At 72.0% G+C, this 56,855-nt stretch carries 53 protein-coding genes (2 of these 53 only partly in view); 32 read left to right on the top strand and 21 right to left on the bottom strand.

The window, feature by feature from the left end; genetic code table 11:
* Positions 1–401 carry the 5' end (the start) of a DUF3866 family protein gene (locus IL992_RS18880; protein ID WP_193204665.1) on the bottom strand. 667 nt of this gene lie to the left of the window's left edge, so 401 of the gene's 1,068 nt are visible here — the first part of the coding sequence; its start codon is at positions 399–401; its stop codon lies off the left edge, out of view.
* Positions 402–440: 39 nt separating this feature from the next.
* On the opposite strand from IL992_RS18880, the gene IL992_RS18875 reads away from it, so the two are divergent.
* The 7 genes from IL992_RS18875 (at position 441) to IL992_RS18845 (ending at position 7,582) form a co-directional block, all read left to right on the top strand.
* Complete coding sequence (locus IL992_RS18875) at positions 441–1,382, top strand: helix-turn-helix transcriptional regulator (RefSeq protein WP_079315236.1); 942 nt, start codon at positions 441–443, stop codon at positions 1,380–1,382.
* Positions 1,379–2,329, top strand: a complete 951-nt coding sequence (locus IL992_RS18870; RefSeq protein WP_239109250.1) for a helix-turn-helix transcriptional regulator — start codon at positions 1,379–1,381, stop codon at positions 2,327–2,329. Before IL992_RS18875 ends, IL992_RS18870 begins: the two co-directional genes overlap by 4 nt.
* A 27-nt stretch (positions 2,330–2,356) precedes the next feature.
* A complete protein-coding gene (locus IL992_RS18865) occupies positions 2,357–2,500 on the top strand; it encodes a hypothetical protein (RefSeq protein WP_193204664.1) in 144 nt (47 codons plus the stop codon).
* Positions 2,501–2,614: 114 nt separating this feature from the next.
* Positions 2,615–2,938 (top strand): Sec-independent protein translocase subunit TatA, encoded by a 324-nt coding sequence (gene tatA, locus IL992_RS18860; protein ID WP_193204663.1) that lies wholly within the window; start codon positions 2,615–2,617, stop codon positions 2,936–2,938.
* 36 nt (positions 2,939–2,974) lie between these two features.
* A complete protein-coding gene (gene tatC, locus IL992_RS18855) occupies positions 2,975–3,841 on the top strand; it encodes a twin-arginine translocase subunit TatC (RefSeq protein ID WP_193204662.1) in 867 nt (288 codons plus the stop codon).
* A gap of 48 nt (positions 3,842–3,889) precedes the next feature.
* Positions 3,890–4,774 carry a diacylglycerol/lipid kinase family protein gene (locus IL992_RS18850; RefSeq protein WP_193204661.1) on the top strand — a complete coding sequence of 295 codons (885 nt, stop codon included), beginning with the start codon at positions 3,890–3,892 and terminating at the stop codon, positions 4,772–4,774.
* A 90-nt stretch (positions 4,775–4,864) separates the two neighbouring features.
* A complete protein-coding gene (locus IL992_RS18845) occupies positions 4,865–7,582 on the top strand; it encodes a DEAD/DEAH box helicase (protein ID WP_193204660.1) in 2,718 nt (905 codons plus the stop codon).
* On the opposite strand, the gene IL992_RS18840 is transcribed toward IL992_RS18845, so the two are convergent.
* The 4 genes from IL992_RS18840 to IL992_RS46290 all read right to left on the bottom strand — a co-directional run bounded on the left by IL992_RS18840 (position 7,564) and on the right by IL992_RS46290 (position 11,437).
* Complete coding sequence (locus IL992_RS18840) at positions 7,564–8,067, bottom strand: hypothetical protein (RefSeq protein ID WP_193204659.1); 504 nt, start codon at positions 8,065–8,067, stop codon at positions 7,564–7,566. The two genes, IL992_RS18845 and IL992_RS18840, sit on opposite strands and share 19 nt — an antisense overlap.
* Positions 8,068–8,145: 78 nt before the next feature.
* Positions 8,146–9,588 (bottom strand): RNB domain-containing ribonuclease, encoded by a 1,443-nt coding sequence (locus IL992_RS18835; RefSeq protein ID WP_319018656.1) that lies wholly within the window; start codon positions 9,586–9,588, stop codon positions 8,146–8,148.
* A 48-nt stretch (positions 9,589–9,636) separates the two neighbouring features.
* Positions 9,637–10,527: a 5'-3' exonuclease gene (locus tag IL992_RS18830; RefSeq protein WP_193204752.1), complete on the bottom strand. Its 891-nt coding sequence runs from the start codon at positions 10,525–10,527 to the stop codon at positions 9,637–9,639.
* A 25-nt stretch (positions 10,528–10,552) separates the two neighbouring features.
* Positions 10,553–11,437: a PP2C family protein-serine/threonine phosphatase gene (locus tag IL992_RS46290; RefSeq protein ID WP_319018655.1), complete on the bottom strand. Its 885-nt coding sequence runs from the start codon at positions 11,435–11,437 to the stop codon at positions 10,553–10,555.
* 230 nt (positions 11,438–11,667) lie between these two features.
* On the opposite strand from IL992_RS46290, the gene IL992_RS18820 reads away from it, so the two are divergent.
* From IL992_RS18820 to IL992_RS18785, 8 genes are all read left to right on the top strand, one after another.
* On the top strand, positions 11,668–12,786 hold the full coding sequence (locus IL992_RS18820) for a M24 family metallopeptidase (protein ID WP_226873379.1): 1,119 nt from the start codon (positions 11,668–11,670) through the stop codon (positions 12,784–12,786).
* A gap of 67 nt (positions 12,787–12,853) precedes the next feature.
* Positions 12,854–14,641 carry a tetratricopeptide repeat protein gene (locus IL992_RS18815; protein ID WP_193204657.1) on the top strand — a complete coding sequence of 596 codons (1,788 nt, stop codon included), beginning with the start codon at positions 12,854–12,856 and terminating at the stop codon, positions 14,639–14,641.
* 67 nt (positions 14,642–14,708) lie between these two features.
* On the top strand, positions 14,709–15,653 hold the full coding sequence (locus tag IL992_RS18810) for an STM4015 family protein (protein WP_193204656.1): 945 nt from the start codon (positions 14,709–14,711) through the stop codon (positions 15,651–15,653).
* Positions 15,650–16,606 (top strand): STM4015 family protein, encoded by a 957-nt coding sequence (locus tag IL992_RS18805; RefSeq protein ID WP_319018654.1) that lies wholly within the window; start codon positions 15,650–15,652, stop codon positions 16,604–16,606. The genes IL992_RS18810 and IL992_RS18805 overlap by 4 nt, the downstream gene beginning before the upstream one ends.
* Entirely contained in the window at positions 16,603–17,652 is a 1,050-nt protein-coding gene (locus tag IL992_RS18800) for an STM4014 family protein (protein WP_193204655.1), read from the top strand. The genes IL992_RS18805 and IL992_RS18800 overlap by 4 nt, the downstream gene beginning before the upstream one ends.
* A complete protein-coding gene (locus IL992_RS18795) occupies positions 17,649–18,437 on the top strand; it encodes an STM4013/SEN3800 family hydrolase (RefSeq protein WP_193204749.1) in 789 nt (262 codons plus the stop codon). The genes IL992_RS18800 and IL992_RS18795 overlap by 4 nt, the downstream gene beginning before the upstream one ends.
* Positions 18,424–19,716 (top strand): STM4012 family radical SAM protein, encoded by a 1,293-nt coding sequence (locus IL992_RS18790; protein ID WP_193204654.1) that lies wholly within the window; start codon positions 18,424–18,426, stop codon positions 19,714–19,716. Before IL992_RS18795 ends, IL992_RS18790 begins: the two co-directional genes overlap by 14 nt.
* Entirely contained in the window at positions 19,710–20,564 is an 855-nt protein-coding gene (locus tag IL992_RS18785) for an STM4011 family radical SAM protein (RefSeq protein WP_193204653.1), read from the top strand. The genes IL992_RS18790 and IL992_RS18785 overlap by 7 nt, the downstream gene beginning before the upstream one ends.
* On the opposite strand, the gene IL992_RS18780 is transcribed toward IL992_RS18785, so the two are convergent.
* The gene (locus tag IL992_RS18780) at positions 20,540–21,604 is read right to left on the bottom strand and encodes a DUF6745 domain-containing protein (RefSeq protein WP_226873305.1); all 1,065 of its coding nucleotides are present in this window, start codon (positions 21,602–21,604) and stop codon (positions 20,540–20,542) included. The genes IL992_RS18785 and IL992_RS18780 overlap by 25 nt on opposite strands.
* Complete coding sequence (locus tag IL992_RS18775; RefSeq protein WP_193204652.1) at positions 21,604–21,900, bottom strand: hypothetical protein; 297 nt, start codon at positions 21,898–21,900, stop codon at positions 21,604–21,606. The genes IL992_RS18780 and IL992_RS18775 overlap by 1 nt, the downstream gene beginning before the upstream one ends.
* 120 nt (positions 21,901–22,020) lie before the next feature.
* Between IL992_RS18775 and IL992_RS18770 the strand changes: the two genes are divergently transcribed.
* Entirely contained in the window at positions 22,021–22,491 is a 471-nt protein-coding gene (locus IL992_RS18770) for an Lrp/AsnC family transcriptional regulator (protein ID WP_193204651.1), read from the top strand.
* Positions 22,492–22,550: 59 nt separating this feature from the next.
* Positions 22,551–23,126, top strand: a complete 576-nt coding sequence (locus IL992_RS18765) for a hypothetical protein (protein WP_193204650.1) — start codon at positions 22,551–22,553, stop codon at positions 23,124–23,126.
* Here IL992_RS18765 and IL992_RS18760 read toward each other — a convergent pair.
* Genes IL992_RS18760 through IL992_RS18735 form a run of 6 tightly spaced genes read right to left on the bottom strand, consistent with a single transcriptional unit; the run spans position 23,080 to position 29,707 of the window.
* Positions 23,080–24,111 (bottom strand): N-acetylglucosamine kinase, encoded by a 1,032-nt coding sequence (locus IL992_RS18760; RefSeq protein ID WP_193204649.1) that lies wholly within the window; start codon positions 24,109–24,111, stop codon positions 23,080–23,082. The two genes, IL992_RS18765 and IL992_RS18760, sit on opposite strands and share 47 nt — an antisense overlap.
* Complete coding sequence (locus IL992_RS18755) at positions 24,108–25,370, bottom strand: 6-phospho-beta-glucosidase (protein WP_193204648.1); 1,263 nt, start codon at positions 25,368–25,370, stop codon at positions 24,108–24,110. Before IL992_RS18755 ends, IL992_RS18760 begins: the two co-directional genes overlap by 4 nt.
* Positions 25,367–26,191 (bottom strand): carbohydrate ABC transporter permease, encoded by an 825-nt coding sequence (locus tag IL992_RS18750; protein WP_193204647.1) that lies wholly within the window; start codon positions 26,189–26,191, stop codon positions 25,367–25,369. The genes IL992_RS18755 and IL992_RS18750 overlap by 4 nt, the downstream gene beginning before the upstream one ends.
* Positions 26,188–27,126, bottom strand: a complete 939-nt coding sequence (locus IL992_RS18745) for a carbohydrate ABC transporter permease (protein WP_193204646.1) — start codon at positions 27,124–27,126, stop codon at positions 26,188–26,190. Before IL992_RS18745 ends, IL992_RS18750 begins: the two co-directional genes overlap by 4 nt.
* Positions 27,127–27,130: 4 nt before the next feature.
* Complete coding sequence (locus IL992_RS18740) at positions 27,131–28,465, bottom strand: ABC transporter substrate-binding protein (RefSeq protein ID WP_193204645.1); 1,335 nt, start codon at positions 28,463–28,465, stop codon at positions 27,131–27,133.
* A 21-nt stretch (positions 28,466–28,486) separates the two neighbouring features.
* Entirely contained in the window at positions 28,487–29,707 is a 1,221-nt protein-coding gene (locus IL992_RS18735; RefSeq protein WP_193204644.1) for an ROK family transcriptional regulator, read from the bottom strand.
* A 176-nt stretch (positions 29,708–29,883) separates the two neighbouring features.
* Between IL992_RS18735 and IL992_RS18730 the strand changes: the two genes are divergently transcribed.
* From IL992_RS18730 to IL992_RS18715, 4 genes are all read left to right on the top strand, one after another.
* Positions 29,884–32,136, top strand: a complete 2,253-nt coding sequence (locus IL992_RS18730; RefSeq protein ID WP_193204643.1) for a HelD family protein — start codon at positions 29,884–29,886, stop codon at positions 32,134–32,136.
* Between the two features lie 466 nt (positions 32,137–32,602).
* A complete protein-coding gene (gene lnt, locus IL992_RS18725; protein WP_319018651.1) occupies positions 32,603–34,159 on the top strand; it encodes an apolipoprotein N-acyltransferase in 1,557 nt (518 codons plus the stop codon).
* On the top strand, positions 34,159–34,902 hold the full coding sequence (locus tag IL992_RS18720) for a polyprenol monophosphomannose synthase (protein ID WP_193204642.1): 744 nt from the start codon (positions 34,159–34,161) through the stop codon (positions 34,900–34,902). The genes lnt and IL992_RS18720 overlap by 1 nt, the downstream gene beginning before the upstream one ends.
* Before the next feature lie 77 nt (positions 34,903–34,979).
* Positions 34,980–35,534, top strand: coding sequence for an FxsA family protein (locus IL992_RS18715; RefSeq protein WP_193204641.1), 555 nt, complete (start codon positions 34,980–34,982; stop codon positions 35,532–35,534).
* 126 nt (positions 35,535–35,660) lie between these two features.
* Here IL992_RS18715 and IL992_RS18710 read toward each other — a convergent pair whose 3' ends face one another.
* The gene (locus tag IL992_RS18710; RefSeq protein WP_193204640.1) at positions 35,661–36,455 is read right to left on the bottom strand and encodes a PRC-barrel domain-containing protein; all 795 of its coding nucleotides are present in this window, start codon (positions 36,453–36,455) and stop codon (positions 35,661–35,663) included.
* Positions 36,456–36,690: 235 nt separating this feature from the next.
* Positions 36,691–36,888: a hypothetical protein gene (locus IL992_RS18705; RefSeq protein WP_193204639.1), complete on the bottom strand. Its 198-nt coding sequence runs from the start codon at positions 36,886–36,888 to the stop codon at positions 36,691–36,693.
* Between the two features lie 151 nt (positions 36,889–37,039).
* Between IL992_RS18705 and IL992_RS18700 the strand changes: the two genes are divergently transcribed.
* A complete protein-coding gene (locus tag IL992_RS18700) occupies positions 37,040–39,202 on the top strand; it encodes an HNH endonuclease signature motif containing protein (protein ID WP_193204638.1) in 2,163 nt (720 codons plus the stop codon).
* 148 nt (positions 39,203–39,350) lie between these two features.
* Here the strand turns inward: IL992_RS18700 and IL992_RS18695 are convergent, their stop codons facing one another.
* Positions 39,351–40,052 (bottom strand): CBS domain-containing protein, encoded by a 702-nt coding sequence (locus tag IL992_RS18695; protein ID WP_193204637.1) that lies wholly within the window; start codon positions 40,050–40,052, stop codon positions 39,351–39,353.
* Positions 40,053–40,272: 220 nt separating this feature from the next.
* Between IL992_RS18695 and IL992_RS18690 the strand changes: the two genes are divergently transcribed.
* From IL992_RS18690 to IL992_RS18670, 5 genes are all read left to right on the top strand, one after another.
* Positions 40,273–40,932 (top strand): CBS domain-containing protein, encoded by a 660-nt coding sequence (locus IL992_RS18690; protein WP_193204636.1) that lies wholly within the window; start codon positions 40,273–40,275, stop codon positions 40,930–40,932.
* 24 nt (positions 40,933–40,956) lie between these two features.
* Positions 40,957–41,946, top strand: coding sequence for an Acg family FMN-binding oxidoreductase (locus IL992_RS18685; RefSeq protein WP_193204635.1), 990 nt, complete (start codon positions 40,957–40,959; stop codon positions 41,944–41,946).
* A 430-nt stretch (positions 41,947–42,376) separates the two neighbouring features.
* The gene (locus tag IL992_RS18680) at positions 42,377–45,229 is read left to right on the top strand and encodes a beta-L-arabinofuranosidase domain-containing protein (RefSeq protein WP_193204634.1); all 2,853 of its coding nucleotides are present in this window, start codon (positions 42,377–42,379) and stop codon (positions 45,227–45,229) included.
* 77 nt (positions 45,230–45,306) lie between these two features.
* Complete coding sequence (locus IL992_RS18675; RefSeq protein WP_193204633.1) at positions 45,307–45,918, top strand: Rv1733c family protein; 612 nt, start codon at positions 45,307–45,309, stop codon at positions 45,916–45,918.
* Between the two features lie 65 nt (positions 45,919–45,983).
* A complete protein-coding gene (locus IL992_RS18670) occupies positions 45,984–47,687 on the top strand; it encodes a sensor histidine kinase (RefSeq protein WP_193204632.1) in 1,704 nt (567 codons plus the stop codon).
* On the opposite strand, the gene IL992_RS18665 is transcribed toward IL992_RS18670, so the two are convergent.
* Positions 47,688–48,116, bottom strand: coding sequence for a hypothetical protein (locus IL992_RS18665; RefSeq protein WP_193204631.1), 429 nt, complete (start codon positions 48,114–48,116; stop codon positions 47,688–47,690).
* Between the two features lie 171 nt (positions 48,117–48,287).
* Positions 48,288–48,929: a response regulator transcription factor gene (locus IL992_RS18660; RefSeq protein WP_193204630.1), complete on the bottom strand. Its 642-nt coding sequence runs from the start codon at positions 48,927–48,929 to the stop codon at positions 48,288–48,290.
* A gap of 137 nt (positions 48,930–49,066) precedes the next feature.
* Between IL992_RS18660 and IL992_RS18655 the strand changes: the two genes are divergently transcribed.
* Together IL992_RS18655 and IL992_RS18650 are read left to right on the top strand one after the other, a co-directional pair.
* Complete coding sequence (locus IL992_RS18655; protein WP_226873371.1) at positions 49,067–49,966, top strand: universal stress protein; 900 nt, start codon at positions 49,067–49,069, stop codon at positions 49,964–49,966.
* A gap of 15 nt (positions 49,967–49,981) precedes the next feature.
* Complete coding sequence (locus IL992_RS18650) at positions 49,982–50,992, top strand: lactonase family protein (RefSeq protein WP_193204628.1); 1,011 nt, start codon at positions 49,982–49,984, stop codon at positions 50,990–50,992.
* Positions 50,993–50,996: 4 nt separating this feature from the next.
* Here the strand turns inward: IL992_RS18650 and IL992_RS18645 are convergent, their stop codons facing one another.
* Genes IL992_RS18645 through IL992_RS18635 form a run of 3 tightly spaced genes read right to left on the bottom strand, consistent with a single transcriptional unit; the run spans position 50,997 to position 53,707 of the window.
* Positions 50,997–51,827, bottom strand: a complete 831-nt coding sequence (locus IL992_RS18645) for an SAM-dependent methyltransferase (RefSeq protein WP_226873303.1) — start codon at positions 51,825–51,827, stop codon at positions 50,997–50,999.
* Positions 51,828–51,870: 43 nt separating this feature from the next.
* Positions 51,871–52,686: a DUF4253 domain-containing protein gene (locus IL992_RS18640; RefSeq protein ID WP_193204626.1), complete on the bottom strand. Its 816-nt coding sequence runs from the start codon at positions 52,684–52,686 to the stop codon at positions 51,871–51,873.
* Positions 52,687–52,735: 49 nt separating this feature from the next.
* On the bottom strand, positions 52,736–53,707 hold the full coding sequence (locus IL992_RS18635) for a helix-turn-helix transcriptional regulator (RefSeq protein ID WP_193204625.1): 972 nt from the start codon (positions 53,705–53,707) through the stop codon (positions 52,736–52,738).
* A gap of 120 nt (positions 53,708–53,827) precedes the next feature.
* Here IL992_RS18635 and IL992_RS18630 point away from each other — a divergent pair, with 120 nt between their 5' ends.
* The 3 genes in view from IL992_RS18630 to IL992_RS18620 are tightly spaced (at most 7 nt apart) and all read left to right on the top strand, a layout consistent with a single transcriptional unit that may run on beyond the window.
* Positions 53,828–55,423 carry a peptide ABC transporter substrate-binding protein gene (locus IL992_RS18630; RefSeq protein WP_193204624.1) on the top strand — a complete coding sequence of 532 codons (1,596 nt, stop codon included), beginning with the start codon at positions 53,828–53,830 and terminating at the stop codon, positions 55,421–55,423.
* 7 nt (positions 55,424–55,430) lie between these two features.
* Complete coding sequence (locus IL992_RS18625; RefSeq protein ID WP_193204623.1) at positions 55,431–56,360, top strand: ABC transporter permease; 930 nt, start codon at positions 55,431–55,433, stop codon at positions 56,358–56,360.
* Positions 56,347–56,855 carry the 5' portion of an ABC transporter permease gene (locus IL992_RS18620; protein WP_193204622.1) on the top strand. Its footprint extends 331 nt past the window's final position, so 509 of the gene's 840 nt are visible here — the first part of the coding sequence; it begins with the start codon at positions 56,347–56,349; the stop codon falls past the right edge of the window. Before IL992_RS18625 ends, IL992_RS18620 begins: the two co-directional genes overlap by 14 nt.

Here is a 56,855-nt window from a genome sequence, read left to right as displayed (position 1 = left end):
ATCGCGGGCAGGGCGGAGTGCAGGTCGGCGACCACCACGGGCATGCCGTCGACCGAGTCGGCCTCCCGCAGCGCCTCGTGGTGCGGGGACTCCTGCTCGTCCGCGCCGAGCACGGTGGCCTGCAACGGGGTGTAGCGTGCCTTCACCAGGTGACCGGGTCCGGAAGGATCTTGCGGTAAACGGTCCGGGACGGCCACCACCATGGCGTACCCTCCCGTACCGAGACCCATGGCGAGGGCGGTCGTGTTGAGCAACACGGTGTCGCCCACTTCAGGGCGTCCCACCAGCGGGGGATAGGCGAGCGCCCGGCACTCGCCCTCGGCGACGGCGACGTCGAGTTCCACCGCCCCCGGCCACTCGCGCCGGACCCGCACCACTTCGCCCTTGCGCCATCTGATCACGCCGAAAAGGGTAGCGTTCTCGATTGGAAGGGAGGCCCGATGTCGCGGCGGAAGACCGAGCGGCTGCTCAATCTGGTGATCTGCCTGCTCGCGACGCGGCGGCCGTTGAGCGCGGAGCAGATCCGGCAGGCCGTCCCCGGGTACGACCCGGACAACGACGAGGCCTTCCAGCGCATGTTCGAGCGCGACAAGAACGAGCTGCGCGAGATCGGCATCCCCATCGAGGTCCACAAGGACCCCTGGGAGGACGACCCCGGCTACCGGATCGTGCGTGAGGCGTACGAGCTGCCCGAGATCACCCTGGAGCCCGACGAGGCCGCCGTCATCGGCCTGGCCGCGCAGGTGTGGCAGCGGGCGAGCCTCGCCGAGGCGGCCAGCGGGGCGGTGCTGAAGCTGACCGCGGGCGGCGTGCACGCCGACCTCACGGAGAGCCCGCTGGAGCTGCGGGTGGACACCCGCGACCCCGCCTTCCCCGCGCTGTGGGAGGCCGTGCGGGACCGGCGCGCGGTCGCCTTCGACTACCGGTCGGCCGGCAGCGAGTCGGTGCTGCGGCGGACGGTCGAGCCGTGGGGGGTCGTCAGCAGGCGCGGCCGGTGGTACCTGGTCGGGCACGACCGCGACCGCGGGGCCGCCCGGGTCTTCCGGCTGAGCCGGATCACCGGGGCCGTGTCCACGCTCGGGCGGCCGGGGGCCTTCACCGTGCCGGAGGGGCTGGACCTGCGCGCCATGGTGGGCTACCAGGAGCTGCCGAACGAGCGGGTCGCCCTGGTGCGTGTGCGCAAGGGCACCTGCCTCGGTCTGCGGCACGCCGCCCAGGCCGTGCGTACCGGGCCGGGGGAGTGGGACGAGGCCGAGGTGACCTTCGCCGACGCGGAACGGCTGGCCGGTTGGCTGGCCAGCCTCGGCCAGGACGCCGTCGTGCTGGACCCGCCGGACGCGCGCGAGGCCGTGATCCGCCGTCTGAAGGGGGCGTTGCAGTGAGCTCGGACCGGCTGCCGCGGCTGCTGGCGCTCGTGCCGTATCTGATGTCGCATCCGGGCGCGCAGGTGCCCGAGGTGGCGCGACTGTTCGGCCTGTCGGAGAAGCAGCTCATCGACGACCTCCAGCTCGTCTGGATGTGCGGCCTGCCCGGGCACACGCCCGGCGACCTGATCGACGTCTCGTGGGACGGCGGCGAGATCCTCATCGACAACGCCGAGGCGATCGCCCGGCCGCTCAAGCTCGGCGTGGACGAGGCGAGCGCGCTGCTCGTCGCGCTGCGCATGCTCGACGAGCTGCCCGAGTTCCAGGGCCGCGACGTGCTCGGGCGGGTCATCGCCAAGCTGGAGCAGGCGGCGGGCGAGGGCGCGGCCACGGTGAGCAGCCAGGTCCAGGTGGAGATCGGCGCGGCCCCGGACGCCCACGCCGTCATCACCGACGCCGCCCGCAGGGGCCGCAGGCTGTCGCTGCGCTACTACGTGCCGGGACGCGACGAGATCACCCCCAGGGAGGTCGATCCGCTGCGGGTCGTGCTCGTGGACGGGCGGCACTACCTGGAGGGCTGGTGCTACCGCGCCGAGGCGATGCGCATGTTCCGCCTCGACCGGATCATCGAAGTCGAGGTCCTCGACGTGCCGGCCGATCCGCCGGCCGAGGCCGAGCCGATGGACGTCGCCAAGGGCGTGTTCCGGCCGTCGGACAGCGACGAGCTGGTGGAGCTGGAGCTGACCCCGGCGGGTCGCTGGGTGGCGGAGTACTACCCCTGCGAGGAGGTCGCCGAGCTCGGTGAGGGCCGTCTGCGCGTCTCCCTGCGGGCCCGCGACCAGTCCTGGCTGGTACGGCTCGCGCTCCGGCTGGGCGACAGCGGCCGGGTGCTGTCCCCGGCGTCTCTCGCCGAGCGGGTGACGGCCACCGCCAAGCAGGCGCTGGCCAACTACGAGACCGTCTGACCTGTCTCTGACCTGGGAAGGACCGGCATGACATGGATCTTCGCTCTGTCCGCGGTGGCCGTGGCCGGGCTCGCCGTCCTCGTGTGGCCGGCCGCCCGGGTGCTCGCCGCGGCGCGCGACCTGCATGCCGAGGTCAAGCGGGCCAAGGGACGGCTTGGAGTGCCCGAATAGGGGACTTTGCGCACGATTGATGTGATTTTGAAGCCCGAGGACAGGTGAACTTTGGCGTGCGGTGCGCGTACGATCGGGGGGTAGTACCCACGGCCCTCGCGGTAAGGACATGACATGCCCAACCTCGGACCCATGGAATGGATTCTGATCCTCCTGGTTCTGATCCTTCTTTTCGGCGCGAAGAAGCTCCCGGACACCGCGAAGGCCCTGGGGCAGTCGCTGCGCATGTTCAAGAAGGAAACCAGCAAGATGAGCGATGAGGACGAGGCGCGGCAGACGGTCAAGGCGCAGGCCGAGCCCGTCGCTCCGCCGGCGGCGCAGATCCCGCCGGCCACCCCGTCCGTCGAGGAGCGGCTGCGTGCGCTTGAGGAGGAGAACCGGAAGCTGCGTGAGAGCCAGCAGCCGGTGAGCTCGCAGAACGAGCAGCGCTCCAACTAGGTGCCGCAACCCCCCACTGATCTCAGGACGAGCTAGATGGCCTTGCTGAAACGGTCGACTCCCGCCACGTCGGGCGACGGGCGGATGACGCTCATGGAGCACATCCGCGAGCTGCGCAACCGGCTGATCAAGGCCATCCTGGCCGTGGTCGTCGGCACCGCGGTCGGGTTCATCTACTTCGAGCCCATCTGGAACTTCCTCAAGCAGCCGTACTGCCGGCTGCCGCAGGCCCACCAGCTGAACGGCGACAAGTGCACGCTGGTGGTGAACGGGGTCTTCGACTCGTTCTTCGTCAACCTCAAGGTCGCCGTGATCTTCGGCGTGGTGGTCTCGGCGGTGTTCTGGATCTACCAGATCTGGGCGTTCGTGACCCCGGGCCTGTACCAGAACGAGCGCCGCTACACCATGGCGTTCCTCGGGCTCTCCGTCCCGCTGTTCACCGCCGGCTCGGCCCTGGCCTACGTCACGATGGACAAGGGCCTGTCGCTGCTGCTCGGCTTCGCGCCCGAGGGCACGTTGACGCTGGTGAGCATCAACGAGTACCTCAGCTTCGCGCTCGCGATGCTGATCATCTTCGGCGTCTCCTTCCTGATGCCGTTGCTGCTGGTGTTCCTCAACGTCATCGGGGTGCTCCGGTTCAAGACGGTGTCCAAGCACACCCGCATGGTCGTGTTCCTGATGTTCGTCTTCGCGGCCGTCGCGACGCCGAGCCAGGACCCCGTCACCATGCTGGCGCTGGCACTGCCGATGGTCGCGCTGTTCTTCGTCGCGGAGGCGTTCATGTACTTCCACGACAAGAAGCGCGACGCCGCCGACGCGGCGCACGCACGGGCCATCGCGGAGGAGCTCGACGGGCCGTCCGCCGCCGAGGGCACGGCGGACTCGATCGACGTGAGGGACTGACAGAAGGTCCCTCTGGTGCCGCCCGGTGGGCGGCGGTAGGTTCCGCCTATGGCCGATGAGATCGCCGTCCTGGTGAACCCCGCCGCCCGCGGCGGCCGTACGCTGCGCCTGCTCGACCCGGTGCTGCGGCGGCTGCGTGCGGGCGGCCGCCCGGTCTCGGTGATCGTCGGGACCTCGGCGGCGGACGCCCTCTGCCGGGCCCGCGAGGCCGTCGCGGCCGGACCGGCCGCGCTCGTCGCCTTCGGCGGCGACGGCCTGGTCCACCTGGCCGTGCAGGCAGCGGCGGGGACGGCCGTGCCGCTCGGGATCGTGCCCGCCGGGACCGGCAACGACATCGCCGACGCCCTCGGCATCCCACGCAAGGATCCGCTCGCCGCCGCCGACATCGTGACCGCGGGCGGCTGCCGGGTGGTCGACGCCGCCAGGCTGGGCACGGGCGAGTGGTTCGCGGGAGTCCTCGCCTGCGGGTTCGACTCCCGCGTCAACGAGCGGGCCAACGCCATGACCAGGCCGCCCGGAATGGCGAAGTACCTGGTCGCGCTCGTGCGCGAGTTTCGGTCGTTCACGCCGATCCCGTTCCGGATCACCCTCGACGGGGAGGCGGTCGAGCGCGAGGCGATGCTGGTGGCGGTGGCCAACACCCGGTCGTACGGCGCCGGGATGCGGGTGTGCCCGGACGCCCGGCCCGACGACGGCCTGCTCGACGTGCTCGTGCTCGGGGCGGTGCCCAAGGGCGAGTTCCTGCGCACCTTCCCCCGCGTCTACCGGGGCAGCCACACCGGACACCCCGCGGTGACCCTGCGGCGGGCCCGGCGGGTGGAGATCGAGGCCCTGGACGGGGACGTCGTCGCGTACGCCGACGGCGAGCGGGCCGGCCCGGCCCCGCTGACCTGCGCCGTCGAGCCGGGAGCGCTGCGGGTCCTGGCCCCCTGATCGACGACCGATCTACGGCGTAAAGGCGCCCGCGTAAAAGGATCACCGATGACGGACGCCCGGAATCCCGTTATCGGTAGGGTTGACGGTATGAGTACGCCAGCGGAACGCTATGCCGCCTTCCGTGAGGGGCAGTCCGGCGCCGGACCCGCTCTCGCCTCGTTCCGCGAACTTTACGACTTCGAGCTCGACGAGTTCCAGATCGACGCCTGTCAGGCGCTGGAGGCCGGGGACGGCGTGCTGGTGGCCGCGCCGACCGGGTCGGGCAAGACGGTGGTGGGGGAGTTCGCCGTCCACCTGGCGCTGGAGCAGGGCCGCAAGTGCTTCTACACGACGCCGATCAAGGCGTTGTCCAACCAGAAGTACAACGACCTGGTCAGGCGGTACGGCGCGCGCAAGGTCGGCCTGCTGACCGGCGACAACAGCGTCAACGGCGAGGCCCCGATCGTGGTCATGACCACCGAGGTCCTGCGCAACATGCTGTACGCGGGCTCGAACACGCTGACCGGCCTCGGGTACGTGGTGATGGACGAGGTCCACTACCTGGCCGACCGGTTCCGCGGCGCGGTCTGGGAAGAGGTCATCATCCACCTGCCGGAGTCGGTGCGGGTGGTGGCCCTGTCGGCCACGGTCAGCAACGCCGAGGAGTTCGGGGAGTGGCTGGGCGAGGTGCGCGGCGACACCACGGTCATCGTGGACGAGCACCGGCCGGTCCCGCTGTGGCAGCACATGCTGGTCGGCAACAAGATGTTCGACCTGTTCGTGGACGAGGGCGACGGCACCCTGCGGGTCAACCCGTCCCTCATGCGGATCGCCCGCGACGAGATGCGGCTGGCCCAGGCCAGGGGAAGGCGGGGCTACTCGCGGCCGGGCCGGGGCACGACCCCGAGCCGGTCGGACGTGATCGAGAAGCTCGACGCCGAGGGCCTGCTGCCGGCGATCACCTTCATCTTCTCCAGGAACGGCTGCGACGCCGCCGTCATGCAGTGCCTCTACTCGGGGCTGCGCCTCACCACGGAGGCCGAGAGCCACGAGATCCGCCAGATCGTGGACGAGCGCACCGCGCACCTGCCCGACGAGGACCTCGCGGTGCTCGGCTACCTCGAATGGCGCGACTGCCTGGAGCGCGGTCTGGCCGCCCACCACGCCGGCATGCTCCCGGCGTTCAAGGAGGTCGTGGAGGAGCTGTTCACCAAGGGGCTGGTGAAGGCGGTCTTCGCGACCGAGACGCTGGCGCTCGGCATCAACATGCCGGCCAGGTCCGTGGTGATCGAGAAGCTCGACAAGTGGAACGGCGAGACCCACGCCGACCTGACCCCGGGCGAGTACACCCAGCTCACCGGGCGGGCCGGGCGGCGCGGCATCGACATCGAGGGCCACGCGGTGGTGGTCTGGCAGCCGGGCATGGATCCGCTCTCGGTCGCCGGCCTCGCCAGCACCCGCACCTATCCGCTGCGCTCCAGCTTCCAGCCGTCGTACAACATGGCGGTCAATCTCGTCGGGCAGGTCGGCCGGGAGCGGGCGCGGACCCTGCTTGAGGACTCCTTCGCCCAGTTCCAGGCCGACCGCGCCGTGGTCGGGCTGGCCCGCCAGCTCCGCAAGGCGGAGCAGGCCCTCGAGGGCTACGCCGAGGCGATGACCTGCCACCTCGGCGACTTCGAGGAGTACGCCGCGATGCGCAGGCGGCTGTCGGACCGCGAGGCCGAGCTGTCGCGCCAGCGGGGGGCGGCCCGCCGCGCCCAGGCCGTGCAGTCCCTGGAGGTGCTCAAGCCCGGCGACGTCATCCGGGTGCCGGGCGGGCGCCGCGCGGGCATCGCGGTCGTGCTCGACCCCGGCGTCAACGGCCGGGGACACGAGGGCCCCGCGCCGCTCGTGCTGACGATCGGCAAGCAGGTCAAGCGCCTGTCGGCGGCCGACTTCCCGGTGCCGGTCGAGCCGGTCGACAAGATCAGGATTCCGAAGGGCTTCAATCCGCGCTCGCCGAAGGAGCGGGCCAACCTCGTCTCGACCGTGCACGCGAAGCTGGGCGACCGCGACCTCGGCAAGCCGCCGCGGGCCCGCGACCACGCCGCGGAGGACGAGGAGGTCACGCGCCTGCGGCGGGAGCTGCGCCAGCACCCCTGCCACGGCTGCGACGAGCGTGAGGACCACGCCCGCTGGGCCGAGCGCTACCACAAGCTGCTCAAGGAGACCGAGGGGCTGCGCCGCCGGGTCGAGGGGCGCTCCCACGTCATCGCCAGGACCTTCGACCGGGTCTGCGGCGTGCTCGACCAGCTCGGCTACCTGGACGGCGAGACCGTCACGGAACAGGGCCGCAGGCTCGCCTCGCTCTACACCGAGCTCGACCTGCTCACGGCCGAGTGCCTGCGGGCCGGCGTGTGGAACCGCCTCGACCCCGCCGAGCTGGCCGCGTGCGTGTCGTCGCTGGTGTACGAGTCGCGGCAGGCCGACGACGTGCGCAGCCCCAAGATCCCGGCCGGGGCCACCCGCGAGGCGCTCGGGGAGATGGTGCGGCTGTGGGGCGAGCTGGAGGGCATCGAGGAGGACCACGGCCTGTCGTTCGTCCGCGAGCCCGACGTCGGCTTCGCCTGGGCGGCCTTCCGCTGGGCCAAGGGCCACAGCCTCGACGCCGTGCTCACCGACTGCGACCTCGCGGCGGGCGACTTCGTCCGCTGGGTCAAGCAGCTGCTCGACCTGCTCGGCCAGCTCAGGGACGCCGCGCCCAAGGGGAGCAAGGTCGCCGAGAACGCCGCCAAGGCCATCGACGCCATGCGCCGAGGGGTCGTCGCCTACTCGTCGGTGAACTGAGCCGTGCCACGCACGCACACGGAGTTCCGTAGCCAGGCGAACGCGACGTGGACGAGACCGGCGGCGCCCGGCAGCGCGGTGCCGAGCAGCAGGCCCGTCGCGACGTAGTAGGCGACGGCGTTCGACGGGATCACCAGTCCGCCCGCCAGCGTCAGCAGCGCGACGCCGAGCAGCGCGAGGCACATCGCGAGGTACTGCCGCAGCGGGCGGGTGGCGCGTAGCTCCTGGCAGATGAAGAGCACAGCCGGTGCGGTGCACATCCTGAGGCCCTCGGCCGCGTACCCGAGGGCGCGCAGCGGGTTGGCGGCGAAGAACCGGGCGACGGCGGGGATGCCCGCCGCCCACACGGCGTTCGGCGGGTCGCAGGTCTTCTTCAACCAGTTCGAGCCGCCCCACAGGACCGCGAGGCCGGCGATCATGAGGGCGTACTCGCCCCACGGGCGGGGGCCGCGGCCGGATTCCGGCGTGGAGTCGTCCGTCGTCATGTGGCCTCCGCCGTCGTGATCACCGCCAGAATAACGACGGTCATCACCGGAGAACAGTGGGGCGGCTCGGGCGGCCGCTCAGGCGGCGGAGAAGCGGACCTCGCGGGTGGCGGGGTCGGCGCGGGTGAGCCGTACGGGGATGCGCTCGCCGAGCGGCAGGCGGTCGCCGTCGCAGCGGGCGATGACGGCGGGTTCCGTGACCTGCACCTGCCCGCCCGGTTTCCCATCGGCGACGTCGATGACGACCGCCTCGAAGACCTCGCCGATCCTGGGCCGCAGCACGGCCGCCTCGACCAGGTCCACGCAGGCCCGTTCCACCGCACCGGCCCGCCTGCCGCCCATGGCCATCTGCTCCGGCAGGCCGGGCAGCGCCGCCGCGATCTCCTCGGGGACCGGGCGGCCCGCGGCGACGGCCAGGCAGACCTCGGTGCCGAACCGGTCGACCAGCCGCCGCAGCGGCGCGGTGACGTGCGCGTACGCCGCGCCCACGGCGGCGTGCAGCGCATGGGCGGGCACCGCGTGGTCGGCAGTGCCGTCGAACGCGACGTAGGCCGCGCCGCGCAGCAGCACCGTGGACTCGTGCAGGAAGGCGGCGTGGCCGGGGATCTTCGGGTCGAGCCCGTGCACGACTTCTGCGTACGACGTGCCGTCGGGCCAGGGCACGCCGAGCGCGGCGGCGACCCTGCGGACCTTGCCGACGTCCTCCGGGCCCGCCTGCGGGAGCACCCGCAGCACGCCGACGCCCGCGTCCAGCATCATCCGGGCCGCCGCCATGCCGGTGAGCAGCGAGATCTGGGCGTTCCACGCCTCGCAGGGGTGGTTCGTGCGGAACTCCACCTGGTAGCCGCCGTTCCCGTCGGGGACCACCTGCTGCTCGGGTGCCGGCAGCGACAGCCCGCCCCTGGCCCGCTCCCGTTCCAGCCGCAGCGGGCCCACCTCGGCGAGCAGCGCGATCGTCCCCTCCGCCCGGCCGGTGTCCACGGCGGCCTGGACCGTCTCGTAGTCGAGCCGTTCCCGGCTGCGCACCAGCGCGCGGCGCAGGTCCACCGCCTCGATCTCCCCGTCGGAGCCCAGGTCGAGCCGCCACAGGGCCGCGGGACGGGTCTGGCCGGGCAGCAGGCTGGCCGCGCCCTCCGACAGGACCGGCGGGTGCAGCGGCACGCGCCCGTCGGCCATGTAGACGGTCTCGGCGCGGACTCTCGCCTCGGCGTCGATCGCGCCGCCGGGCCGGACGAACGCCGCGACGTCGGCGATCGCGTACCACACGCGGTAGCCCGTCCCGCGCCGCTCGATGCACAGCGCCTGGTCGAGGTCCATCGAGCCGGGCGGGTCGATGGTCACCAGCGGCAGGCCGGTCCGGTCCTCGCGGGATGCGTCGACGGGCGTGGCGGCGGCCCGCTCGGCCTCCTCCCGCACGGGGGTGGGGAAACCGTCCGGCAGGTCGAAGTCGCTGCGGATGCGTGCGAATCCGTCGCGGAGGCCGTCCGCGGTGTCCCGGAGGCGGATCGTCGTGTACGGCACGCGATCAACCTACCCGAGTGTGGACATACCAGGCCGTAAACGGCCTCTCTAGGCCAATGTGGCGAGCAGGCGGTTGAGCGGGCTGTCCAGGCCGTACTTCTCCGACAGCGCGACGAGCCGCTCGGGGTCGCGCGGCGCGGCGGGCAGGGTGATGTCGACGTCAGGGACCGGAACGTCGTGGGCCACCCGGACCACGGCCGGGGCGACCTCCAGGTAGTCGCGGGCGGCGGCGAGCTTGGTCCGGGCGCCCGCGGGGAAGCCGTCGGCGCCGCCGTCGTCCAGCGCGGCGAGCAGCGCGGACAGCGACCCGAAGCGCGTGATGAGGGCCGCCGCCGTCTTCTCGCCGATGCCGGCGACGCCGGGCAGGCCGTCGCTCGGGTCGCCGCGCAGCGTCGCGAAGTCGGCGTACGCCCGGCCCGGGATGCCGTACTTCTCCCGGACGAACGCCTCATCGATGATCTGGAGGTTACGGATTCCCCTTACTGTGTAAAGGGCGCGGCAGGGCTTCGCGTCGTCGACGAGCTGGAACAGGTCGCGGTCGCCCGTGACGATGTCCACGGCCGTGGTCGCGGCGGTCGCGTAGGTGCCGATCACGTCGTCGGCCTCGTAGCCGGCGACGCCGACGCGGGCGATGCCGAGCGCGTCCAGGACCTCCTCGATGACCGGGACCTGCGGGGCCAGCGTGTCCGGCACCTCCTCCTCGTCGCCGCTCGCCACCCGGTGCGCCTTGTACGACGGGATCGCGGCCACCCGGAACGCCGGCCGCCAGTCGGCGTCCATGCAGGCCACGACCTGGGCGGGGGAGTGCTGCCGGACCAGGGTGGCGATCATGTCGAGGAGCCCGCGCACCGCGTTGACCGGCATGCCGTCCGGCGAGGTCACCGACTCCGGGACTCCGTAGAAGGCGCGGAAGTACAGCGACGGGGTGTCGAGAAGCATCAGCACCCTGCCATTGTCACGCCTGTCAGGGGTGCCGTGGACCCTCTCCGGTCACCGCCACGGCCAGCAGGCAGGTGTCGTCCTCGGGGTTGGGGCCGCCGATCGCCTCCAGCAGGCGGTCGAGACCCCCGTCGAGGTCCGCTCCGGCCGAGCCGAGGCCGGTCGCCACGGCCGCCTCCACGATGAGGGACACCCCCGCGCCGATGTCGCGCGAGCGGCGCTCGACCAGGCCGTCGGTGAACATCAGCAGCAGGTCGCCGGGCTCGAGGCGGACGTCGGCCACTCCGTACGGCAGGCTCGACGTCGCCCCGAGCACGACCCCCCGGGGCGCCCCGAGCTGGCGCGCGCCCCCGCGGCGCACCAGGATCGGGGCGGGGTGACCCGCCTGTGCCCACGTGAAAAGGCGGGTCGCCGGGTCGAAGTGGCCGCACACGGCGGTCGCGGTGGTGTCGTCCAACCGGGTGAGGACCAGGGTGTTGAGCCACGTCAGCAGCATCCCGGGGCAGGCGCCCGTCATGCTCAGGCCGAGCAGCGCGTGACGCAGCTGCGCCATCTCGGCGATCGCGGGCAGGCCGTGTCCCGACACGTCGCCCACCGCGAGGAACATGCGTCCGTCGGGCAGCGGCGCGGCGTCGTACCAGTCGCCGCCGAGGCTCGACGCCAGGCCCGCCGGGACGTACCGGACCGCGATCCGGGCGTAGGGCAGGTCGATCGACGCGCCTGGCTCGGGCAGGATCGCCTCCCGCAGCGCCAGGGTGACGCGGCGCTCCTCGGCGGCGCGTTCCCGGCGCTCCGCCCACCGCCGTCCGCCGATGTCCTGGACCATGAGGGTGCCGACGGGGGCGGCGCCGGGCGCGGTGTCCGGGTCGCGGTCGTCCGCGGGGGGAAGGGCGGGCCTCGTGCCGCCCACTACGCCGACCATTTGTCTCGCTCTCGATGCCGCTCTTGCACTGCCGTACGGACGTTCTGTGATCGCCCTGACGCGGAGCGTAGCAGTCCTGCATTCCGCAGGGGTTGGTTTTCTTCTATGGCGTGGAATAAGCCAGAGCCCCGCGAAGGTCCCCCGCGTGGCGCCTGTGGTATGCGCACCTGAGTGGGTCGCCGGGGCCGAAGCTCGTTAGATTAGGTCGCGTGACGACGATGTCCATGGAGCCCTCCGACCTGTATCCCACGACCCGTCCGGCCGCGGTGAGCGAGGCCGTCGACCGAGCCGGTCTCGACGCGCTGCTGCTGACGCCGGGCCCGGACCTGCGCTATGTGACCGGTTACGACGCCCTGCCGCTGGAACGGCTGACCTGCCTGGTCGTGCCGGCGTCAGGCGAGCCGTTCATGATGGTGCCCCGCCTGGAGTTGCCGGCCGCCGAGCACTCGCCCGCCTCCCGGCTCGGCGTCGAGTTCGTCGCGTGGGACGAGACCGACGATCCGTACGCCGAGGTGGCCCGCCGCCTGGGCCCGGTCGCCCGGGTCGGGCTCGCCGACCGCATGTGGGCGCTGCAGTCGCTGCGGTTCCGCGCGGCCATGCCCGGGGCCGAGCAGGTGCTGGCCGGGAGCGTCCTGCGTGAGCTGCGCATGCGCAAGTCGCCCGCGGAGAAGGCGGCGCTCGCGGAGGCGGGGGCGGCCATCGACGCCGTGCACAACCTGGTGCCCCAGTTGCTGAAGGCCGGTCGCACCGAGCGCGAGGTCGGCAAGGACATCGCGGAGGCGATCATCGACGCGGGGCACGCCCGGGTCGACTTCGTGATCGTGGGCTCGGGGCCGAACGGCGCCAGCCCGCACGCCGAACTGAGCGACCGCGTCATCCGGCCCGGCGAGCCCGTCGTCGTGGACATCGGCGGCGTCATGCCGAGCGGCTACTGCTCCGACTCCACGCGGACCTACTGCGTGGGCGAACCCCCGGCCGACTTCGCGGCGTACTACGAGGTGCTCAAGCGCGCCCAGGAGGCCGCCTGCGCCCACGTCAGGCCCGGCGTGAGCTGCGAGTCGGTGGACGCCGCCGCCCGCGAGGTGATCACGGAGGCGGGGTACGGCGAGTACTTCGTCCACCGCACCGGGCACGGCATCGGCCTGGAGACGCACGAGGAGCCGTACATCGTCGCGGGCAACACCGAGGAGATGCGGCCGGGGTTCGCCTTCTCCGTCGAGCCGGGCATCTACCTGCCCGGACGGCACGGCGCCCGGATCGAGGACATCGTCGTCTGCGGCGAGACCGCCGGAGAGCGGATGAACAACACGACCAGGGACCTGGTCGTGGTCGACTGATCCCCCGCGGCCGTGCTCTCCGCAGCTCTGGCACAGTGATGATCACGACGGCCGGATCGGAGGACGGATGACGCACGAGGGCATCGACGGGGGCTTCGGCGAGGGTATGGACGATCCCCGCGCCCAGGCCGAGGGTGAGGTCAGCATGGCGCGGCTGGCGCTGGAGGACGGGGAGACCGGGCACGCCGCCGCGCACGTCGCGGCGGCGCTGGCCCACGATCCCGCCCTGCCCGAGGCGCACGAGATGCTGGCGCGGCTGCTGGCCGGTCCGGGCGGCGGGCCGGACCTGTTTCCCGTGGACGAGCCGGTCTTCCTCGGCACGGCGCTGGCCCGCGCGCACGCGCTGGCCGCGCAGGGCGAGCACGTGCCCGCGCTGCGCCTGCTGATCTCGGTGCAGCGGCACGAGCCGGAGGGACGCTGGGCGCACGTGCCGTGGGTGCTCGACCCCGAGCTGCCCGGGCGGATCCCGCCCGGCGAACTGTGCTCGCTCGTCTCGCTGCTGGCCTCCGGGCTGCCCGGCACCGTGCCGGAGGACGGCCGCGAGGCGCTGCTGCCGTACGTCACGCTGGTGCGGGGCGCGCTGCGCGCCCACCCGGACGACGCGTCGCTGCTCTGGCTGGCCTCGCTGCTCCTGCGCCGGGTGGGCGAGGCCGAGGAGGCGGTGGAGCTGGCCGCCCGCTCCTACGCGCTCGCGCCGTCCTTCCAGGCCGCCCTCGCCGAGGGGTACGCGTGCCGCGACCTGCAGCGGTGGCCCGAGGCCGAGCGGGCGATGGTGCGGGCGCTGGAGCACGACCCCGCCAACCTCGCGTTGTACACCGACATCGGCGAGATGCTGCACAGCAGCGGTCGCCCGGAGGAGGGCCTGGAGTGGGTGGAGCGCGCGCTGCGGCGTGAGCCCCGGCACCCGAACGCCTATCCGACGGCCTGCGGGATGCGCTTCGAGCGGGACGGGGACGTCCGGCACCTGGTGGAGCTGGCCGACCACCTGCGCGACGACCCCGGCAACGAGCACGGGGACGCGGTCCTCGGCGAGCAGTGCGCGCTGCGTCTTTGGCTGGGACGCGTCCCGGGCCCGACGGAGTCGGTGATCGACGTGCTCTACCAGGTGGTGGAGCAGGAGGAGGTCCCGGCCGGCGGCGAGCTCACGGTCTCCGCCCCCGAGCCGCCCAGCGCGCTGCTCGCCTTCTCCCTGGTCGTGCCCGGCTTCGCGGTGACCGTCGCCGACGCGCCGGCACCCGACGCGCGGCTGACCGTGCCGGAGGTGTACGGCCACGGCCCGGTGCGGAGCGTGACCCGCCGGGTGTGGCGTTACGAGGGCATGACGGCCGTGCCCGCCGTGCCGCCGCCGTCCAGGGAGGCGCTGGAGGCCGTCGCCGCCGTCGCGGCGTTGCGCTGGCCGCACCTGCCGGCGGCCTACGACCACGCCGTACGCCTGTCGGGCCTGTCCCTCGATGACCTGCTCGGCGTGCTCGTCCGCCCGCCGCTGTCGCCGTACGGCGAGCCCGCGGCCGTGCCGCTGTGGATCAGGCAGGTCCAGGCGTGGGCCTGCCTCGGCATCGCCCATCACCGGGCCGGCCAGGCGTGGGCGGAGTCCGAGCGCAGGAGTGTGCTGACCGACCTGGCGTACGGGCCGGAGGACTGGGTGACCGAGGCGGCCCTGCTGGGAATGATCGCCACGGCCTGGATGGACCCGGACGCCCGCGAGGACGTGGCCGAACTGGTGGCCTGGCGCTATCTGGCCGCCGTGGAGGCGTCGAAGACGAGGCCCGTGACGATCCTCGGCTCGCTCGCCGCCCTCGTGCTCGCGACCCCCGGCATGCACCCCGACGTACGGGCGCTGGCCACGGAGGCGTGATCGCGGAATTGTCGCCGGGGTCTGGTAGGACGGACCCGCCAGATCCCCCCGACGAGGAAGTCCGCCCATGATCCCCTACGACCCCTACTTCGGCTACCAGCATCGCTACGAGGAGAGCTACGCCGGGCTGCCGGTGGTCGAGATCGCTCCGGAGGAGGAGGAGATTCCCGACCCGGCTTCGGTGGCGGTGCGGATCAGCTCGGGATGGGACGACTACGACATCGAGGAGGCGTTCGACGCGCTGCTGGCGCGTGTCGACACGACCAAGGTCCCGGCACTGGTGATCGGGGGCTGGGAGGACTGCTACGAGACCTCGTCGGAGCACCTCATCGGCCTGCTCGCGGACAACGCCGCCTGGTTTCCCGGGCTGCGCTCGCTCTTCCTCGGCGCGATCAGCAGCGACGAGGCGGAGATCTCCTGGATCCAGCAGTCGGACGTGACACCGCTGCTGGAGGCGTTCCCGCGGCTGGAGCGGCTGGAGGTACGCGGCGGCACGGGGCTGGGGCTCCGGCCCGTGACGCACGAGTCGCTGCGCATGCTGCGGTTCGAGACCGGCGGGCTGCCCGCGAAGGTCGTGCGGGCGGTCGGGGCCTGTGAGCTTCCCGCGCTGGAGCACCTGGAGATGTGGCTCGGGGTCGAGAACTACGGCGGGGACGCCACCGTCGCCGACTTGGCGCCGATCCTGTCCGGCGAGCGGCTGCCGGCGCTGCGCCACCTCGGGCTCCAGGACAGCGAGATCCAGGACGAGATCGTCACGGCCGTGGCCTCCGCGCCGGTCGTCGCCCGGCTGGAGTCCCTCGCCCTGTCGATGGGCACGCTGACCGACGCCGGGGCGGAGGCCCTGCTCGGGGGCCAGCCGCTGACCCATCTGCACACGCTCGACCTGCACCACCACTACCTCACCGACGCGATGGCCGCCCGGGTGGCCGAGGCGCTGCCCGGTGTCGAGGTCGACCTGTCCGGCAAGGAGGAGCCCGTACACGACTGGCGTTACGTGGCGGTGAGCGAGTGACGGCCGCTCCCGACCCCGGCGAGACCTTCGTCCACGAGGACCTCTATCTGTACGGCCTGGAGTGGGAGGAGCACGGGCAGTTCTTCGCCGGCAGGCCGGTGGCGGAGCCGGGAGAGACGGTCGCCGATCCCTCGGCGGTCGCGTGGGCTCTCACCAACGGCCTGTCCGGCCACGAGGGAGAGCCGGGACTCGAGCAGGACCTTCGGCGCCTGCTCGACTCGGTGGGCGGCGACGCGATCGAGTCGATCGTGCTGGCCGACTACGGGCGCGACGTGCCCGCGTTCCTGGCCGCCAACGCGGCGCGGCTGCCCCGTCTCCGGTCGGTCTTCCTGGGGTTCGTCAGCGCGGAGCTGATGGAGATCTCCTGGATCGAGCAGGGGGACATCACCCCGCTGCTCGAGGCGTTCCCTCACCTGGAGCGGCTGGACGTCCGCGGCTCGCAGGGGCTGACCCTGCGGCCCGTACGGCACGAGCGGCTGCGGGTGCTGCGCTTCGAGTGCGGCGGGCTGCCCGCCGAGGTGGTGCGGGCGGTCGGGGCCTGTGAGCTTCCCGCGCTGGAGCACCTGGAGATGTGGCTCGGGGTCGAGAACTACGGCGGGGACGCCACCGTCGCCGACCTGGCGCCGATCCTGTCCGGGGAGCGGTTGCCCGCGCTGCGGCGGCTCGGCCTGTGTGACAGCCCGGCGCAGGACGAGATCGCGGCGGCCGTCGCCGCCGCCCCCGTGGTGGCCCGGCTTGAGGAGCTCAGCCTGTCGATGGGCGAGCTCACCGACGCCGGTGCGGAGGCGCTGCTCGGCGGGCAGCCGTTGACCCACCTGCGCAGGCTCGACCTGCACCACCACTACCTCAGCGGGCCGATGTCGGCCAGGATCGCCGCGTCCCTGCCCGATGGGGACGTGGATCTGTCCGAGCGGCAGCCCGACTACGAGCGCTACGTGGCGGTGAGCGAGTGACGCCGCACCTGGCCGTGGTCGGGGTGCCGGGCGACCGTCGGGTGACGATGTTCCGCGACGCCCTCGTCGCCAGGGGGCTGCCCGAGCCGCGGGTGGTCGCCTGGCGTGACGTGCTGACCGGACGCGAGATCGGCCTGCCGCCGGGGACGCTCGTGCGGATCGACTCGCCGGGTGAGGACGCGGAGGCCGACGCGCTGCTGCGCGGACCGGGGGACCCCGCCCGGGTCGGCGGGGGCGTGGCCTGGTACGCCGCCTTCACGGCGGGGCTGCGGAGGATCGCCGCGATTCCCGGCGTCCGCCTGCTGGGAGACGTCGAGGAGATCGCGGTGATGTTCGACAAACGCCGCTGTCATGCCCGGCTTTCCGCGGCCGGGGTGCCGGTGCCGCCCGCCTTCGAGGCCGGCTCGTACGGCGAGCTGCGCGAGCGGATGGCCGAGCGGGGCTGGGCCCGCGTGTTCGTCAAGCCCGCGCACGGCTCGTCGGCCTCCGGGGTGGTCGCCTTCCAGGCCCACGCGGGCCGGGTCAAGGCGGTCACGTCGGCGGCGTGGATCGGCGGCACGCTGTGCAACTCGCTGCGGGTCCGCTCCTATGAGGACGAGGCCGACGTGAAGGCGCTGGTCGAGACGCTCGCCCCAGACGGGCTGCACGTGGAGCGGTGGTTCCCGAAGGCGTCGGCGGGCGGCAGGACGTTCGACCTGCGCGTCGTGACCGTGGCGGGGAACCCGACCCACGCGGTGATGCGCACGAGCAGGACGCCGATCACCAACCTGCACCTCGGCGGCCTGCGGGGCGACCTCGGCGTGGTCCGGGCGCGGCCCGGCCTGTGGGAACGGGTGCTCGACGTGGCCGCCCGGACCGCCGCGTGCTTCCCGGGAAGCCTGACCGCCGGGGTCGACCTCATGGTCGGGGCCGACCGGCGGTCGGTGGCCGTGGCGGAGGTCAACGCGTTCGGCGACCTCCTGCCCGGCCTGGGCGACCTGGCGGGCAACGGCAGGGACACCTACGCCGAGCAGGCCGAGGCGATCCTGGATCGGTCATGGACATGAACGAGATCGTGGGGACCCACGACATCCTCCTGGTCACGCTCGACACGCTCCGCTACGACGTCGCGGCCGAGCTGGCCGACGCCGGGCGGCTGCCCAACCTGCTGCCGGGCGGCCGGAGGTGGGAGCGGCGGCACAGCCCCGGCAGCTTCACCTACGCGGCGCACGCCGCGATCTTCGCGGGGTTCCTGCCCACGCCGGTCACGCCGGGGCCGCACCCCCGCCTGTTCGCCGCGACCTTCCCCGGCAGCGAGACGACCGGGACGGGCACCTGGGTGTTCGACGCGCCCGACCTGCCCGCCGGGCTCGCCCGCGCCGGCTACCACACGGTCTGCGTCGGCGGGGTCGGGTTCTTCAACAAGCTGACCCCGCTGGGCTCGGCCCTGCCCGGGCTGTTCGCGGAGAGCCACTGGGAGCCGGAGTTCGGGGTGACCAGCCCCCACTCGCTGGAACGGCAGATCGACCGCGCCGAGGAGGCGCTGACGCGGCGGGACCGGCCGGTCTTCCTGTTCGTCAACGTGTCGGCGCTGCACCAGCCCAACCACTTCTACCTGCCCGCCGCCGCCCGGGACGGCCGGGACACCCACGCCGCCGCGCTCGAATACGTCGACCGGCACATCGCCAGGCTGTACGCGCTGATGCGCCGGCCCTGCCTCGTCATCGTCTGCTCCGACCACGGGACGGCGTACGGCGAGGACGGGCACGTCGGGCACCGCGTCGGCCACGAGGTCGTCTGGACGGTGCCCTACGCCGAGTTCATCCTGGAGCACACCGATGACCCCCTATAAGGGACCTTATGAGGGTTACGTCTACGCCTACCCGCACAAGACCGCCTACCGGCCGCTCGATCCGCGCCCGGCCCTGGGCGAGGTCTGGGCGGGGGAACGGGCGGGCGCGCTGTACGTCCACATCCCGTTCTGCGAGATGCGGTGCGGGTTCTGCAACCTGTTCACCCGCACCGGCGCTCCTGAGGGCCTGACCGGGGCCTACCTGGACGCCCTGGAACGGCAGGCGCGAGCCGTACGGGCCGCCCTGGACGAGCCGCGCTTCACGACGGCGGCCTTCGGCGGCGGCACGCCCACCTACCTCGACGCCCGGGAGCTGACCCGCCTGTTCGACCTGACCGAGCAGGCGATGGGCGTCGACCTGCGGGAGATCCCGCTGTCGGTGGAGACCTCCCCGGCCACCGCCACGCCCGACCGGCTCGCCGTGCTGGCCGAGCGGGGCGCGAGCCGGATCTCGATCGGCGTGCAGAGCTTCGTCGACGCCGAGGCCCGCGCGGCCGTACGGCCGCAGAAGCGCGCGGAGGTGGACGCCGCGCTCGACGCGATCCGGGCGTCGGGCATCGCGGCCCTCAACATCGACCTGATCTACGGCATCGACGGGCAGTCGCCGGAGTCGTGGCGCTACTCGCTGGACACCGCGCTGACGTGGAAGCCGGAGGAGCTGTACCTCTACCCGCTGTACGTCCGGCCGCTCACGGGGCTGGGCAGGCAGTCGGGCGAGCAGGGCCGCGCGTGGGACGACCAGCGGATGGAGTTATACCGCCTGGGCCGCGACCAGCTGCTCGACGCGGGGTACGAACAGGTGTCCATGCGGATGTTCCGGCTGCCCGATACAACGGCGTCCACGGACTACTGCTGCCAGACCGACGGCATGGTCGGCCTCGGCTGCGGGGCCCGGTCGTACACGAGCACCCTGCACCACTCCTTCGAGTACGCGGTCGGGGCCCGGCACGTGCGGGCGATCATCGACGACTACGTGCGGCGCGACGACTTCGGCGTGGCCAACGTGGGGTTCGCCCTGGACGAGGAGGAGCGCAGGAGGCGGCACCTCATCCAGTCGCTACTGCGGACCGAGGGGCTGTCGCGGGACCTCTACCGGTCCAGGTTCGGCACCGACGTGCTCGACGACTTCCCCCTGCTGGGCCGCTTCCCGGGCTGGCTGACGGCGGACGCGTCCGCCGTGCGCCCGACCCCCGACGGGCTCGCCCACTCCGACGCCATCGGCCCCGCGCTGTTCTCACCGCGTGTGAGGGCGCTCATGGAGGGATACGCCGCGTGCTGACCATCCTCTACCGGGGGCCGCTGGCGAGCTGCGACTACGACTGCGGCTACTGCCCGTTCGCCAAGCGCAGGGACACCCCGGAACAACTGCGCGCCGACCGGGCCGCGCTGGAGCGGTTCACGGCGTGGGTGGCGGCCCAGGACGCCGAGATCTCGGTGCTGTTCACCCCGTGGGGCGAGGGGCTGGTGCGGTCCTGGTATCGCGAGGCGCTGGTGCGGCTGTCCTGGCTCGGCAACGTGCGCCGGGTGGCCATCCAGACGAACCTGAGCTGCCGCACCGGCTGGCTCGCCGACGCCTCGGACCGGGCGGCGCTATGGGTGACCTACCACCCCACCCAGGTGCCCTACGAGCGGTTCCTGCCCAAGGTCCGCTCCCTGCCCGTACGGCACAGCGTCGGCATCGTCGGCGACCCCGCGCATCTGGCGGACGCCCGCAGGCTCAGGGCGGACCTGCCGCCCGAGACCTACCTGTGGGTCAACGCGCAGGAGGGCCGGGTCTACACCGACGCCGAGGCCGCGGACTGGACGGCCGTCGACCCGCTGTTCGGCTACAGCAGGCACGCGCACCGCAGCCTGGGCCTGCCCTGCCGCACCGGGGACAGCGTGATCTCGGTGGACGGCGACGGGACGGTCAGGCGCTGCCACTTCGTGCCGGAGGTCCTGGGCAACCTCTACGACGGCTCCTACCGGCCCGCCCTGCGGCCCCGCGCCTGCCCGCTGCCCGTCTGCGACTGTCATATCGGCTATGTCCACCTGGAGCCCCTCGGCCTCTACGACGTCTTCGCGGGAGGCGTGCTGGAACGCGTCCCCGCCGCCTGGCCGCCTCAGGTCTCCCGCTCGGGGCGGTAGTCCTCCTCGCGTACGCCGAAGGTCCACGCCACCCCCTCGCGCGCCCTGGTCACCCACGGCGGGACCCGCAGGAAGTAGGTGCGCCGGGTGCCGTCCGGCTCGGGCGTCGAGTTGACCACCTCGACCATCACCACCGGTTCGTCGCCCGGCAGGTCGATCCGCCACAGGACGCCGGTCTCGTCGGAGTGCCGCGGCCGGGCGCCCGACTCGGCGAGGTAGCGGTCGAGGCCGAAGTGCTCCAGCATCACCCGGCGCAGCTCGGCGTTCTCCTCCGCGCGGATGCGCTCGGGGGTGAGCGCGGCCATGGTCGCGCCGAACCCCGCGGGGACGGGCATCCCGTGCCAGGCGTGCAGCGCGAAGCCGTCGGCGTACGACAGGGCCGGGCACTCCGCCGCGGAGCCAAGAGGAGAATGTAGCCGCCCCACGTCGTCCAGGTGCAGCTCAACCGGACGGTCGGTGACGATCGCGACCCGCTCGTACGGCCACCACCAGCCCGCATGCCGCGCGACCCGCTTGAGCCCATCCAGGCCCTCGAAGGCCGACAGCCAGGGCGCGTCGTGCTGGCCGAGCACCGCGTCGAGCGTCGCCTGGCGCAGCACGTCGCCGCCGAGGTCGCCGATGGCCCCGCGGATCTCGGTGACCAGCCGGTCGACGCGCGGCCACAGCCGGCCGCCCGTCTCCTCCCACAGCCGGGCCCAGCCGGCGGGCCCGGCCTCGGCGCTCGCCTCCGCCCTGGCGCTCTCCCAGGGCACGGTGCGGACCTCGTAGCGCACCGAGACGCCGGGGTCGATGCCGTCGAGGGCCCGCAGCCGCCCGAAACCGATCTCCTCCATCGCCGCCCGGACCTCGTCGGTGCCGAGCAGCCACACCGCCGCGATCGCCCCGGCGGCGGGGGAGGCCAGCCGTACGATCACCTCCGGCTCGGGCAGGCCCGCCTCGCGGTAGGCCAGCCGCACCCCCGCCGACGCCTCGCCGTGGTCTCCTTCACCCGTGGCGAAGGCCACCCGCTCCCAGGTCAGGGTCTCCATCAGCCGGCCCATCAGTCGGCCACCGTCCGGAACGAGCCGGGCACGTACTCCCGCTGGCGGATCACCCGGAACCACCCCTTCGGCAGCGAGATCGGATCGTGCTCCTCGTGGACGAGGCGTCCGCCGGTGGGCAGGTGCAGGAAACCGGGGTAGAGCGTTCCCGGGCCCGGGATCGCGTGGCAGTGCCCGGTCGCCTCGCCCTCCGCCAGCACCAGCCTCCCGCGCGGGTCGCGCGGCACCGGGCGCAGCCCGCGCGGCACCGACTCCTCCGCCACGGGCACGATCAGTACGTCTCCCTGTCGATACATCAGTCGACCTCCGGTCTCGGCGATGATCGGAAGGTAGCCGTGCCCACTGACATTCCTGGGAACGCGGCATTTCGGTGGCTTCGGGACGAGACAGTCTCGGGCGGCGCTACCGTTGCTGGGGTGGAGGAGATCGATCGCCGAATCGTCACCCTGCTGGCGACTGACGGCCGGATGAGCTTCACCGATCTGGCCAAGGAGACCGGGCTGTCGGTCTCCGCCGTGCACCAGCGGGTACGCAGGCTGGAAAAGCGTGGTGTCATCCGCGGATACGCCGCTCTCGTGGACTACGACGAGATCGGTCTTCCGATGACCGCCTTCGTCTCGATCAAGCCGATCGACCCCTCCGCGCCGGACGACGCGCCGGAACTGCTGAGCCATCTGACCGCCATCGAGGCGTGCCACAGCGTCGCGGGCGATGAAAGTTACATTCTCAAGGTCCGCGTCGCCTCCCCTCTGGCACTGGAGGAACTCCTCCAGCAGATCCGCGCCTCGGCCAACGTCAGCACGCGCACGACCGTCGTCCTCAGCACGCCGTACGACTACCGCTCCCCGGTGATCGAGAAGGAGCCGGAAGAGGACGCCGCGGGCTGAGCGCCCGGCGCCGCCGGGCCCTCGCGGGAATGTCGGTCGGCGCCGCTACAGTCCGGGCCATGACGACGCAGGACCCGTCGTACCGGCTGTTGCTCACGCCTGCGCGCGCGCCGATCCGCGAGCCCGTCACCAAGTTCGGCGGGCAGCCCGTATGGGTCACCGGACCGCAGTGGCCGCTGTCGCGGCGGGCCGAGGCGCCGATGGACTTCATCGGCCAGTTCCGGCTTCCCGGCGCCGGGACACGCATGGCGTATCTGTTCATGACAGCGCTGCAGGACGTGGACGGCACATGGGAGAGCGAGGGCGGGGAGAACGCCCTGATCGTCCAGCCGGGACGGATACCGCCGCACGTCACGACGGTCCCTCTCGCGGAGGGCCCGGCGCTGGGATCGGAGTTCGAAGTCGAGTTCGAGGTGACGAGCCCGGGCGAGCTCGACGACGCGCTGGACAGCCGGATCGGGGGCGAGCCGACGTGGCTGCAGGCCGAGTCTTACCCGCCCGGCGCCTGGGGCTTCCTGTTCCAGCTCGACTCGTGCGGCCCCCTGGAGGAGGTCAACGTCGGCGACGTCGGCGTCGGCTACGGCTTCCTCAGCCCCGACGAGCAGGAGGGGCGGTTCCTGTGGCAGTGCTGCTGAGGACGTGCGGCAGGAAGTGCGCACGCACCCGGGCGTACGCCTCGGGGGGCGCGCCGAGGCGGTCGAGGCCGAGCAGGGCGGCGCCCACGATCGGCGGCACGTCGGCCACGACGAGCCGGGCGAACGGCGCGCGTTCGGCGTAGTGCCGCTCGACCAGCGACGTCAGCAGGGGGTGCCGGGCGGTCAGCACGCCGCCGCCGAGCACGACCTCGCAAGGCGTGGCGAGCAGGCCGAGCCGCCGCATGGCGACCACGCCGAGCAGCGCGATCTCCTCGGCCTGCCGCTCCACCAGCGACCCGGCGATCGCATCGCCGTCCGCGGCGGCGGCCAGCAGGGGCGGCACGAGGGCGTGCAGCCGGTCGGCCGGCAGGTCGCCGAAGTGCAGCCCGACGACGGCCTCCTCGACCGTGGCGGTGCCGAAGCAGGCGCGCACGACGTCGGTCAGCACGGTCGCGGGGCCGCGGCCGTCCTCGGCGCGCACGGCGTGCCAGAATGCCTCCTCGCCCAGGTGGTGCCCGCCGCCCCAGTCGCCGCTGAGGCGGCCGAGCGCGGGGAAGCGGGCGACCTGCCCGGCGGGGGAGACGCCCACCGCGTTGATGCCGGCGCCGCAGACGACGGCCACGCCCCATCCCGCGCCCGACCCGGCCCGCAGCAGGGCGAAGGTGTCGTTGCCCACGTCGACCTCGGCGCCGTAGCCGCGGGCCAGCAGTTCGGCCCGTAGCCGCTCCTCCTCGACCGGCAGGTCCGCGCCCGCGACGTACGCCGCGACGTGGTCGGCGTACGGCGGTGAGGCGGCCTCGTCGGCGAGGGCACGCCGTACGGTCCGGCCGATCACCTCGACGGCGGCGGCGGCCCCGGCGCTCTGCGGCAGGAACGCGGGCCCGCGCGCGGTGGCGAGCACCGTGCCGTCCTCGCGGACGAGGGCGACGTCGGTCTTGCTGTTGCCGCCGTCCACCGCCAGGACCGTGCGGGAGGGGGTGGTCACCGGGCCACCGCCCACGGCAGGAACGCGCGGTTGGCCTCCACGAGGCGCGCGGCGAGGTCGTCGGCGAGGGAGGCCTGGCCGACCAGCGGATTGGCCAGCAGGGCGTCCCTGACGCGGTCCTCGCCGCCGTGCAGGGCCGCCTCCAGGGCGAGCGACTCGTACGCCGACACGTGGGCGACCAGGCCCCGGTAGAGCGGCTCCACGGGATCGACGGGCAGCGGGACGGCCCCGGCGGCCCCCACGGCGGCCGGAACCTCGATCACCGCGTCGTCGTCGAGGAACGGCAGCGTGCCGTTGTTGCGGGTGTTGACGACCTGCACGTCCCCGCGGTCGCCCATGAGCGAGGCGACCAGGGCGACGGCGGCCTCGGAGTAGAAGGCGCCGCCGCGCCTGTTCAGCAGGTCGGGCTTGGTGTCCACGGCCGGGTCGGCGTACATCTCCAGCAGCGCCGACTCCATCGCCGCCACCTCGGCGGCCCGCGACGGCGAGGTCCGCTGCTCGGCCACCACGCGGTCGTGCTCGTAGAAGTACCGCAGGTAGTACGACGGCACGGCGCGCAGACGGCGGACCAGGCCGACCGGCAGGCCGACGGCCTCGGCGATGCCCTCGCCGTGCTCGTCCAGCAGGCGGGGCAGCACGTCCACGCCGTCGAGCAGGACGGACCGCTCCCAGGTGAGGTGGTTGAGCCCGACGTGGCCGAGCGCGATCCGCTCGGGGGCCACGCCGAGGAGGGCGGCGAAGCGGCGCTGGAACCCGATGGCCACGTTGCACAGCCCGATGGCCCGGTGCCCGGCGTCGAGCAGCGCCCGGGTGACGACGCCGACGGGGTTGGTGAAGTCCACGATCCACGCGCCGGGCGCGTGCGTGCGCACCTTCTCGGCGATGTCGAGCACCACGGGCACGGTCCGCAGGGCCTTGGCGAGGCCCCCGGCGCCCGTGGTCTCCTGCCCGACGCAGCCGCACTCCAGCGGCAGGGTCTCGTCGACGTTCCTGGCGGCCTGGCCGCCGACGCGCAACTGCAGCAGCACCGCCGCGGCCCCGGCCACGCCGTCCTCCACGCGGGTCGCGGTGGTCAGCGTGGCCGGATGTCCGGCGCGGGCGAGCATCCGCCGGGCCATCCCGGCGACCGTCGCGAGCCGTCGCTCGTCGGGGTCGACGAGCGCGATCTCCGACAGCGGCAGCTCGCCGCGGAGGCGGGCGAAACCGTCGATCAGCTCCGGCGTGTACGTGGAACCGCCCCCGACAACGGCCAGCTTCATTTGACTCCCGTCAGCTTGACGCCCTCGATGAAGACCTTCTGGGCGAAGAAGAAAACGATGATCACCGGGGCCATGGCCAGCAGCGTGGCGGCCATCGTGAGGTTCCACTGCACGCGGTGCACCGACCGGAACGCCGCCAGCCCCAGCGACAGCGTCCAGTTGTCCAGGTCGGTCCCCGCGTACAGCAGGGGTCCGTAGTAGTCGTTCCAGCAGTAGAAGAACTGGAACAGCGCGACGGCGGCGATGGCCGGGCGGGCCATCGGCAGGATCACCCGCACGAGCGTGCGGAACTCGCCGCATCCGTCGACCTTTGCCGCGTCGGAGTACTCGCGCGGGATCGTGACGAGGAACTGGCGCAGCAGGAAGATCGAGAACGCGTCGCCGAGCAGCATCGGCAGGATCAGCGGCCATAGCGTGCCGGTCAGGTGGAAGCGGGCCCAGATCAGGTAGATCGGCACCGCCACGACCTGCGGCGGCAGCATCATCATGGTGATCACGAGCAGCAACGCCGTCCGGCGGCCGGGAAAGCGGAACCGCGCCAGCGCGTACGCCACGGGGATCGACGACAGCAGCATGAACGCGGTGGCGAGCACCGAGTAGAGCAGCGTGTTGCGGATCCAGGTCAGCAGCGGCGCCTTCTCGAAGATCTCGGCGAAGTTGCCCCAGTTCCAGGTGTGCGGCCACAGGTCGGAGGTGAGCGCCTGCCGGTCGCTCATCAGGGCCGTGAGCGCGATGAACACCAGCGGGCCGAGGAACATCAGCGCGAGCGCGATGCCCAGCGCGTGCCGCGCGACCCACAACAGCACCGAGCGCCTCGTCATACGTCCTCCTCGCCGAGGCCGCGGAACTGCCGCAGCAGGATGAGCGTGAACACCATCGCGACCGCGAACAGCACCAGCGCGAGCACGCAGGCGTAGCCCATCGCGTAGTCGCGGAAACCCTGCTGGAACAGCCACTGGGGGAACGTCAGCGTGGACTGGTCGGGGTAGCCGGGGGTGAAGACCGACCCGGCCGAGTCGGTCGCCCCGGACGCGACCCGCGCGGCGACCTCGGCCTGGGTGAAGTACTGCAGCGTCTGGATCACCCCGGTGACGAGCGCGAACATCAGCACCGGCCGGATCACCGGCAGGGTGATCGACGTGAACTGCCGCCAGCCGTTCGCGCCGTCGATGGCGGCGGCCTCGTAGAGCTGTTTCGGCACGTCGAGCAGGGCGGCCATGAAGATGACCATCAGGTCGCCGACCGACCACAGGCCCAGCAGAGTGAGGCCCCACTTCGACCATGCCGGGTCGCCGAACCAGTCCGGCGCGGGCAGCCCGACCGCCGACAGGATCGCCTGCACCGGCCCGGTGCCGGGGTTGAGCAGGAACACGAACCCCAGCGTTCCGGCCACCAGCGGCACCAGCGCCGGCAGGTAGAAGATCGTGCGGTAGACCCCGGCGCCGGCCTTCAGCCGGGTCACCAGCTGGGCGACGCCGAGGCCGAACAGCACCCGCAGCGGGACCATCACCACGACGAGCCACAGCGTGTTGCGGATGGCCGTCCAGGCCGCCTGGTCCTTGAGGAAGTACTCCCAGTTGAGCAGCCCGACCGGCTCCAGGGTGAACAGGTCGTACCGCTGGAAGGAGAAGTAGACCGTGGACACCAGCGGGTAGACGAAGAAGATCGCGAACCCGGCGAGCCAGGGGGACAGGTAGAGCAGGGCGCGCAGATTTCCCCGGCCGGGGTTCTTGTGGCGCAGCGCCGTTCCTGCCATCGGCTCAGCCGCCCGCCGTCAGCTTGAGCTTCTCGTCGATCTTCTTGTCGACCTCGGCGAGCAGCGCGTCCAGGTCGGACGCGCGGCCCGACTCCCACTTGATCTGCGCCTCCTGCAGCGTCTGCTGATTGAAGACGGAGTTGACGTGGGCCGGCAGCGTCGTGCTGTTGGGGTTGGCGAAGACGTCGAGGAAGGTCTGGAAGTTCGGGTCCTTCTTGAGGTCCGGCGACTGGAGCGCGGGCAGCGTGCTCGGCACGTTCCTGATCGCGTTCGACAGCGTCACCAGCGAGCCGGTGTCGGTGGTGAGGTATTTCACCAGTTCCCAGGCGGCCTCCGCGTGCTTGGCGCCGCGCGGAATGCCGATGACGGTGCCGGTGATGAAGCCCGCGCCGTACCGCTGCGGCTGGTCGTCCGCCACCGGCAGCGGAGCGGTGCCATAGTCGAGGTCGGGGGCGTCGGCGGCGAGCATGGCCGTGCGCCACTCGCCGTCGATGGCCATGGCGACCTTGCCCTTGTTGAACGGGTTCTCGGCCGACCACTCGTCGCCGAAGCTCTTGCGGAACTTCTCGAGCCTGTCGTAGCCGTACCAGTCGGTGAGGTCCTTCTGCCAGGTCATCAGCTTCTTCCACTGCGGGTCGGAGCCGATGGCCGAGGTGCCGTCGGGGTTGGTCCACTTCGCGCCGACCATCACGCCGGTGTGGATGGGGGCGTTCTCGTACATCTGGCTGGTCGGGACGAACCCGGCGACCTTGATGTCACCCTTGTCGTCCTTGACCGTCAGCTTCTTGGCGAGGTCGGCCAGCTCGCTCATCGTCTTCGGCGGCTGGTGGCCCTTCATGAGCGCCTTGTTGTAGTAGAGGCCGTACGCGTCGGCGAGCATGGGCATCACGCAGCGCTTGCCCTGATACTGCGTGTACTCGGCGATCACCTTAGGGAACAGCGACGCCGGGTCGATGCCGCTCGCCTTCAGATACGGGTTGAGGTCCTGGAAGATCCCGGCCTTGCAGAACTCGGCGACGCTGTCGGTGGTGAACGACAAGGCCACGTCGGGCGGGTTGCCGCCGCGCACGGACTGGAGGATCTGGGAGTCCTGGACGGCCTTGGTCGGCTTGACCGTGATCCAGGGGAACTTCTTCCGGAAGCCGGCGAGGGTCTCGTCGAAGGCCTTGAGCTCGTTGTCGGCGCTGAAGCCGTGCCAGAACTCGATGGTGACCGGCTCGTGGCTCGCCCCGCTCTGGGCCACCTTGGGCGGCCCGCTCTCGGTGCCGGCCGTACAGGCGGTGAGCGCGAGCCCGGCCCCGATGGAAAGTGTCGTGGAGAGGAAGAGAAGGCGTTTCATGGGGGGTGCCTCCCTAGTGCATCAACAGTGCGTCGAAGGGGATTTGTTCACCGCGCCGAACAGCTCCTCGCGTACGGCGCCGAGCGCGAGGTCGAGGGCCCCGGCGAGGACCGGGTTGCCCTCCAGGGTGGACAGCAGCACGCGGGGGCGGGGGATGGTCAGCGCGTGCAGCTCACGCTCGACCGTCTCCCGCAGGACCTCGCCGCCGGCCAGCAGCACGCCGCCGGACAGCACGACGATCTCGGGATCGACCACGGCCGTGATCGCGGCCAGCCCCAGCGCGAGGCGACCGGCGAGGTCGCGGAGGGCCTCGCGCGCGCTCTCGCCGTCCGGACCGCCGCGTCCGGCCACGGCGATCGCGTTGCGGACGGCGCCGCTCGGCGTGGAGCCGCGCACGCCGTGCGCCCGCAGGAGGGCGAGCACGGCCGGGCCGCCCGACAGCGCCTGGAACCCGTGGTTGGCCCGCCTGCCGACGTCCCGCGCGGTGGGGGCGCCGACCACGGGCATGTAGCCGACCTCGCCCGCGCCGCCGGTCGCCCCGCGATGGAGGCGGCCGCCGATGACGAGGGCCGCGCCGATGCCCTCGTCGGCCCACAGCAGCACGTAGTCCTGGTGGCCCCGGCCGCTGCCCCTGGACCGTTCGGCCTGGGCGACGAGGTTGACGTCGTTCTCCACGTCGATCGGCACGCCGATCCCGTCGCGGAGGGTTCCGATCAGGTCGGGGATGTGCCAGCCCGGGATGTGGGCGGCGTAGCCGAGCCTGCCCGTCGAGGGGTCGACGGCGCCGCCGATGCCGACGACCACCCGGCTCAGCTCCGTCGGGTCGAGCCCGGCCGGGCCGCACGCCCCCGCGAGCGCGGCCCGGACCCGCTCCACCACGTCGCCGCCGGTGCGCCCGGGGGTGGCCAGCCGGTGCTCGGCGACGACCGCGCCGGTGACGTCGGCGACCGCCACGGCGATCCGCGCCGGCGTGACGTCCAGCGCCGCCACGTGCGCCGCGCGCGGGTTGATCCGGTACAGCTCGGCCGTACGGCCCGGCAGGCCCTCGCGGATGCCGTCCAGCACGACCAGACCGGCCTCCTGGAGCCGGGCCAGCAGCTGGGAGGCGGTCGGCTTGGACAGGCCGGTGAGCGCCCCCAGCTCGGGCCGGGTCAGCGGGCCGCGTTCGAGCAGGACCATCAGCGCGGCGCGGTCGTTGATCGCGCGCAGCAGGCTCGGCGTCCCCGCGATGGGCCGGGTCATACGTTCTCCCACGAAGCGGGTTAGGAAAGTTTCCTAACTTTGGCTGCGACCGTACGAACGGGCTCGAGCGCCGTCAAGAGCGCGATCCGCGCCGAGATCCATCTGTGACCGCACCTGTGGCCGCGCCGTGCCCGATGCGGGAGAAGGGCGGTGCGGCACGTAGAATCTGGCGGCCTATGCCAGAGTCTTCGACGGGCGAGCTGGCCCGGGAGCAGAAGTACGTCGCCGCGCTGTACGAGCGCCTCGACGTGCTGCGGGAGCGCACGCGCGGGCAGCTCGACGCCGTGCTGGCCCAGGGGGCCTTCGGCACTCACCAGAACCGCTCGGAGCGCGACAACTTCGCCGTCATGTACACCCAGCGGCTGGCCCGTCTGTGGGCGGTGGAGAACGGCCTGTGCTTCGGCCGGCTGGACCTTGCCGAAGAGAGCCGGGCGGACGCCAACCGGCTGTACATCGGCCGCATCGGCCTGTCGGACGACGACCAGCACCGGCTGCTGATCGACTGGCGGGCCCCGGTGGCGCAGCCGTTCTACCGGGCCACCCCGGCCGCCCCGATGGGCGTCACCCGGCGGCGCCACCTGCACACGCGGGGCCGCAGGGTCACCGCGATCGACGACGACCTGCTCGACCTCGACAGCCTCACCGACGCCGACCGGGCCTCGCTCAACGGCGAGGCGGCGCTGCTGGCCGCGCTCGGCGAGAAGCGCACCGGCCGCATGCGCGACATCGTGGCCACCATCCAGGCCGAGCAGGACAAGATCATCCGAAGCGACCTGAACGGCGTGCTCGTCGTCCAGGGCGGCCCTGGCACCGGCAAGACCGTGGTGGCCCTGCACCGCGCGGCCTACCTTCTCTACACCTACCGTGAGCGGCTGGAACGCCGGGGTGTGCTGATCCTCGGGCCCAACCCGACCTTCATGCGCTACATCGAGCAGGTGCTTCCGTCTCTCGGCGAGACCGACGTGCTGCTGTCCACCGTGGGCGAGCTGTACCCGGGCGTCACCGCGACCCGGGAGGAGCCGGCCGAGGCCGCCGCGGTCAAGGGCCGGATCGCGATGGCCGACGTGATCGCGCGGGCCGTGCGGGAGCGCCAGCGGATGCCGCGCACGCCCGTGGAGATCAAGCTCGACAAGTTCACGCTGAAGCTCGACCGGCAGACGCTGGAGGCGGCCCGGTCGAAGGCCGGCCGCTCGCGCCGCCCGCACAACCAGGCCAGGGCCGTCTTCATCCGGCATCTGCTGACCGCGCTCACCCGGCAGGCCGCCCGGCACCTGGGCCGCGGCAATCTCGACGACGCCGACTTCGCCGACCTGCGCGAGGACCTGCGTACCGAGGAGCCGGTGCGGGTGGCCCTCAACCGGCTGTGGCCCTACCTGACGCCGCAGCAGCTGCTGATCGGCCTGTTCACCGACCGCGACCGGATGGCGACGGCCGGGCTGGGTGCGCCGGAGCGCGACCTGCTGCTGCGCGAGCCGCCCAAGCAGGGGGAGAACTGGTGGAGCGCGGCCGACGTGCCGCTGCTCGACGAGGCCGCCGAGCTGCTGGGGGACATCGACGAAGGGGTGCTGCGGGCGGCGCGCCGGGCCGAGCAGGAGCGCGAGGAGCGCATCGCCTACGCCCGCGAGGTGCTGGAGCTGACCGGCCTGGCCGACATTATGGACGCCGAGCGCTTCGCGGAACGGCACCAGGCCGAGGACGCCTATCTCACCACGGCCGAGCGGGCCGCCAGGGACCGCACGTGGGCCTTCGGCCACGTGATCGTGGACGAGGCCCAGGAGCTGTCCGAGATGGCCTGGCGGATGGTCATGCGGCGCGTTCCCGGCCGGTCGATGACGATCGTCGGCGACATCGCGCAGACCGGGTCGGCCGCGGGCGCGGTGAGCTGGTCCCGGGTCCTCGATCCGTACGTCGCGGGCCGCTGGCGCGAGGAGCACCTGAGCGTCAACTACCGCACCCCTGCCGAGCTGATGGAGGTCGCCGCGCGCGTGCTCGAACTGGTCGGCTCCGACCTGAAGGCGCCGGAGTCGGTGCGGGAGACGGGCGAGCGGCCGTGGGCCCTGCGGGTCGCCACCCTCGCGGAGGCGGGCCCGGTGGTCGCGGCGGAGGTCGTCGGGGAGGGCCGCCTCGTGGTCATCGCCCCGGCCGGGATGACCGAGGAGATCGGGGCGATCGTCCGGGCCGCTGTGCCCGACGCGGCCACCGGGCCCGGCCCGGCCGCGCTGGACGCGCCCGTGGCGGTGCTGTCGGTGACCGAGGCCAAGGGGCTGGAGTTCGACTCGGTGATCGTGGTCGAACCCGGCCGGATCCTGCGGGAGTCGCCGCGCGGCCCGAGCGATCTCTACGTCGCCCTCACCAGGGCCACGAGCCGCCTTGGCGTCGTTCACACGGAGGAATTGCCCGAGGTCCTCGACGGTCTGGAACGACGCTGAACGGGCACCGCTCCTACCTGCGTAAATGTGGTGTTTCCGCTGATCGGGACGCGGTTGACATCTGCGCTGAGGTCGGTAGTTTGCTGCGCAGTCCAGCACGGGACTGACCGGTTGGCCGCTCTATGGCGCCGCCGACCTCTGCGTCGATGACGGAGCGTGACACCGTCAGCACACCAGGCGCAGGGCGGCGTCCCGCCGAGGCGGGGCACCCCATCCGGCCGGGGGGTTGGACCCAGGAGGGGCCCGGGCACCCAGTAGACAACGGAGCTCCGCGCCCGCCGCCGACGGGACGGAACCGGTCCGAAGGGCCGCCCGGGCCTTCTTCCCTTCCTCACTCCTCCTCGCCGCCCTCACCGCCGCCGTACAGTGGCTGAGGCCGGTTTGGCGGCCTGCGCCGCCGTCTGCGACCCTGACCTGGAATGATTTTTGGCGTCAGGACCATCGACACGCGAGGAGAGACTGTCCCGTGGCACTGAAGACGGCACAGGACGCGGCACCGCCCGCCGCCGCGGCGCCGAAGCCGCGAGTGCCTGGCGTGCTGGTCCGCCTCACCGTCTCCGTCGCGGGCGGTCTGGTGCTCTACCTCGCCTTCCCGCCCATCGGCTGGTGGTTCTGCGCGCCTGTGGGCGTGGCGCTGCTCGCCCTCGCGTTGTACGGCACCCGGCCGCGCCGGGCGGCGTGGATCGGGTACGCCGGGGGGCTGGCGTTCCTCCTGCCGACCCTGGCCTGGGTTCGCCCGATCGGAGACGACGCCTGGCTGGCCCTGTCGGGCATCGAGAGCCTGTTCTGGGCCGCGCTGGCCTGTGTGGCCGTCCTCGTCATGCGGCTGCGCCTGTGGCCGCTGTGGGTGGCCTGCCTGTGGGTCGTGCAGGAGTGGGCCCGGGGGCTGTTCCCCGTCGGGGGCTTTCCCTGGGCGCGGCTGGCCTTCAGCCAGGGCGAGTCGCCGTACACCGGCTTCGCCGCGCTGGGCGGCGCCCCGCTTGTAAGTTTCACGGTCGTCCTCACGGGAGCCCTGCTCGCCGCCCTGGTCACGCGACGTCCGCCGAGGTGGCGGGCCGACCGGGTGGTTGCCGGAACGCTCCTCGCCGCGATAGCCGTACCGGTGCTGGGGCTGGTCGTGCCCCGGCCCGGCGACGAGGGCAGGACAGTGCGGATCGGTGTCATCCAGGGCAACGTCCCTGGGCGGGGGATGTACTTCCTCGGCGACGAGCCCGCCGTCGTGCTGCGCAACCACGCGGACGAGACGCACCGGATGGCCGAGGCCGTGCGCGCAGGGAAACTCCAGCGGCCCGACATCGTGGTGTGGCCGGAGAACTCCACCGACATCGATCCCTACACGAGCGCGTACGCCCGGCAGGTGATCGACTCCGCCGCCAAGGACATCGGCGTGCCGATCCTCGTCGGCGCGGTGGTCAAGATCGGCACCGAGAACCGGGCCACCCGCGGCGTGGTCTGGGACCCGGTCACCGGTCCCGGCGCGTACTACGACAAGCGGCGGCTGGTGCCGTTCGGCGAGTACACCCCGTTCAAGGAGCTGTTCCTGGCGCTGTCGTCGCGGGCCCAGCTCGTCGGGCGGCAGTCGGTCCCCGGCGACAAGCCGGGAGCGCTGCGGATGGGGCCGGTGACGATCGGCAGCGTGGAGTGCTACGAGGTGGCGTTCGACAGCACGGTCCGCGACACGGTGCTGGCCGGCGGTACGCCGCTGGTGGTGCAGACCAACAACGCCAGCTACGCGCTCACCAACCTGCCGCCGCAGCAGCTCGCGATGTCGCAGCTGCGCGCGGTGGAGTTCAACCGTGCGGTGGTCACCGCTGCGACCACGGGAATCTCCGCGTACGTCGGCCCCGACGGCCGGGTCGGATGGCGTACCGGCGAGCTGGTGGCGGGGATGAACGTCCTGGACGTCCCCGTCAGGACGAAGAACACGGTGGCGGCGGAGGTAGGTGCGCTGCCGGAGTGGATCATGGTACTCATGGGAGCCGGAGCGACGGTGGCGGCCATCTCTGGGCGGAGGAGAACCTGATGGAGCGGACCCCAGGGCGGGTGCTCGTGATCGTCCCCACGTACAACGAGAGGGAGAACCTCCCGTTGATCACGCGGCGGCTGCGTGAGGCGCTGCCCGACGTGCATCTGCTCGTGGCCGACGACAACAGCCCCGACGGCACCGGCCGGGTCGCCGACGAGCTGGCGGAATCGGACGATCACGTCCACGTCCTGCACAGGACGAGCAAGCAGGGGCTGGGCGCCGCCTACATCGCCGGGTTCCGGTGGGGCCTGGCCGAGGGCTACGACGTGCTGGTGGAGATGGACGCCGACGGCTCCCACCAGCCCGAGGAGCTGCACAAGCTGCTCGACGCGGTGACCGACGGCGCCGACCTGTCAATCGGCTCCCGGTGGGTGCCCGGCGGCAAGACCGTCAACTGGCCGTTCTCGCGCGAGCTGCTGTCCCGGGGGGCCAACACCTACGTCCGGCTGGTGCTCGGCATCCCGGTGCGCGACGCCACGGCGGGCTTCCGGGCCTACCGCGCGGCCACCCTGGAGAAGATCGGGCTGGACGACGTCGAGTCGCAGGGCTACTGCTTCCAGGTGGACCTCACGCTCCGCACCGTACGGCAGGGCCTGCGGGTGACCGAGATACCGATCACGTTCGTCGAGCGCACCGTGGGCAGCAGCAAGATGAGCCGGAAGATCATCTTTGAGGCCTTCTGGCGCATTGCCGTCTGGGGGGTCACCGGTTTCGGTGATCGGTTTCGCCCGAGGCGATAGGCGCGATCCACAGGAACCCCAGCGGCCGCGGGGACGTTGACGCAGACGTACGAGTGCCGGGGTGAGTGGGGCAAGACATGGTGCGGATCGGGCTGTTCCTCGGGTTCCTTCTGGTTCCCGTCCTGGAGATCTGGTTTCTGATCCGGGTGGGGTCCGTGATCGGTGGGTGGGAGACGGTCGCCCTGCTCATCGCCGACAGCATCCTCGGCGCCTGGCTGGTGCGCCGTGAGGGGCGGCGGGCGTGGGCGGCGCTGCGCACGGCCATCGAGTCGGGGCGGATGCCCGACCGGGAACTCACCGACGGGGCGCTGATCGTCGCCGGCGGCGCTCTCCTGATGACCCCCGGCTTCCTGACCGACCTGTTCGGGTTCTTCATGATCCTGCCGTTCACCCGGCCGATCGCCCGGCGCTGGCTGTCGTGGTTCCTCGGCCGCCGCGTGCGGTCGCTCGCCGCCCGCTCGCCGTACGCGCCGCTCTTCGACCGGACGGGAGGGTTCGGCCGGGCTGCGGGGTTCGACGGTGCGGCGGGCTCCGATGGTACGCATGGTTTCGGCGGTGCCGCTGGTTTCGGCGGGCCCGCCGGCGCCGGCCGGGGCCGCGTCGTGCACGGCGAGGTCATCGACGACGACTGAAGGCGGCCGGGCACGCCGTTGCCCCGGCGGCGGAGGCGCACCGGGGCAACGGGGCTGGTGACGAGCTGCTACCGAGCTCTTCCGGGTTCTCCCGGGTTCTTCCAGGTTTTTCCAGGTGATTTCGGCTTACAGGCGCGGCTCGTCCGGGTCGGGGATGTCCTGGCTGTCACGAATGTCCCGGTGGCGGATGTCCCGATCACGCGCGTCCGGGTCGATGACGAACCGGTCGCCGGCCCGCGTCACCGGATCTCCGGTGCCGAACCGCTCCTGTGAGCGGGCCGCCGGGTCCTCGGTGCCGTACCGCTCGCTCGACGTGCGCGAGGGATCGCCGCTGCCGAACAGTTCCTCGGACCGCGTCTCGGGGCCTCGGGGCGCCAGCGGCTCACCCGGGCGCGTACCGGGGATCTCGGCGTCCAGCCGGTCCCTGGAGCCGAGCGCCGGGTCGTCGGTGCCGTACCGCTCCCCGCCGCGGGTCACGGCGTAGTCCGAGTAGTCGCCGGGATCGTCCGTGCCGATCCCCAGGCGTTCACGTTCACGCCGCCCGGTGCTGTCGGCCCAGCCGGTGAGGCTGTCGGGCCGGTTGGCCCGTTCCCAGGCGGCATCCCAGTCCATGTCGTAGTGCCGGTAGAGCTCACGCTCCTGCTCGGCGGACAGGTGCCCGTCGGCGTCCAGGTCCACGTCGGGCGCGTTCTTGACGTGTTCCTTGTCGTACGGGACCTCGACATGGCCGGCCGTCAGGTCCGCGTCGTGCACCGGGACGAAGGTCTCCTTGGTGTGGAGAAGTCCCGTCTTGACGCAGAGCCACTTCGGCCGTCCCGTCGCGTCGTCGAGGAAGACCTGCGCGACCTCGCCGATCTTGCGGCCGTTGAGGTCGTGGACCGGGTTGTCGAGCACCATGGGGATCTGCTCGTGAGTGATCACGCGCTTCTCCTTGTCTCTCGCTTGGTCGGTCGCTTACTGGGCTACCGCCGATGGGAGAACGGAAACCACCTTTTTCGGAATTCGCCTCCGAAGTGTCCAGCTGCTACGCCGAAACGGTCGGCATCGCCGCAGGTGAAGGCCCGCACGCGGCGTCCTCCGCCGCGGCGGAATTCGCCGTCCGGCCCGGCCGGGGCAGGGTCCTTCGGCCTGCCGCGGCGGGAGGAGCGGTCCCCCGTCACCCCGACCTGCTCGACGCCCGCAGCCGCGCCAGGCGGTCGCCGGGCTGCCGCGAGTGCACGCCTTCCTCGCCCAGACCCTGCTCCCGTACGAACATGGCTGGGGAGGCCCGGCTGTATCCGCCGATGAGGGGCCCGCTGCCCCGGGATCGCCCGACCTGTGCGCCTGCCTCATGCGGCTTGCGTGCGGTGCTCACTGTGCATTCCGCGCGGGCCGAACGAAAGGCGGCTTATGCCCAGAATTGCGGTTCGGCCTGTGACTCCATTTAATTCGGCTGCGCGGTTGAGCACGGTGAGCAGTGCGTGAAAGAATTCATACAGGTTTTCGAATGAGCATGAGGAGGGGTCATGGAGTCGCCGCTCGTCGATCCTCACCGCCTCGGCCGTTCGAACATGCCTCGTCAAAATGGACTGCAGTGGCTGAATGCCCGATCGCCCCTCTGGTCATCCGGAAGCACGCCCTCCGGCGGCGATTACGTTCGGGGGCTTTCCGATGAGCCGGGCCGGGATCCTCGTGTCGTGCAAAGATGGAATTTCCTTACCGAGCAGATGCGACTGCATTCAAATGCCGCTGCCGAAAACCGCGCATATGCGACCTCGCATACAGGTGCCTCCACCGGCGCCGACAGTGCGGGTGGTTGTCAGGCCGGCGCCGGTCGAGAGCGGGCCCGGTCGTCGTGGGTGTTGGTGGGTTCGCTGCGTGAGTCGGCGCAGGAGCTGGCGCTGGCGCCGTTGCCGGATGATGTGGATATCTGTCTGGTCGAGGCGGAGGAGTTGATGGTCGCGCGGGATCGGATCACGTGTGCTCTTGCTGAGCGTGTGGGGCGGGTGCATCGGGCGGGGCAGGCCAAGCGGCATGGGCATGCGTCGACCCGTAGTTGGTTGCGCAGCGCCGGGGGGATGGGTGTGGCGGGTGCGGGCCGGTTGCTGACCGTGGCGGTGGAGCTGGCTCGTCTGCCGCGGGTGCGTGCGGCGTTTGTGGCTGGGGAGTTGGCGGCGGGGGTGGTGGAGGCGATCTGCACCGCCACCGCCCGGTTGAGCGATGAGCAGGCCGGGGTGGCTGAGCCGATTTTGCTGGAGCTGGCGGGCAAGGCGGGCCCTGGGGAGGTGGCCAAGGCCGGGCGCTACCTGCGTGCGGTGCTCGACCCTGATGGGGAAGAGGGCGATGAGCAGGCCGATTACGGGCGGCGGTTCCTGCGGGTGCGCCCTGCCCGGGGCGGGGGGTTGGAGGGGGAGTTTTATCTGCCGCGGGAGGCGGCCGCCCGGTTGCGGGCCCTGCTGGACGCCTACGCCAAACCCCGTGCGGAGGGTGATGACCGCCCGCCGAGCGTGCGTAACGCCGATGCGTTCATCGCGTTGCTGGAGCAGGAGATCGCCACCGAGCTTTTGGTCCTGGTCAACGCCGAATCCCTCCCCGTCGACCCCGAGCCCGAGCACCCCGGCCACGCCGAAGCCGCCGACCCTAGCGAGGCCGACAACACCAGCGGCTGCATCCCGAGCGACACCGGAAGCGCCGCCGACTCCGCCGATTCCGGCGACATCGAAGACATTGTCCCCAGCGACGCCGACGGCACCGGCAGCCCCGGCGACCTCGGCCCCGCCGCCGACCCCGGCACTGCCGAGGCAGAGGCAGGGGCAGAGGCCGATGTAGCCGCGGGTGCCGGTGCTGGTGCCGGTGCTGGTGCCGAGAGTGCCGACCGTGCCGCCACCGCCGCCCGCGATGCGGAGTCTCGCGACCCCGGAACCGGTGAGCGCGGGAGCGATGAGGAGCGGGCCCGTGAGCGGCAGGCCAGCGAGTGCGGGCCGCGCGGCGCCGCGAGCACCGCCGCTGCCGGGGGCGACGGTGCCGCAGCCCGCACTGGAGCGACGCACGCCAGGCGCACGCCCGCACGGCCTACGCGCGGCGGCAGCGGGCATCCGACCACAGCGCCTCCGACCACAGCGCCTCCCAACACGGCGCCTCCGACCACAGCGCAGCAGGATCCTCCTCCCGAGGACGCACCTGGACATCGCACCCACGCCGGGCGGCCTGCGGGGGACTGTCGGCGTGGGCAGGGCACGCGTGAGGACCACGGCGACGTGCGCTGTGGGCTGCTGGGGACGGCGCCGGGGTTGTTGCTGGCGACCGGGCAGATGCTGCCGGTCTCCAGCGTGCATCGCCTTGCCCGCACCTCCACGCTGGTGCGCCTGGTCATGGACGCCGACGGGCAGGTGCTCGATATGGGCCGCAAGGTCCGCCTGGCCACCCCCGCCCAACGCCGGGCCGTCTTCGCCCGCTACGCCACCTGCTGGATCGACGGCTGCCCCCTGCCGGCCACGATGTGCCAGATCGACCACGCCGACAACTGGAGCACCGGCGGCCTGACCGACCTGAAACTCCTCGGACCGGCCTGCCAGTTCCACAACCGCGACCGCTACCGCCACCCCGACCGCTACACCCGACGCAAACTCGGCACCGACCGCTGGGCCTTCACCTACCACCCAGCCCCCATCAGGGTCCGGAGCTATTGACATGAACCCAGACGTGAACCCGAACATGAACTGGGAACATGAGCCGAGCCGCAGGCGGGTGGAGGCTCCGGCATGCGCCGACCTCGCTGCGCATGCCGGTGCTGGCGCATGCCGGTGCTCGCGCGGGCCGCTCCGGCCGTGCTCCGGATCAGGCCCCCTCCCAGGGGCCGACGTCGTCCTCCTTCCACTCCAGGCGGTCGACGACCCCGATCACGCCGTTGGTCCGTTCGACCATCCGCGTGAGCACCCGCGCCTGGGAGCGGCGCTCCAGGGCGCCGGTGAGCGTCACCACGCCTTCCGACACCGACACCTCGACGCCCGACAGGTCGGCCCACAGGCAGTTGCCGATGATGTCCTCGCGTACCTCGTGAGCGATGTCGGCGTCCGCACGGGCGAGGACCTTGAGCAGGTCGTGGCGGCTGATGATGCCCACGAGCACGCCCTCGTCGTCCACGACAGGGAGGCGTTTGACACCGTGCTGGCTCATCTGCCGCGCTGCGCTGACCACGCTGGTGTACGGCCGGGTGGTGACCGCGGGGGTGGACATGAGTTCGGCGGCGGTCACTCCACGGGCCCGCGCCTGGCTCCTGGCGGCCCCGTGCCCCACGGCCTCGCGCAGGCGGGCGCGTAGCGGCGGCCGGTAGCCCTCCCGGTAGAACTGCTCGCGGAACTCCTCCTTGCGCAGCAGGTCGGCCTCGGAGACCACGCCGACGACGTGGCCCTCGCCGTCGACGACGGGCACCGCGCTGACCTCGTGCGCGATGAGCACCTCGGCCACGTCCCTGAACGGCGTGCTGCCGTTGACGGAGGCGACCTCGCTGGTCATGACGTCCCGCACCTTCATGTGCATGATCGGCTCCTTCCCGGGCCGTCTGCCGTTCCCAGTCCCATCGCACCGCCGTACGGGCCGGATGCGAAGGGACTGACGGCCCTGACGGCGGGGCCCTTCGCCATGCCTCGCCCGGGACGGCGCGACGGGTGGCCGAAAGTCCCGGGTGGTCAGGACCTTCACCGCTGACCTCGAAAGACATGGAGAGGCACGCTGGCACTGAGAGATGGGAGGCGTCGTCATGACGGCGAAGGTGAAGGATGTCATGGGCAAGGTCGCCATCGCGGTGCCGATGGACGCGTCGTTCGCGGACCTTGTCGCCACCATGCAGCGGTTCAAGGTGGGCGCGGTCACGGTGATCGACGCCGACCGGCGCCCGGTCGGGGTGGTGTCGGAGGACGACATCCTGCTGAAGGAGATCGACCCGGGCGAGAGCGTGCTCGACGGTCCCCGCAGGCGTGAGGAGCACCGGAAGGCGACGGGCACGAAGGCCGGCCAGATCATGACGCGCCCCGCGATCACGGTCACCGGCGGCACGTCCGTGCGGGACGCGGCCCGGCTGATGCACCGCAACCGCATCAAGCAGCTGCCCGTGATCGACGCCATGACCGGCCGCATCGTGGGGACGGTCCACCAGGGCGATCTGCTGCGCGTGTTCGTCCGTCCGGCGGAGGACATCCTGGCCGACATCGAGGAGATCGCCGCCCGGCTGAACCTCGGCCCCGACGACCTCCGGATCACCGTCTCGGGCGGCGTGGTCGCGATCGACGGACAGGTGCCCCGCAGGTCGGACATCAAGCCGCTGCTGCACGCCGTACGCCGGGTCGAGGGCGTCGTCGAGGTGGACGCCGACCTCGCCTTCCTCGTGGACGACCTGCTCATCGCCCCGCCGTTGCTGTGACCGAGGCCCCAGGGGGAGGAGATCGTGAACACTCAGACGTCTGAAGGGATCGCGCAGGCGGCGAAGGCCGCGGTGGAGGCGGCCCTGTGGGCGCCGTCGATCCACAACACCCAGCCCTGGACGTTCGGCGTCTCGGGAGACGAGATCTGCCTGCGCGCCGACCCTGACAGGAAGCTGCGGGTCTCCGATCCCACCGGCCGCCAGATGACGATCAGTTGCGGCGCCGCGCTGTTCAACGTGCGGATCACGCTGCAGGCGCTCGGTTACGCGCCCGAGGTGCGGCGCTTCCCCGACCCGGAGCGCCCGCTGCTGCTGGCCACCGTACGCGTGCGACCGGGGCGGGAGCCGGGCGAGCACACCCGCCTGCTGCACGCGGAGATCGAGCGCCGCCGTACCCACCGGTCCGGGTTCACCGCTCTGCCGGTGCCGGATCCCCTGGTCGACGCGCTCGTGGCGGAGGCGGCGTCCGAGGACGGCCACCTGATGCCGATCGGGTCGGACGCCGCCGCACGGGTGCTCGCCGCGCTCACCGGCGCGGCCCAGGACGTGCAGTCGCAGAACCGGTTGTTCGTCCTCGAACTCATGCGCTGGGCCCGGCCGCCCGGCAGTTCACGCCGCGACGGGGTGCCCGCGGCGGGTTATCCGACCGATCCCCGGCGTATGTACCCCCAGCACTTCGCGCAGCGGGACTACGCCCGGGGCCTCGAGTGGGGGATGGCGCCGGACGAGCAGGTGTCCGCCTCGACGGGCCTCGTGGCGCTGCTCACCAGCACGAGCGACGGCCGGGAGGACTGGCTGCGCGCCGGCGAGGCGCTGCAGCGGATGCTGCTGCACGCCTCCGCGTACGGCCTGAGCGTCGCCTTCCACACGCAGGCATTGGAAATGCCGGAGTTGCGGGAGTTCATTCGCAGGCATCTGTGCTCGGGGGAGCCGCCACAGATGATCATGCGGCTGGGGTTCGTCATCGACGAGAGTCAGAGCGTCCGCCGCGCCGCCTCCGACGTATTGGAATGAGCGCTCAGCGCTGGTGGCCGCGCGTGCGGCCCGGCAGGGTGAGGAACGCGTGAGGAACGGGTGAAGAACCGCCACCGCCGCAGCCTCTTGACGCGCCCCGTGCGAGCGTTAACATTGCCGACACATGATCGGTGAGCGCAATGGCGCGGCCGGCCGGTGTGTGAACCCGGTGGGCCAAGCGCCGTCGCCTGGCCTGTCCATATCACCTCTGACCAGCGATAACGACCCCTGAGCCGCCGACCGCCGCTTCTGTGGCGGCCGTCGGCCCGGACTCGCGACCGAACCGCGGCGAGTGATCGTCCCCTACCTCCAAGTGATCTTATGTTAGCGCTAACAACTTCTGCCCGTGGTCCGCCGTCGGATTGATCCAGCTCAGACTCGCGAGAAATCGCACCACCAGACGCCGAGTCAACGACAAGGAGCCCCCGAAATGACCACTCCCATTCACCGACGTGACGTGCTGCGCTGGGCCGCCCTGGCCGCCGCCACCCCGCCCGCGCTCGCGCTGGCCTCCGTCGCCGGGCCGGGGACGGCCCAGGCGGCCGTCGCCCGCACCGCGACGACGGTGAGCGCGGCCGGCGGCGACTTCCCGATTCCCGCCGGATGGCGCGTGCAGCCCTTCGCGAACGACAGGGTCAAACTGGGTGACTCCCTGTTCGCCACGAACCGCGACCGCATACTGAACTTCCTGCGGGCCTATCCGGCCGACCGCATGCTGGCCAACTTCCGGGCCAACGCGGGGCTGGACACTCTCGGCGCGCAGCCGCCCGGCGGCTGGGAGGACGCCACCGGCAACCTGCGGGGCCACTACGCCGGGCACTTCCTCAGCGCCCTGGCCCTGGCGTACGCGGGCACCGGCGACGAGTTCTACAAGAACAAGGTCGACTACATGGTCACGGCGCTGGGCCAGTGCCAGGACGCCCTGGCCGCCAAGGTCGGGCAGCCCGCGCCGCCCCCGGCTCCGGTCGCCCGGGTGAACGGGAAGTTCGGCACCGCGGTCAAGCTGAGCGGCCCCCAGTACGTGGCGCTGCCCTCGGGCGTCCTGAGCGGGCTCGGCGACTTCACGATCGCCCTGTGGGTGAACCCCGCGGTGATCAGCACCTGGTCGAGGATCTTCGACTTCGGCACCGGCACCACCCGCAACATGTTCCTGGCCCTGAGCGCGGGGTCGGCGCCGCGTTTCGCCATCACCACCAGCGGCAGCGGCGGTGAGCAGCGGATCGACGGCACCAGGCAGCTGGCCGCCAACGCCTGGAGCCACGTCGCGGTCACCCTGTCGGGCGGCACGGGAACGCTGTACGTCAACGGCGAGGCGGTCGGCACGAACACCGGCATGACCCTCAAGCCCTCCGACCTCGGCACGACCGGCAACAACTGGATCGGCAAGTCCCAGTACGGCGACCCCCTCATGAGCGGGGCCGTCGACGAGTTCCAGATCTACGACCGCGCGCTGAGCGCGACGGAGGTCCAGGCCCTGACCACCAGCGCGGACGGCGGCCTGGGCGGCGGGAACGTGGCGTGGTACCGGTTCGAGGAGACCTCGGGCGAGACCGCGGCCGACTCCTCCGGCAAGGGGCGCAACGCCCGCCTGATCTCCGAGGCCACCGGGGCCCCCGGGCCGAGCCACCCCGGGTTCCTCGCCGCCTACCCGGAGACGCAGTTCATCCTGTTGGAGCAGGGCGCGACCTACCCGACGATCTGGGCGCCCTACTACACCTGCCACATGATCATGCGCGGACTGCTCGACGCGTACCAGCACGCCGGCAACGAGCAGGCCCGCGAGATCGTCCTGAAGATGGGCGACTGGGTCCACAGCCGGCTGTCCAAGCTCTCGCGGGAGCAACTGGACAAGATGTGGACCACGTACATCGCGGGCGAGTACAACGCGATGAACGCGGTGATGGCCGACCTGCACGCGCTGACCGGCAAGCAGGAGTACCTCGACACGGCCAAGTGCTTCGACAACACCGCGCTCAAGAACGCGACGATCGCGAACCAGGACACGCTGAACAGGAAGCACGCCAACCAGCACATCCCGCAGTTCATCGGATATCTCTCGGTGTACGAGCAGACCGGCGATCGCGACTACCTGACCGCCGCCGTCAACTTCTGGGACATGGTCGTCCCGCACCGCACCTTCACCGACGGCGGCCTTTCGGGCCCGAGCGACAACGGCGAGCTCTTCGGGGCGCGCGACGTCATCGTGGGCGCGCTGGGCGCCAACAACGCCGAGACGTGCGCGGTCTACAACATGCTCAAGCTGAGCCGGGGCCTGTTCTTCCACACGGGCGACCCGAAGTACATGCAGTACTACGAGCGGGGCCTCTACGGCCAGATCCTCGCCTCCCGGAGGAACGCCGACAGCACCACCGACCCGCTGCTGACCTACTTCATCCCGATGAGCCCTGGCTCGGTCAGGAGCTACGGCAACCTCGGCACCTGCTGCGGCGGCACCGGCCTGGAGAGCCTGACCAAGTTCCAGGACTCGGTGTACTTCAAGGCGGCGGACGGCTCGGCGCTCTTCGTGAACCTTTACATGGCCTCCGAGCTGACCTGGCCGGAGAAGGGCTTCAGGATCAGGCAGTCGACGAACTACCCGGCCGACCCTTCCGGCACCGTGACGCTCAGGGTCGACGGGTCGGGCCCGCTGGACCTGAAGCTCCGGGTGCCCTACTGGGTCGAGAAGGGGTACACCGTACGGGTCAACGGGGTCGTGCAGCGCCTCGGTGACGCGCCGAAGGGGTACGTCACGCTCAGCCGGACCTGGAAGCCCGGTGACGAAGTCAAGATCACGATGCCCTTCAGCCTGCGGGCGGAGAAGGCGCTGGACGCCCCGTCCATCCAGAGCCTCGCCTACGGCCCGGTGCCGATGGTCGCCCTGAGCGATGAGAAGAGCTACCGCGACTTCTCCTTCTACAAGGACCTCGGGCTGGACGGCGACCTGGCCAAGGCCATGACGCCCGCGGCGCCGATGACCTTCACGACCCACGGGCTGTCGCTGGTGCCCTTCTACATCGGGGACACCAAGCACTACCACGCCTACTTCCAGAGGCAGGAGCCCGAGATCGTCTTCGGGAAGGTGGATTCCGGCGTGCCGAACCGGGCCAAGGACGACGGCACCACGTTCCTCGACGCCGTCTGGGAGCAGGCTCCGTTCGGCAACCGGGGCCGGTTCCAGTCGGCGGTCGCCCAGGCCGCCGAGGAGTGGGTCGCCGCCGGCCTGCTGTCGCCCGCGGAGAAGGACAAGGTGGTGTCGTCCGCCGCCCGGGCGAAGCTGAGCTGAGCTGAGGCCGTCCGGGCGGGCGTGGACGGGCCCGCCCGGGGAAGTGGGACCTCCTGTGGCCCGACAGGAGGGGTGCCATGAGGTCGATCGCCCGCTGGGTCGTGTCGCGGTTACGCCGCTACCGGCCCGATCGCAACCCCCTGCGCCGCCGTTCCGATCTGATCGAGGCGGCGCTCGCGGCGGCGGCGCTGGCCGCGGTCCTGCTCGCCGCGTGGCCCGCGACGCTGGCCGCTCGTACGGTGTACGACGGCGGCGTCGCGGCCGAGCGGGTCGGGCCGGGAGCACGGCAGCTGGTCGAGGCCACCCTCGTCGAGGCCACTTCGATGGAGGAGGGCTCCGCCGTCCCGGCGGGCGGCCGCGGTCTGCCCGCGGTGGGCCCGGCGCGGTGGACGCTGCCATCCGGCGAGGTCCGGGAGGGCATGATCCCGGCGGCGCTCCTCCTGCGGGACGGTCCGGCGAACGCGCGGCTGTGGGTGGACGCCGAGGGCAGGCCGGCCGCGCCGCCGCCGCAGCGCGCCGAGACGGTCACGAGGGCGGGGCTGGCCGCCTTCGGCGTCGTGGCGGGCGCCGCCGTCCTGGCCTGGGCCTGCTTCGCGCTCGCGCGTCACTTGCTGGACCGCAGGCGCTACCGCGAGTGGGAGGTCGCCTGGGCGGCGGCCGACCGGAAGTGGCGCCGTCACCACATCTGAACGCGATCTGAACGTGCACCGGACCCCTGCGCCCACCGGGCCCCCTGCTGCCAGACTTTTGCACCATGACGGAGAACGAGCCGCGGTCGCTGATCCCCAGCATGCGATTGGACGACTTGCTGGCCGAGTTGCAGTCGCGTCTGGAGGCGGTGCTGGCCACCCGGGATCGGGTGCACGCGCTGCTGGAGGCGGTCGTCTCGATCGGCAGCGACCTCGACCTGGAGGTGGTGCTGCGGCGCATCGTGGAGACCGCCACGACGCTGGTCGACGCGACCTATGGGGCGATGGGCGTGATCGGGGAGGAGAACACGCTCATCCAGTTCGTCCCGGTGGGGCTGAGCGAGGAGGAGATCGCCGGGATCGAGCACTGGCCGCACGGGCTGGGCCTGCTCGGCCTGCTGATCAAGGAGCCGCAGACGTTGCGGCTGTCGGACATCTCCCGGCATCCCGAGTCGTACGGCTTCCCGCCCGGCCACCCGCCCATGGGCAGCTTCCTCGGGGTGCCGGTCCGGGTGCGCGACGAGGTGTTCGGCAACCTCTACCTCACCGAGAAGCGCGGCGGCGGGAACTTCGACGAGGACGACGAGGCGATCGTGGTCGCCCTGGCCACCGCCGCCGGAGTGGCGATCGAGAACGCCCGTCTGTACGAGGAGAGCCGTCGCCGCGAGACCTGGCTGCAGGCGTCCTCGGACATCACCACCCGCCTCCTGTCCGGCGGCGAGCCGCAGGAGGTCCTCACGCTGATCGCCCGGCGCGCCCGCGAGATGGCCGACGCCGACGCCGTGGCGATCCTGCTGCCGCGCAAGGGCGGCGACACCCTGCAGGTGGCTCTTGAGGACGGCGAGCCGGGGACGCGCCCGGCCGGCGGCGACCTGCCGATCGAGGGCTCGCTGTCGGGCCGGGCGTTCCTGAGCGGCGAGCCCCTCATGCTGGACGACCCCTCCGGTGGGGACGCCCACCTCGCCGGCACCGGCGACCACCTGGAGGCGGGGCCGGTGGCGGCCGTGCCGCTGGGCGCGGCCGGGGCCGTACGCGGGGTGCTTGCCCTGGTCAAACGCTCGGGACGGATGCCGTTCAGCCAGTCGGAGCTGCGCACGCTGCACGCGTTCGCCGGGCAGGCGGCCGTCGCGCTGGAGCTGGCCGAGACCCGCAGGGACGCCGAGCGGCTCGGCCTGCTTGAAGACCGCGACCGGATCGCCAAGGACCTGCACGACGTGGTCATCCAGCGCCTGTTCGCGGTGGCGATGACGCTGATGAGCGCGGTGCGGCTGGTCGAGCGGCCGGAGGCGTCCTCCCGGCTGCAGAGCGCGATCGACGAGCTGGACACCACCATCCGGCAGATCCGCTCGACCATCTTCGCCCTGCAGACCCCGCGCGAGGACGCCTCGCCCAGCCTGCGCGCCCAGGTGGTCGATCTGGTCGAGGGCGCCCGCGGTCACCTGGGCTTCATGCCGGGCCTGAGCCTGGAGGGCCGGCTCGACAACGACGTGCCCGCCGAGGTCGCAGAACACCTGCTCGCCGTCCTGCGCGAGGCCCTGTCGAACCTCGTCCGCCACGCCAAGGCCACCCGCGCCGACGTCGCCGTCCACGCCGGGGACGGGCGGCTGACCCTCGTGGTGGAGGACAACGGCGTCGGCATCCCGGCCGAGGGCCGCCGCAGCGGCCTGCGCAACCTCGGCGACCGCGCCGAACGGCTCGGCGGCGCCTTGACCCTCGCCTCTCCTGACGCCGGCGGCGCCCGCCTGGAGTGGAGCGTCCCGCTGGGCTGATCACTTCATGGTCTGGGAGATGTTGCAGGAGCGGCTGCCGGGGGCGCAGTAGGCGCCCTGGCTGGTGATCTTCCCGGCGGACGTGACGGCGGTCGACTGCGCGCCGCTCAGCAGCGAGGGCGTGTAGACGCCGTTGAGGTTCTGGATGTTCTTGCCGCGGCCCGATCTGTACTGCCTGGCGCTGGTTCGCCCGCCTCGGACCGCCTGATGACCGCGCGGGCCGGGCCGGGGCTTCGCCTTGGCCTTGGCCTTGGCCGCCGCCGCACCGGCCGCGGCCGCACGCGGCTTGTGGCGCAGCGGAGCGGAGGCCGCGTCCGCCGATTCCGGGACGGCGAGGCCCGCGATCGAGACGACGAGCGCGGCCACCGCGAGCCGCCGCGCCGCCGAGACGAGATCGGTTCGGAAGACGTCCGCGCAGTGACGAGACACCTGGCAACCACCTGCCCATGCGCCAGTGGATATAAGCGACATAGGGCATATGCCCGTACCGCTGGGGTCCCGTCGGCGTCCTGGGGAACTCCGGCACGGATGATTACCCTGTGCGGGCGCGTCGCCTGCTCGGTCCTGGCGGCTCGGTCCTGGCGGCTCGGTCCTGGCGGCTCAGTCCTGGCGGCCGGCCTTGAGGCGGGCGGCGAGTGCGGCGGCCTGGGTGCGGCGCTGCATGTCGAGCTTGCTCAGCAGGTTGGACACGTAGTTCTTGACCGTCTTCTCGGCCAGGAACATCCGCTCGCCGATCTGGCGGTTGGTCAGGCCCTCGCCGATCAACTCCAGGATCTGCCGCTCCTGGTCCGACAGCGCGGCCAGCGGGTCCTTCTTCGTGGCCTGGTCGCGCAGCCGGTGCAGCATGGCGGCCGTTGTCTGCGGGTCCAGCAGCGACTGCCCGCCGGCCACCGTGCGCACCGCGCCGACCAGGTCCGAGCCGTGGATCTGCTTGAGCACGTAACCGGCCGCCCCGGCCATGACCGCGTTGAACAGCGCCTCGTCGTCGGCGTAGGAGGTCAGCATCAGGCAGGCCAGGCCCGGCACCCTTGAGCGCACCTCACGGCAGACGTCCACCCCGTCGCCGTCGGGCAGGCGCACGTCGAGCACCGCCACGTCGGGCCGCAGCGCGGGGATGCGGGCCACGGCCGACTCGGCCGTTCCCGCCTCGCCGACGACCTCGATGTCGTCCTCGGCGTCCAGCAACGCCGCCACCCCACGCCGTACCACCTCGTGGTCGTCCACCAGGAACACCCGAATCATGTCTCTACGCTAAGCCGCGGGCGGGCCGAAGGTCCCGCAGGCCGGTGGCTTTCGCCCGGCGCCGCCGCCGGGGCCCGGGTGATCTGCTGGTGCCATGGGGTGCGCTCTGCGCACGCGGCGCGGGCCGCGTGAGTGAGATGAAGCAGGAGATCGTGGTCGCCTACGACGGCACACGGCAGAGCCGGGCCGCGATCGAGTGGGCGGCGGCGGAGTGCCGGGTCCGCCACCGTGCGGGCGTCACGGTGTGCCAGGTGTGGGACGGCCCCTACCCGGAGCGCGCCGAGGCCGTCGCCGCCGAGGAGCGCCGCCTGGCGGGGCTGCGGCTGTTCGAGGGCGTACGGCTGGCCGAACGCCTGCTGCCGGGCCGCGAGATCCGTCCCGTGCTCGTGCGGGGAGACCCGAAGGACGTCCTGGTCGGCCTCAGCAGGAACGCCGCGATGCTGGTCCTGGGCCACCGGAGCGTGCGCGGGCTGGCCGGGCTGCTGCGCGGCTCGGTCAGCGCGTACGCGGCGGCGCACGCCGCCTGCCCGGTCGTCGTGGTCGGCGCGCCGGCGTCCGCGACGCCCGCCGGCGGGGTGGTGGTGGGGATCGACGCGGCGCGGCCGGCCGGTCCCGAGGCGGACTCCGCCCTGCGCTTCGCGGTGGAGGTCGCCCGCGGCAGGTCGCTGCCGCTGACCGCGGTGTACGCCACGAGAGGGCGTGAGCCGGAGGGCGAACGGGCGCTGGCACGGATCGTCGAGCCGTGGCGGCTGCGCTGCCGAGGCCGGCCCACGATCGAGACCAGGGTCGTCGAGGCGCCGCCGCTGCCCGCCCTGGCGGCGTGCGCCCGGGAGGCGTGGCTGCTGGTGCTGGGCGCCCACAGAGTGGGAAGCCCCAGAGCGGGAAGCCCCAGAGTGGGAAGCCACGGCGCGGGAAGCCACGGCGTGGGGGCCCGGCTGCTCGGTTCGGTCGGGCAGGGCCTGCTGCGGCGCGCCGCCTGCCCGGTCGCGGTCGTTCACCCGGTATGGCCGATACCATGCGATATCCCAATAATTTGATCCTTTGGAGGGCGAATGTCCCGACCCGGTCTGGTGATCGGCGGATACACCCCCGACACGGAGGGGTCGGGTCCCGGCCTGACGGTGGCCCGGGCGCACGCGGACGGGCGGCTGGAGGCGGTGGCCGAGACGAGCGCCTCCGGGCCGTCGTTCGTCGTCGCCCACCCCCGGCTGCCGCTGCTGTACGCCGTGCTCGAACGCGCCGGGGACGGCGGTCTCGCGGTCTTCGCCGACGACCCCACCCCCCGGCTGCTGGCCGAGCACTCCAGCGGCGGCTCACTGCCGTGCCACCTGGCGCTCGACCCCGAGGGGCGGTGGCTGGCGATCGCCAACTACGGCGACGGGACCGTCACGGCCTACCGGCTGGGTGAGGACGGGATGCCCGAGCCCGGCCCGCTGACGTTCCGGCACGAGGGCCACGGCCCCCACCCGGACCGGCAGGAGGGGCCACACGCGCACCAGGCGGTCTTCGGGCCCGGCGGCGTGCTGTACGTGACCGACCTCGGCACCGACGAGATGCGCCGCTTCCTGCCCGGCATGCGCCCGCACCCGGACGGCCCCGTACGGCTGGCCTCCGGCAGCGGCCCCCGGCACTTCCTGCACCACGAAGGCCACTGGTACGTCACCGGCGAGCTCGACGGCACCGTGCGCGTCTACGACGCCGAGTGGCGGGAGGCGGGCGTGGTGCGGGCGAGCGGCGCCGTGGTGGAGAGCGGGGTGGAGAGCGGGGGGGAGAACCTGCCCTCCCACCTCGCGCTGTCGGCCGACGGCCGCCACCTGTACGTCGCCAATCGGGGGCCGGACACCCTGTCCGTCTTCGAGGTGGACGGGCCCCGCCTCACGATGGTGACCGAAGTGCCGTCGGGCGGAAGCTGGCCGCGCCACTTCGCGATCGACGGCGACCGCCTCTACGTCGCCAACCAGCGGTCCGATTCGGTCACCGTGCTGGCGCTCAAGGACGGGCTGCCCGAGCCGGCCGGTCAGGCGCTGGCGGTGGGGACCCCCTCGTGCGTACTCATCCGGTAGGTCGTCACAGCACCCGGCCGACGCCGCCGACGATCCACACCCGCTGGGCCTGCCCGGTGCTCTGCGGAACCTCCGGCCGCCACTGGCGGATGTAGACGACGCCGGGGTCGACGAGTTCCGTGCCGTCGAAGAAGCGCAGCACCTTCTCCCGATCCCTCGGCGCGTCGTCGGCCTGGGGCACGATCTGCCGGAACAGCTCGACGATCGGCCGGGCCAGCTCGGGACGGCTGTCGAAGACGGCGTGACCGACGGCCAGGTAGCTGCCCGGGGCCAGGTGGTCGCGCACGTGGGCCACGCACTTGTACGGCTCGACGGCGTCGGGAAGGTACTGCAGCCGGGCCGGGATCAGCACCCCGACCGGCTGCCCGAAGTCGATGAGCCGGAGCATCTCGGGGTCGGCCAGCATCTCCGCCGGGCGCAGGATCGAGCCGTCGACCACCCCGGTGCCGGGGTTGCGGGCGAGCATGGCCCGCGCGTGGTTGAGCACCACCGGGTCGTCGTCGACGTACACCACGCGGGCATCGGGCGCGAGCTCCTGGGCGACCTCGTGGGTGTTGCGCCGGGTCGGCAGCCCTGACGCCACGTTGAGGAACTGCCGCACGCCCTGGTCGATGAGGAAGCGCACCACCCGTTCCAGGAACTCGCGGGTGTCCACGGCCATCGTCTTGACCTCGGGCGCGATGGACATCAGCCGCTCGGCGAACTTCCGGTCGGCGGCGAAGTTGTCCTTGCCCCCGAGCAGGTAGTCGCTCATCCGGGCGATGTTCGCGGTGCCGGTGTTGAGACCCGCCACCTTGGCGGGCCGTTCGCCCCCGCTCGGCTCCGTGCCGCCCAAACCGCCTCCCTCACTCACAATCAGTCCGCCGGTAATTATCGCGTTAATCCCACCAGAACGACCAGGCATTCTGGCCCACGATCTGTTCGGCGTAGTCGGCCAGCGTGCCCGGGCCCTGCAGAATGCTGTCGGGGCAGAACGTCCAGTGCTCGGCCGCCACGTGCAGCGCGTGCGCGGGGGTGGCGGGCGGCGCGGCGACGCTGAGTTCCAGCGTGTTGAACCCCATGCCGACCACGCGCGCCCCGAACCGCTCCTCCCAGCTGCGCACGACGGCCGCCAGCGGCACGGTCCACTCGTTGTGGTGCAGCGCCCCCTGCCAGCCCATGGCGACCATCGCGTCGGCGCCGCGGTTCACCGCCGCGAGCCCCAGCGGCGTCATCCGCTCGGCCACCACGTCCGCGTACCAGTCGGCGACCACGTCGGGGTCGGCCACGAGCGCGGCGGGCGGCGCGATCCCCGGGCACTCGGCCCCGAACGGCGCGAGGTACGCCTCGTGGCCCAGCAGCAGGTCCTGCCACGCCTCGGCCATGAACCCGGCCGCGCCGTAGTAGTCGATCTGGCTGGGCGAGTCCGGCGCGATCTGCCCGGCCGACCAGGGCTGCACGCCGTCCTCGAGCAGCACCGGCCACAGGCCCGACCGGGGGTGCTCGGCGCGCAGCCGGGCCCACAGCCCGGCCGGCACCGGATCGTCGCTCAGCCAGAACGAGGGGCGGTGGTGGGTGCGCAGCTTGTCGTAGTCGGGGTCCGGCCACACGAGGGACCCGGACGGCAGGTCGACGGACAGCACCCGGCCGTCGCCGCCGTCGCCGAACAGCAGCTCCAGGCCCGTGGGGAGCCGCCGACGCTCGTGAACCGACATGCGCCAATAATGTCGGACCCGGCCTCGGCGCGTCCCGCGAGGGCGATCATTACGGGATGTCGAGCCGGCACAGCCCCTCGGCGAGAACCTTCGTGGTCAGGCGCGTACGGCTGTCGCAGCCCAGCTTGGCGAAGATGTGCTCCAGATGGGTGGTCACGGTGCGCACGCTCAGGACGAGCGCGGCGGCGATCTGCGGGTTGGAGTCGCCCTGCGCGACCCGGGTGAGCACCTCTATCTCCCGCGAGGTCAGGTCGTACGGCAGGGCGCACGGGCGCTCGGCGATGACCGTGCCCTGGATGGAGCCGTGGAAGCCCACGCCTGCCCGGTGGAGGCGCAGCTCGCGCCACTGGCCGGTGCCGTCCAGCCACAGCCCCCGGCGCGACAGCTCGCGGGAGTCGATGAACGCCCTGGCCAGCTCCGCCATGGCCGGCTCGGCGGCGAGCGCCTCCGACGGGGGCCACCCGGCCACGTCGCGGCGCCGCCCGCCCCGTTCGTACGCCACGGCGTGGAAGCCGGGCGGCAGGCCGAGCGGGTCGATGACGCAGCGGGTCACGTCGGTGAGGTGGGCCAGGGCGGGGGAGACCGCGCTGATCACCGCGGGCGCCTCGGGCGGCAGGTCCTCCCGGGAGCTGACGTGCAGCAGCCCGGTGTAGCGCCCGCCGGTCAGGAACAGCGGCGTTGTGATCCCCGCGCGCCAGCCGTACGGCTCGAGGTGGCGCCGGAAGTAACGCTCGGTGCCGGGGGAGCCCATGACGACGGGCGTGCGCAGCGACATGGCCCGGCGGTAGGCGTCGAGCCGGGCGTACTCCTCCGCGGCGTCGTCGTCCACCCGCGTGTACCCCGACGACACCAGCGACCGGTGCCGGCCCGTCGCCGGGTCGAACGCGACGAACTCGTAGGCCTCCACGGGGATGACCTCGCCCAGCGCGGTCATCGCCCCGTGCGCCCCCTGCCGGGCCACCTGAAAGCCCAGTTCGGCGACGGCGTGCAGGCTCCGCGCGCTGAGGCTGATTGCATCCATGGATCCTCCATGCTCAGCGTGCCGGGTAAAGGTTGCGCAAGGAATACGTAAAGTCTCCGATGCAGTCGGCGGCCCCGTTTCCTACCCTCACCCGCAACACGACGGAGAGGCGGAGGACCAGTGAGGGTCACGAGAAGCCGGGCGGCCGCCCTCGCTGTGGCGGCCATCATGCTGAGCGGCGGGTGCGGGGGAGGGTCGTCGTCACAGGGCGGCGGCAAGGAGGCGAACGCGTTCTCGGTCGCTCTGACCGAACCCGACCATCTCACCCCGGGCAACACCTCCAGCGACTATTCGATCACGGTGCTGGACACGCTCTTCGAGACTCCGGTCTCCATCGACGCCGCCAGCGGCAAGCCCGTGATGCGGGCGGCCGAGTCGGTGACCAGCACCGACCAGAAGGTCTGGACGATCAAGTTCAAGGCGGGGCAGAAGTTCAGCAACGGCGAGCCGGTCACGGCGCAGAGCTTCGCCGACTCCTGGAACGCCACCGCCTACGGCCCGAACGGGTGGACCAACAACTACTACTTCGCCAACATCGAGGGCTACGACAAGCTCAACCCCGAGAAGGGCGACCCGTCCACGGACAAGATGAGCGGCCTCAAGGTGGTGGACGACACCACGCTCGAGGTGACGCTCACCGCGCCGTTCAGCCAGTTCCCGATCACGCTCGCCTACATCGCGTTCGCGCCGATGCCGAAGGCGGCGTTCGGCGACCTCAAGGCGTTCGACCAGGCCCCGGTCGGCAACGGGCCGTTCGTGCTCGACGGCGCGTGGGAGCACAACAAGCAGATCAAGATCAAGCGGTCCGCCTCGTACGCGGGCGAGCGCAAGCCCAAGGCGGACGGCGTCACCTTCAAGATCTACGCCAGCCGCGACACGGCGTGGACCGACCTGCGGGCCGGCCGGGTCGACCTGATGACGACGGTCCCGCCGGCCAGTACGGGCGAGGCGAAGAAGCTGCTCGGCGACCGCTTCGTGCAGACCCCCGACGGCACCATGGACTACCTGGGCTTCCCGACCTTCGACAAGCGGTTCGCCAACGCCGATCTGCGCAAGGCGTTCTCCATGGCCATCGACCGGCAGGCCATCGTGGACGCGGTCTACGACGGCGCGTTCAAGCCGATGGCGTCGCTGCTGGCGCCGCTGGTGCCCGGCTACCGGGAGAACGCCTGCGGCGAGGCGTGCACGTACGACCCGGCCAAGGCCAAGGCGCTGTTCGACAAGGCCGGCGGCTTCAGCGGCACGCTGACCCTGTGGTTCTCCAACGCCGACCCGAGCTACGAGCAGTGGATGACCGCCGTCGCCAACCAGCTGAAGCAGAACCTCGGCATCTCGGACATCAAGTTCCGCAAAATCCCGGCCGCCGACTACCTGTCGACCCTGCGCCAGCGCAAGGAGGACGGTCCGTACCGCAACAACTGGGTCATGGACTACCCGAGCCCCCAGGACTACCTCGAGTACATGTGGGGCGCGGGCAACCGGATGGGCTGGGAGAACAAGGAGTTCGACGACCTGATCAAGCAGGCGAACTCGGCGCCCAGCCTGGACGCGAGCCTGCCGCTCTACCAGAAGGCCGAGGACGTCGCGCTGGCCGAGATGCCGATGATCCCGCTGTGGAACTGGCAGAACCAGATCGGTTTCACCAGCCGGCTCAGCGGCGTCGACGTGAGCCCGTACGGCAAGAACCTGTACACGATCAGCGTGAAGCAGGGGTGACACGAGGGTGAGGTACGCCGCGCAGCGCCTGGCCCAGGCGATCCCGGTGTTCTTCGCGACCACCTTCCTGATCTACACGATGGTGTTCGCGCTGCCGGGCGACCCGATCCTGGCGCTCGCGGGCGACAAGCCGGTGCCCGCGCAGGTGCTCGCGGTCATGCGGGCGCGCTACCACCTGGACGACCCCCTGCTCGTCCAGTACGGCCGCTACATGCTCGGGGTGTTCCAGGGCGATCTGGGGGAGACCTTCACCGGCCAGCCGGTGAGCGAGCTCCTCCAGGACCGGTGGGCGGTCACCGCGCAGCTCGCGCTGACCGCCTGGGTCTTCGAGCTCGTCGTCGGCATCGGCCTCGGCGTCCTGGCCGGGCTGCGCCGCGGCGGGGCCGCCGACACGGCGGTCCTCGCCGGCACCACGTTCGTCATCGCGGTCCCGGTGTTCGTCGTCGGGTACACGGCCCAGATCGTGCTGGGCCTCAATCTGGGGCTGTTCCCGACCGCGGGGACCGAGGAGGGCTGGCCGGGCAGCTACCTGTTGCCCGGCATGGTCCTCGGCTCGTTCGGCCTGGCGTACGTGGCCAGGCTCACCCGCACCTCCCTCGTGGAGAACCTGCGCGCCGACTACATCCGCACGGCGACCGCGAAGGGCCTGTCCCGGCGGCGGGTGGTGGGATTGCACGCGCTGCGCAACTCGCTCATCCCGGTCGTGACCTACCTCGGCGTCGACTTCGGCAACCTCATGGCCGGGGCGGTCGTCACCGAGGGCATCTTCAACCTGCCCGGCATCGGCCAGCAGGTGTTCCAGTCCATCCAGCTCCAGGAGGGTCCCGTCGTCGTCGGCGTCGTCACCCTGCTCGTCATGATCTTCATTCTCGCCAACCTGGCCGTCGACCTGCTGTACGGCGTGCTCGACCCGAGGATCCGCCGTGCTCGCGCGTGACGCCTGGCTGGAACTGCGCGGCAGGGTGGTCTTCTGGTTCTCCACGGTCGTCCTGCTGGTGGCCCTGGCGATGGCGGCCTTCCCCGGGCTGTTCGCCCGCCTCGGCCCGAACGAGGCCTGTGACCTGCGCATGTCGAAGCGCGGCCCGGCGGGCGGCGCGCTGTTCGGGTACGACCTGCAGGGCTGCGACTACTGGTCGCAGGTCGTGCACGGCACCCGGGCGTCCATCGTGGTCGGCGTCTCGGTCACCGTCTTCGCCCTGCTGATCTCCATCGTGCTGGGGCTGGTGGGCGGCTACTACGGGGGCGTCGCCGACGCGCTCATCTCCCGGCTCACCGACGTGTTCTTCGGCATCCCGTTCGTGCTGGGCGCGACCGTCGTGCTGGTCGCCTTCCCCGACCACGGGATGTGGGCGATGACGCTGGTCCTGGTGCTGCTCGGCTGGACGACCATGACCCGGCTGATGCGCGGCCAGGTGATCGCGGTCAAGGACAT

The sequence above is a fragment of the Microbispora sitophila genome, assembly GCF_014892245.1.
Classification (GTDB): Bacteria; Actinomycetota; Actinomycetes; order Streptosporangiales; family Streptosporangiaceae; genus Microbispora; species Microbispora siamensis.
Note: the sequence above shows the minus strand (reverse complement) of the source record. Positions and strands in the feature narration are given on the sequence as shown.

Bases quoted from the DNA above. Each gene is read 5' to 3' on its own strand.
- IL992_RS18755 (WP_193204648.1), bottom strand. From the start codon at position 25,370: ATGAAGCTGGCCGTTGTCGGGGGCGGTTCCACGTACACGCCGGAGCTG.
- IL992_RS18745 (WP_193204646.1), bottom strand. From the start codon at position 27,126: ATGGCAGGAACGGCGCTGCGCCACAAGAACCCCGGCCGGGGAAATCTG.
- IL992_RS18680 (WP_193204634.1), top strand. From the start codon at position 42,377: ATGACCACTCCCATTCACCGACGTGACGTGCTGCGCTGGGCCGCCCTG.
- IL992_RS18795 (WP_193204749.1), top strand. From the start codon at position 17,649: ATGAACGAGATCGTGGGGACCCACGACATCCTCCTGGTCACGCTCGAC.
- IL992_RS18865 (WP_193204664.1), top strand. From the start codon at position 2,357: ATGACATGGATCTTCGCTCTGTCCGCGGTGGCCGTGGCCGGGCTCGCC.
- IL992_RS18820 (WP_226873379.1), top strand. From the start codon at position 11,668: ATGTCCATGGAGCCCTCCGACCTGTATCCCACGACCCGTCCGGCCGCG.
- IL992_RS18840 (WP_193204659.1), bottom strand. From the start codon at position 8,067: ATGACGACGGACGACTCCACGCCGGAATCCGGCCGCGGCCCCCGCCCG.
- IL992_RS18740 (WP_193204645.1), bottom strand. From the start codon at position 28,465: ATGAAACGCCTTCTCTTCCTCTCCACGACACTTTCCATCGGGGCCGGG.
- IL992_RS18715 (WP_193204641.1), top strand. From the start codon at position 34,980: ATGGTGCGGATCGGGCTGTTCCTCGGGTTCCTTCTGGTTCCCGTCCTG.
- IL992_RS18655 (WP_226873371.1), top strand. From the start codon at position 49,067: ATGAAGCAGGAGATCGTGGTCGCCTACGACGGCACACGGCAGAGCCGG.
- IL992_RS18675 (WP_193204633.1), top strand. From the start codon at position 45,307: ATGAGGTCGATCGCCCGCTGGGTCGTGTCGCGGTTACGCCGCTACCGG.
- IL992_RS18750 (WP_193204647.1), bottom strand. From the start codon at position 26,191: ATGACGAGGCGCTCGGTGCTGTTGTGGGTCGCGCGGCACGCGCTGGGC.
- IL992_RS18780 (WP_226873305.1), bottom strand. From the start codon at position 21,604: ATGGGCCGGCTGATGGAGACCCTGACCTGGGAGCGGGTGGCCTTCGCC.
- IL992_RS18810 (WP_193204656.1), top strand. From the start codon at position 14,709: ATGATCCCCTACGACCCCTACTTCGGCTACCAGCATCGCTACGAGGAG.
- IL992_RS18765 (WP_193204650.1), top strand. From the start codon at position 22,551: ATGACGACGCAGGACCCGTCGTACCGGCTGTTGCTCACGCCTGCGCGC.
- IL992_RS18700 (WP_193204638.1), top strand. From the start codon at position 37,040: ATGGAGTCGCCGCTCGTCGATCCTCACCGCCTCGGCCGTTCGAACATG.
- tatA (WP_193204663.1), top strand. From the start codon at position 2,615: ATGCCCAACCTCGGACCCATGGAATGGATTCTGATCCTCCTGGTTCTG.
- IL992_RS18670 (WP_193204632.1), top strand. From the start codon at position 45,984: ATGACGGAGAACGAGCCGCGGTCGCTGATCCCCAGCATGCGATTGGAC.
- IL992_RS18720 (WP_193204642.1), top strand. From the start codon at position 34,159: ATGGAGCGGACCCCAGGGCGGGTGCTCGTGATCGTCCCCACGTACAAC.
- IL992_RS18830 (WP_193204752.1), bottom strand. From the start codon at position 10,527: ATGCTTCTCGACACCCCGTCGCTGTACTTCCGCGCCTTCTACGGAGTC.
- IL992_RS18790 (WP_193204654.1), top strand. From the start codon at position 18,424: ATGACCCCCTATAAGGGACCTTATGAGGGTTACGTCTACGCCTACCCG.
- IL992_RS18730 (WP_193204643.1), top strand. From the start codon at position 29,884: ATGCCAGAGTCTTCGACGGGCGAGCTGGCCCGGGAGCAGAAGTACGTC.
- IL992_RS18690 (WP_193204636.1), top strand. From the start codon at position 40,273: ATGACGGCGAAGGTGAAGGATGTCATGGGCAAGGTCGCCATCGCGGTG.
- IL992_RS18735 (WP_193204644.1), bottom strand. From the start codon at position 29,707: ATGACCCGGCCCATCGCGGGGACGCCGAGCCTGCTGCGCGCGATCAAC.
- IL992_RS18845 (WP_193204660.1), top strand. From the start codon at position 4,865: ATGAGTACGCCAGCGGAACGCTATGCCGCCTTCCGTGAGGGGCAGTCC.
- IL992_RS18875 (WP_079315236.1), top strand. From the start codon at position 441: ATGTCGCGGCGGAAGACCGAGCGGCTGCTCAATCTGGTGATCTGCCTG.
- IL992_RS18660 (WP_193204630.1), bottom strand. From the start codon at position 48,929: ATGATTCGGGTGTTCCTGGTGGACGACCACGAGGTGGTACGGCGTGGG.
- IL992_RS18850 (WP_193204661.1), top strand. From the start codon at position 3,890: ATGGCCGATGAGATCGCCGTCCTGGTGAACCCCGCCGCCCGCGGCGGC.
- IL992_RS18640 (WP_193204626.1), bottom strand. From the start codon at position 52,686: ATGTCGGTTCACGAGCGTCGGCGGCTCCCCACGGGCCTGGAGCTGCTG.
- IL992_RS18775 (WP_193204652.1), bottom strand. From the start codon at position 21,900: ATGTATCGACAGGGAGACGTACTGATCGTGCCCGTGGCGGAGGAGTCG.
- IL992_RS18635 (WP_193204625.1), bottom strand. From the start codon at position 53,707: ATGGATGCAATCAGCCTCAGCGCGCGGAGCCTGCACGCCGTCGCCGAA.
- tatC (WP_193204662.1), top strand. From the start codon at position 2,975: ATGGCCTTGCTGAAACGGTCGACTCCCGCCACGTCGGGCGACGGGCGG.
- IL992_RS18815 (WP_193204657.1), top strand. From the start codon at position 12,854: ATGACGCACGAGGGCATCGACGGGGGCTTCGGCGAGGGTATGGACGAT.
- IL992_RS18695 (WP_193204637.1), bottom strand. From the start codon at position 40,052: ATGCACATGAAGGTGCGGGACGTCATGACCAGCGAGGTCGCCTCCGTC.
- IL992_RS18650 (WP_193204628.1), top strand. From the start codon at position 49,982: ATGTCCCGACCCGGTCTGGTGATCGGCGGATACACCCCCGACACGGAG.